This is a genomic window from uncultured Stenotrophomonas sp. (assembly GCF_963519125.1).
GTDB lineage: Bacteria > Pseudomonadota > Gammaproteobacteria > Xanthomonadales > Xanthomonadaceae > Stenotrophomonas.
Genome location: NZ_CAUQLJ010000023.1, coordinates 1 through 50,752 on the forward strand (window position 1 = coordinate 1; position 50,752 = coordinate 50,752).

The window sequence follows — 50,752 nt, forward strand, 5'->3', positions numbered from 1 at the left end:
CCTGGCTACGAACCAGGCGGTCGGGAGTTCGAATCTCTCCGGGCGCACCATTACATCGCGACACGTCAATGCAAATGCGCCCGTAGCTCAGTTGGATAGAGTACCTGGCTACGAACCAGGCGGTCGGGAGTTCGAATCTCTCCGGGCGCACCATTGCAGCGATGAGAAAAAAGGCAGCCATGGGCTGCCTTTTTTGTTTCAACCCGCACGCCCCGCCGTTGCATGGGCCATTGCCAGGCGGTCCGCCTCTGCCGGCAACTCGGGTGCGGGACAGCGTCCACCGGCGTGATCATCGTGCGCCAGCCAGTCGTCCACGACTCCGCCCAGCAGATCCAGCCGCAGCGGCAGGGTGATGTGGTCTTCGCCGCGCAATTCGATGTACTGCACGCGATCGCTGGCCGCGGCGATCAGACGGCCCTGCCCGACCGGCACATGCGCATCGTCCTGGCCGTGCAGCAGCAGCACGCACGCGCGCGAGTCCGCCACCGCGCGGGTCACGTCCACGCGGTCCAGATCCAGGTCCAGGCGCTGGCTGGCCGCCGCGATCACCTTGTCGATGTCCTGCCCGCCGTACATCCAGCGACCGTAGGCGGCCATGGCCTGCGCTTTCCACGCGGTGGGCTGCAGCGACATCAGGTGCGGGATCATGCTGCGGATCGCAGCGCCGGCATTGGCGAACGACTCCATCGCGACCACGCCGGTGACCCGGTCGCCGAGCTTGTCGGCCGTGAACAGCGCGGTGGCCGCGCCGTAGGAGACGCCGAACAGGTACAGCGGCCCCACCACTTCACCCCGCGCCTGCAGCGCGTCGATCACGTCGATCACATCGTCGGACTCGAACGTGCCGTAGCCGGACGGGCCGGCGCCGGAATGCCCGTGGTTGCGCAGGTCGATGGTGACCACCCGGTAGCCGGACTGGGCCAGCTGCAGCGACCACGGCAGCATCGAATCGCCGTTCATCATCCACCCGTGCAGCAGCACCACCGTGCCCCGCGGCGCCTGCGCCTGGAAGGGTTTGGGCAGGGCCAGCTGCAGGCCGGTATCCAGCGGCTCACCGTTGTCGTGATGCTGCGCCAGGTAGTGGTAGCGCAGGCCATACGCACCCGGATCAAATGCGCGCCAGAACAGCGGCACCCCGGCACGGCCGGTCACGAAACCATGACGGTTGGGCACCGCGTCGACCGCCTCGGCGATGCGCGCGGTGTCCAGCAGCGTCGAGACGCCGCCCGGCGCGACCAGCCGATCGCTGAGCGAGGTGGAGGTAGATGGGGTTGAAAGCGACGAGCAGGCCGCCAGCCAGAGGCCGGCGCCCGCCAGCAACAGCAGCAGGAGGCGTTTCATGGGAATCAGGTGCGACGTGGAGCCCGGCAGGTTACCGAGGCCGCCGCGGCCCCTCTACCGCAACCAGATGACCAAACCGTGACACACCGGCAATCGTTCAGGATGCCAGCCAGCCCTGCATCTGCCCCCACCACGCCTCCATATGCCCGGGCTGCTGCAGGCGTTCACGCCACCAGCGCAGCGCGGCGCCCTCCTCGCCGGTGCGCCAGGCCAACCAGAACGTCTCGTCCGGCTTGGGCTCCTCCACCTGCCGGACCACCAGCCGCCCCTGCGCCACCGCCGCCTGCACGTAGGGCTCGGGCAGGAAACCGAAGCCCAGGCCGGCGCACTGCAGGCGGTACTTGCTGAGCATGTCCGGCACGGTCACGGTGTCCTGGCCCATCAGCAGGCCCACGGTACGCGGCAACAGCCGCCGGGCCGAATCGGCCACGGCAATGGCGCAGTGCGTGGCCAGCTGCTCCCGGCCCAGCGGTTCGGTCCCCGTGGCCAAGGGGTGCCCCGGCGCCACCGCAAACACGAAGCGGACCACGCCCAGCGGCTCCACCACGTAGCCGCCGCCACTCGGACCCTCGCCCGCCGCGCCCACCAGCAGGTCGGCACGCCGGTCCAGCAGCGCCTCCCAGGTGCCCGACAGCGCCTCGCTGATGATCCGCACGCGGGTCTGCTCGGCCACCGCACTGAAATCGGCGATGTCGCCGGCCAGCAGCGCCGGCTGGAACATCGAGTCGATGCCCAGGGTCAGCTCGGCCTCCCAGCCCGAGGCGACCCGGCGTACCCGCATCTCCAGCTCACGGGCGGCGCGCAGCAGGTGCCGCCCTTCCTCGAGCAGGGCCACCCCGGCCTCGGTCAGTTCCGCGCGCGGGCCGATCCGGTCGAACAGCTGTACCCCGAGGTCCTGCTCCAGCTTGGAGACGGTGTAGGAGATGGTCGAGGGCACCTTGTGCAGCTCCTTGCCGGCCGAGGCGAACGAACCGCGGCGGTCGATGGCGTCCAGGATCTGCAGCGCGTCGAGGCTGAGTTTGAGCATTCGAAATTTTCGATGATGGCTGCCAAAACTATCCGTTTTTCAAACCCCTGACGCAAGCGGATACTGGGCCCCAACAGGAAAGGGGCAGCACATACCGCCCCGGACCGCCATCGAAACCATCGAACACCCGAGGAGAACCACCATGCTGCAGATCCGCAAGAGCGCTACCCGTGGCCAGGCCAACCATGGCTGGCTGAACTCCCAGCACACCTTCTCCTTCGCCAACTACTACGACCCGCGCTACACCAGCTTCGGCCCGCTGCGGGTGATCAACGAGGACAAGGTCATCGGCGGCCAGGGCTTCGGCACCCACAGCCACAGCAACATGGAGATCGTCTCCTACGTGCTGGGCGGCGCGCTGGAGCACAAGGACTCGATGGGCACCGGCTCGGTGCTGCGCTACGGCGACGTGCAGCGCATGAGCGCCGGCAGCGGGGTCAGCCACAGCGAGTTCAACCATTCGGCCGACGAGACGGTGCACTTCCTGCAGATCTGGCTGTTCCCGGATACCGAGAACATCACCCCGAGCTACCAGGAAACCCACTTCGCGCCGGAGGCCAAGCGCGGCCAGCTGCGCCTGATCGCTTCGAAGGACGGCCGCGACGGCTCGCTGCTGATCCACCAGGACGCCAACATCTACGCGACCATCCTGGACGGCGACGAGCGCGCGCACCTGGCCCTCGGTTCGAAGCGTGGCGCCTACGTGCAGGTCGCCCGTGGCCAGCTGCAGGTCAACGGCATCACCCTGGACACCGGCGACGCGCTGCAGATCACCGACGAGTCGCAGGTGGTGCTGGAGAATGCCAATGATGCCGAGGTCCTGGTCTTCGACCTGCCGCTGTAAACGCTGGACGCGGTAAAAGAAAAAGGCCTTCGTACTCGCGTACGAAGGCCTTTTCTACTACTGGCGGAGCGGGAGGGATTCGAACCCTCGATACAGTTTTTGGCCGTATACTCCCTTAGCAGGGGAGCCCCTTCAGCCACTCGGGCACCGCTCCAGATTTCGTCCTGCCGCTGCGTGTTTCTTCTCAGCGGGGGCGCGAAGAATAACGTTTTTCACACCCCAACGTAAAGCCTTAATCGGAAGAATTTTCACTTCCCGATGCATTCGGCTCGTCGCCGCGCTGGATGCGCTGGTAAATCTCTTCGCGGTGCACGGCCACGTCCTTCGGAGCGGTGATACCGATACGCACCTGGTTGCCCTTGACGCCGAGCACGGTCACGCTGACCGAGTCACCGATCATCAGGGTTTCGCCAACACGGCGAGTCAGGATCAACATTTTTGCAAGTCTCCAGGGAACCGGTGGATTTTCCCCACCGGCTCGGCGCCCCCTTGGGGAACGCCACACGACAAAGGGAAAGGATTAGCCATAGTACCGTCAGGCCTCCCGAGCCATCAAGGAGCAGGAGGCTTCAGGCGTTCAGATACGCGGGGTGACCCAGTCCACGACGGCCGCCAGTGCGGAAGCAAGGGCGGGCCCGTCCTCACCACCACCCTGGGCGAGGTCCGGGCGGCCGCCGCCCTTGCCTCCGATCTGACCGGCGATATGGGACAACAGTTCCCCGGCTTTAACCTTGCCGGTTGCGCTGCCGTTCACGCCTGCCACCAGGGCAGCCTTGCCGTCCTGGGTACCGGCCAGCACGATCACCGCATCGCCCAGCTGCTGCTTGAGGCGGTCGATCGCTTCACGCAGTGCCTTGGCGTCGAATCCTTCCAGACGCGCGGCAAGAATCTTGACGCCATTGACCTCAACTGCGCTGGAGCCGAGATCCGAGGTCGCGCCGGCGGCCTGCTTGGCCTTGAGCGATTCCAGTTCGCGATCCAGTTTCTTCTGGCGTTCGGCAAGCTGGCGGATCTTGTCGACCACCTCGCCCACGTTGCCGCCGAGCAGCGCGGCGGCTTCGGCCAGCTGCGCTTCTTCGTGCGCCACGTAGTCCAATGCGCCCTGCCCGGTCACTGCTTCAATGCGGCGCACGCCCGAAGACACACCGCCTTCGGAGGTGATCTTGAACAGGCCGATGTCGCCGGTGCGCGAGACATGGGTACCGCCACACAGTTCGGTGGAGTAGTCGCCCATCTTCAGCACGCGCACGTTCTCGCCGTACTTCTCGCCGAACAGGGCCATCGCGCCAAAATCGAGCGCTTCCTGCATGGCCATGTTGTGCACTTCCACGCCGTTGTTGGTGCGCACCTGCTCGTTGACCTTGCGCTCGATCAGCGCAAGCTCTTCGGCACTGATCGGCTGGAAGTGCGAGAAGTCGAAGCGCAGGCGATCCGGTGCAACCAGCGAGCCCTTCTGCTGAACATGGGTGCCGAGCACTTCGCGCAGGGCGGCGTGCAGCAGGTGGGTGGCCGAGTGGTTCAGGATGGTGGCACCGCGGCGCTGGCCATCGACCTGGCCGCTGAGGACGTCGCCGACCTTCAGGCTGCCCTGGCTGAGTCTGCCGACATGGCCATGGAACTGACCGGCGAACTTCTGCGTGTCGGTGACCTGCAGCTGCGCGCCGTTGCCGTGGAGCTGGCCGGTGTCGCCGACCTGGCCGCCGGATTCGGCGTAGAACGGGGTCTTGTCGGTTAGCACGATCAGCTCGTCGCCGGCCTGCGCACTGTCGACCGGGCGACCGTCCCTGAGCAGGGCGACCACGGTCAGGCCGTCGGCCTGCAAGCGGTCATAGCCAAGGAACACGGTAGGCGTCAGGGTCGCGACCAGCTCGGCCGACAGCGTCACGCCGCCACCGAACTTGCCACCCTTGCGGCCGTCGTCGCGCTGCTTCTCCATCGCGGCATTGAAACCGTCGATGTCGACAGTCAGGTCGCGCTCGCGCGCGATGTCCTGGGTCAGATCGAGCGGGAAGCCATAGGTGTCGTACAGACGGAAGGCATCCACGCCCGGGATGACGCCATTGGTCACCTGCGCAGCCACGTCGTCGAAGATCTTCATGCCCGAGTCGAGCGTCTGCGCGAAGCGCTCTTCTTCGGCCTGCAGCGCACGCACCACGGTGTCGGCCTGCGCCGGCAGTTCCGCGTAGGCTTCGCCCATCTGCTCGACCAGGGTCGGCACCAGCTTGCTGAAGAACGGCTGGCGCACGCCCAGCATCCAGCCGTGGCGCAGGGCGCGGCGGATGATACGGCGCAGCACGTAGCCACGGCCTTCATTGGAGGGCAGCACACCATCGACGATCAGGAACGAACAGGCACGGATGTGATCGGCGATCACACGCAGCGACTTGTTTTCCAGGTCGGCGGTGCCGGTCAGCTCGGAGGCCTTGCGGATCAGAGCCTGGAACAGGTCGATCTCGTAGTTGGTGTGCACGTGCTGCAGGATCGCCGCCAGGCGCTCCAGGCCCATGCCGGTGTCCACGCACGGCGCCGGCAGCGGCACCAGGGTGCCATCCGGCTGGCGGTCGAACTGCATGAACACCAGGTTCCAGATTTCGATGAAGCGGTCGCCGTCCTCATCCGGGGAGCCCGGGGGGCCACCGGCGATATGGTCGCCGTGGTCGTAGAAGATCTCGGTGCACGGCCCGCACGGGCCGGTGTCGGCCATCTGCCAGAAGTTGTCCGAAGCGAACGGCGCGCCCTTGTTGTCACCGATGCGCACGATGCGCGCTTCCGGAATGCCGACCATGTCGCGCCACAGTTCGTAGGCTTCGTCGTCGGTCTGGTAGACGGTGACCAGCAGGCGCTCGGCCGGCAGCTTCCAGACCTGGGTCAGCAGTTCCCAGGCCCAGGCGATCGCGTCCTTCTTGAAGTAGTCGCCGAACGACCAGTTACCCAGCATTTCGAAGAAGGTGTGGTGGCGTGCGGTGTAGCCGACCTGATCGAGGTCGTTGTGCTTGCCGCCCGCGCGCAGGCAGCGCTGGACGTCGGCCGCGCGCACGTAGCTGCGCTTTTCCGCGCCAAGGAACACGTCCTTGAACTGCACCATGCCGGAGTTGGTGAACAGCAGGGTCGGATCATTGCCCGGCACCAGCGGCGCCGACGGCACGATGGTGTGGCCTTTGCCCTTGAAGAATTCAAGGAAGTCGCTGCGGATCTGGGAAGTCGTGAATTTGGCGGATGCGTTCATTGGGGGCTGGCAGTCTGCGGGCCGGCGGGCCCGGACCACCGGCCGCATTGGCCAGGGTCGCGAGGGACCGCCGAAAACCTAAAGGGTATCAGGCCCGGCGCCGCCAGTCTCAGTCATCCGGGTCGTAGCGGGTCGCGCGGCGGATGCTGTCGCCGTCGAAGCCGCGTCGGGCCAGCAGATCGGCGGCCTTGCGCCGCTGCGTCAGGTCCTGCGGGCCGGCCTCGCCAAAGCGTCGACGGACCAGATCACGGGCATTTTCCTGCCAGTCGCCTTCGTAGCTGTCCATCGCCGCGGCAATCGCGGCACTGTCCAGGCCGTGGGTCCCCAGCTCGGCGCGGACATGGATCGGCCCATAGCCGGTGTTGGCACGCATCCGCACCAGATTCTCGGCAAAACGGGTGTCGTCCTGCCAGCCGGCCTCGGTGAGCTTGGCGACAGCCGCCTGCGCCGCATCGTCTTCGATGCCGCGTGCGGTCAGCTTGCGGGTGAGTTCCTTGCGCGAGTGTTCGCGGCGGACCAGCAGGCCCAGCGCCCGTTGCACGGGGGTCTGCTCACGCGGCCGGCGTTTGCGACCGGTGGGAATGTCGTCGGCGTCGGACATGCGTACTCCAAGGGTGGCGCCATCCGTGGCGCCCAGCCCATCCCTGGGCGATTCGAACCTGCGGGACAGGGCGACGTCACTGACGGCGCCGCCCTGCCCCACAGCAAGCTTTACTCGTCGTCGCCTTCGTCGTCGCCTTCCTCACGGCTGGCTTCGGTCGGCTGGAACTTCTCGCGCAGCTCGGCTTCGAGCTTCGCAGCAACTGTCGGGTTGTCGCGCAGGTAACCGCGGGCGTTGTCCTTGCCCTGGCCGATGCGCTCCTCACCGTAGCTGTACCAGGCACCGGCCTTCTCGACCAGCTTGGCATCCACGCCCATGTCGATCAGTTCGCCTTCGCGGCTGATGCCCTCGCCATATAGGATCTCGGTGATGACCTGCTTGAACGGAGGCGCCAGCTTGTTCTTGACGACCTTGATCTTGGTCTGGTTGCCGATGATCTCGTCGCCCTTCTTGATCGCGCCGATACGGCGGATGTCCAGGCGCACCGAGGCATAGAACTTCAGCGCGTTGCCGCCGGTGGTGGTTTCCGGGCTCTGGCCCGGCATCATCACACCGATCTTCATGCGCAGCTGGTTGATGAACACCACCAGGGTGTTGGAGCGCTTGATGTTGCCGGTCAGCTTGCGCAGCGCCTGGCTCATCAGGCGAGCCTGCAGGCCCGGCAGCTGGTCGCCCATTTCGCCTTCGATTTCGGCCTTGGGGGTCAGTGCGGCGACCGAGTCGACCACCACGATGTCCACCGAGCCCGAACGGACCAGCATGTCGGCGATTTCCAGCGCCTGCTCGCCGGTGTCCGGCTGGGACAGCAGCAGGTCGTCCACGTTCACACCCAGCTTGGCGGCGTAGATCGGGTCCAGGGCGTGCTCGGCGTCGATGAAGGCGGCGGTGCCGCCCTTCTTCTGGCATTCGGCGATCGCCTGCAGGGTCAGGGTGGTCTTGCCCGAGGACTCCGGACCGTAGATCTCCACGACACGCCCCTTCGGCAGGCCGCCGATGCCGAGCGCGATGTCCAGCATCAGCGAACCGGTCGGGATGATCTCGACGGCTTCGATGACACGGTCGCCCATGCGCATGACCGAGCCTTTGCCGAACTGCTTTTCGATCTGGCTCAGGGCGGCGGTAAGGGCGCGCTTCTTGTTCTCGTCCATCGGATTGGTCCTTGCAGAGGTCATGTCGTTGGAGGTGTTGTCTTTGGAGGTCTTCTTGGCCACGGGGTCACTTTAAAGTTGGCGTATCGCACAGGCTGAGATTCTGCCCGGCATTCGGAAAAAAATTATCGGACATCCGTACCAACCTCAGCAGAACCAGAGAATCGCCACAAAAGACCGTGCATTTCGCGCGTTGAAGGGATCAGCGGTTCGGGCGCAGCAGCCCGCAGTAGAGCCCTTCAATGGCGAAGTCCTGGTCGGGCAGGACTTCGATGGGCTGGTAGTCCGGATTGCGCGGCAGCAGCCGGATCCGGTCCTTGCCCATCTTGAGCAGCTTGACGGTGATCTCGTCATCGATGCGGGCCACCACGATCTGGCCCGAGCGTGCGTCGCGGGTGCGATGGACGCCGATCAGGTCGCCGTCGAAGATGCCTTCGTCGATCATCGAGTCGCCTTGGACCTTGAGCAGGTAATCCGGCGCGGGCGAGAAGAACACCCGGTCCAGCACCACGAAATCGTCCGAGCCGATGTCCGCGCCGATCGGCAGGCCGGCCGCGACCCGACCCAGCACCGGCAGGCGCAGCACGTGGTCGGGCAGCGCCGGCACTGCCAGCGCGCCTGGCAGGCCGTCCTGCAGCGGTGGCGCCTGGACCAGCCGGATACCGCGCGCCTGGCCGGGAATGCGACGGATCGCCCCGGCCTGCTCGAGCGCTTCCAGGTGGTACTGCGCGGCCCGGACGCCCTTGAAGCCAAACGCACGGGCGATTTCCGTCTGCGACGGCGGTGCGCCGTCGGTCTCGATACGCTCGGCGATCAACTGCAGGATCGCCTGCTGGGTGTCGGTAAGGTCCATGGTTAGTAGTAATACTACTAACGCGTCGTTTCTACAAGTGCCGACACAAAAAAGCGATGGCATGCGTCCGTATCCATGCCTCACCGACGCCCGTAGCAATTCGTAGCGCCGGGCTTGCCCGGCGACCGCGCGAAGCGCGGCACAAGCGTCCGAAGACGATCCATCGCTCGTTCGCCGCCAACCATCCGGGGTTTAGACGTTCCGAAGCCACCCGTCAGAGGTTCATGACCCCCATCACGTCCCCCGCCCACTCCGCCAGATCGAAAACAATATCCACACCCCGCAGAACCCCGCCCCCACGAACCCCGCCACGCCCAGCGCCAGCAGCCACCTGCTCGACAGCCCACCCACGCTGTGCATCACGATCGACGAGCCGATGATCAGCGCGGCGGTCACGATGCCCACCACCAGTCGATTGGCGGCGCGGTTGACCTGCTCGCCAAACCCCTGCAGCGCGGTGGTCTCCACCTTCAGCTGCAACCGCCCGCGGCGCGCCATCTGTACCAGCTGGCGCACATCGCGCGGCAGGTCGCCGGCCAGGTCGAGCAGGCCGGCCACGCTGCGCTTGCCGCGCTTGAGCAGGGATGAGGGCGCGAAGCGCTGCCACATCACCCGCTCCAGGAATGGGCGCGCCGCGGTGGCCATGTCGAACTGCGGGTCGAGCTGGCGGCCCATGCCTTCCAGGGTCAGGAAGGTCTTGATCATCAGGGCGAGGTCGGCCGGCAGGGTCAGCGCGTATTGGCGCAGGATCTGGGTGATGTTGCCCAGCATCAGGCCCATGTGCAGGTCTTTCAGCGGCACCCCGCGGTACTGGTCGACGAAGGCGCTGATGTCCTGCTGCAGGCGCGATTCATCCACGTCGCCGCCGCCGGACCAGTCCAGCAGCACGTCGGTGACCGCCTCCGGCTCCTGCCCGACCAGGCCGTGCAGCAGCTGCGCGACCTGGAAGCGGCGCTGCTCGGAGATCGCGCCGACCATGCCGAAGTCGATCACGCCGATGCGGCCGTCGCGCAGGTAGATGATGTTGCCCGGGTGCGGGTCGGCATGGAAACAGCCGTCCTCCAGCACCATCTTCAGCACGATGCGGGCGCCGGTACGCGCCAGCCGCACGCGGTCGAGCCCGGCCGCATCGACCCCGACCAGGTCGCGGCCCGGAATGCCGTCGACGAAGTCCTGCACGTTGAGGCTCTCGCAGGTCCACTGCCAGTGCACCTTGGGAATCAGGATGTCGTTGCGGCCGGCGAAGTTGCGCGCGATGCGCTCGGCATTGCGGCACTCGGCGGCAAAGTCGAGTTCGCGCCGCAACGACACCTGGAACTGCTGTACCACCTCTGCGGGTCGGTAGCGCTGCAGGTCCGGCAGCCGCGCTTCGACGATATCGGCCAGCCGCGCCAGCAGGCGCAGGTCGGCTTCGATCACCTCGCGGATGCCGGGACGGCGGATCTTCAGCACCACGGCGCTGCCATCCTGCAGGGTGGCGCGGTGGGCCTGGGCGAGCGAGGCGGCCGCCATCGGGATTTCGTCGAGCCAGGCGAACACCTCGTGGGCGGGTGCGCCAAGATCGGATTCCAGCTGCTCGCGCACCTGCGCGTAGGGCAGCGCAGGCACCGCATTCTGCAGCTCGGAGAATTCGGCGATCCAGTCCGGCGGGAACAGGTCGACGCGGGTGGCCAGCACCTGGCCGAGTTTGACGAAGGTGGGGCCGAGGTCCTCCATCGCCCGGCGCACCCGCACCGGCGCGGTCATGCGCAGGATCTGCTGGGTGTCGTTCCAGTGCAGCAGCCGGCCTGCCCGTTCGAGCACGTCAGCCAGGCCGATCCGGCGCACCAGGTCGCCGAAGCCGTAGCGGATCAGGACCGAGGCGATTTCCTGCAGGCGCCCGAGGTCACGGACGGTTCCCAGCGTTTCCCACATCGGTGCACCCTCGTTCGACAACCCGGGTGAAGGATGTCACACCGCCGGGAAAATTCCCGTCAGCGCCTGCAGCACGGTCTGGCGGCGGATCGCGTCGCGGTCGCCGTCGAACTGGAACAGCTGCGCGCGGGCGTAGCCACCGCGCTGCTTCCAGCCGATCCAGACGCTACCGACCGGTTTGTCGGCGCTGCCACCGCCGGGGCCGGCGATTCCGGTCACGGCAACGGCCATGCCGGCGCCGGAATTGACCAGCGCGCCGGAGACCATTTCCAGCACGGTTTCGCGGCTGACCGCGCCGTATTGTTCGAGGGTCTGCGCGCGTACGCCGAGCAGGCGCTGCTTGGCTTCGTAGCTGTACACCACCATGCCGCAGTCGAAGAACGCCGACGAGCCGGCAATGTCGGTCATCGCCTTGGCGATCCAGCCGCCGCTGCAACTCTCGGCGGTCACCAGCTGCAGGGAGGCCTGCTGCAGGCGTTGTCCGACCTCGCGCGCGAGGTCGGACAGCTGCGCGTCGCTGGGAATGCTGCTCACCATTCCGGTACTTTCTCCGGCAGCAATGCCCGGATCGGCGCACCATCATCCCCGGCGGCCAGCTTCTCCGCTTCGGCGATCGGAATCTCGACCTGCAGCAGCCAGCCTTCCTCGTCGCTGGTTTCGCCGCGCACCACTTCCAGCTGGTGCAGTCGCGAGCGCAGGCGCCCGGCCGACGGCGGCAGGCGCAGGTCGCCGCTGACGTGCTGCAGCCCCAGGCGCTTGCCCAGCACCGACAGCAGCAGGTCCAGGCCAAGGCCATCGCGGGCCGAAATCCAGACGCGCTCGCGGCGCGCGGTATCCGGAATGCCGTCCTGGCCGTCGTGACGCACTTCGCTGCCTTCGATCCGGTCGATCTTGTTGAACACCAGCATCTGCGGCAGTTCGCCGGCGCCGACTTCGTTCAACACTTCATCGACCTGGGCGATGCGTTCCTCGCGATGCGGATCGGCGGCATCGACCAGGTGCAGCAGGAAGTCGGCCTCGCGCGCTTCACTGAGGGTCGCGCGGAACGCGGCCACCAGTTCGTGCGGCAGGTCGCGGACAAAGCCGACGGTGTCGGCCAGCACCACGTTGCCGCCCGGGACCGCGATGCGGCGAACGGTCGGGTCCAGTGTGGCGAACAGCTTGTCGGCCGCGTACGCCTCGGCACCGGTCAGCGCGTTGAACAGGGTCGACTTGCCGGCATTGGTGTACCCCACCAGCGCCACGCGCGGCAGTTCGCTGCGCACGCGGGCGCGGCGCATCTGGGTGCGCTGCACTTCGACCTTTTCCAGCCGCTTCTGCAGCTGTTCGACCCGCTTCTGCAGCAGGCGGCGGTCGGTTTCCAGCTGGGTTTCACCCGGCCCGCGCAGCCCGATGGAGCCGCCGCGCTGGCGCTCCAGGTGGGTCCAGCCGCGGATCAGCCGCGTGGACATGTGGCGCAGCTGCGCCAGCTCCACCTGCAGCTTGCCTTCGTGGCTGTGCGCACGCTGGGCGAAGATGTCCAGGATCAGGCCGGTACGGTCGATCACCCGGCGCTCCAGGAACTTCTCCAGGTTGCGCTCCTGGGAGGGCGACAAGGCATGGTTGACCAGCACCAGATCGGCGCCGGTGGCCTCGGCGGCCGCCTTGATCTCTTCCAGCTTGCCGGTGCCGATCAGGATCGATGCGTTGGGGCGGTCGATCCGCGCGGTCAGGGTGGCCGCGATGCTGGCCCCGGCCGAGCGGGCCAGGTCGGTGAATTCCTCCAGCACGTCTTCTTCCAGCCGGCCGGAGTGCGGCTGGATCAGGAGCGCGTGTTCGCCTCGCTTGGAACGGTCAAACACGCGCGTCTCCGCAGTGACTTACTTCATTCAACGTCGTCTTCTTCCTGGGCGCCGTCGGCGCCACCTTCATTGGACTGCACATAGCCGCCACCGGGACCGACCCGGACATTGCGTGCCGGCACCACGGTCGAAATGGCGTGCTTGTACACCATCTGGCTGACCGTATTGCGCAGCAGGACAACGAACTGGTCGAACGATTCGATCGTTCCCTGCAACTTGATGCCATTCACCAGATACACCGACACCGGCACACGTTCGCGCCGAAGTGCATTCAGAAACGGATCCTGCAGCGATTGCCCCTTGGACATTGCACACTCCTCATTATTGTTTTTATGGTCTTCCGGCAGCTGCCACGGCCCCCGCCACCGGAATCTCCGATGGTACACGGGCCCGGGACCTGACGCTGTGGCTCAGCGGCCCACAAAGGCCGAAACGGCATCCGCCAGGGAAGCCTGATCCATATGGGGGTCGAACCAGCGCGCATCAAGCTCGCCGCGCAGCCAGGTCAGCTGGCGCTTGGCCAGTTGCCGGGTGGCGTAAATGCCCCGGTCACGGAACTCGGCGGCAGTCCCCTGCCCGTCCAGGAACTCCCAGGCCTGGCGGTAGCCGACCGCGCGCACCGCCGGCAGATCCAGCGGCGCGGCCACCGCCACCATCTCCGGCAGCGCTCGCAGGGCGCGTACCTCGTCCAGGAAGCCCTGTTCGAGCATGCGATCGAAGCGGGTTTCGATGCGCTGGTGCAGCACGCTGCGCTCGCGCGGGGCCAGCACCAGCTTCAGGCAGCGCACCGGCAGCCGGTCCACGCCGGGTTGTTTCTGCCAGTCGGTGATGGCGCGGCCGGTCAGGCGGTACACCTCCAGCGCCCGCTGGATGCGCTGCGGGTCGGTGGCATGGATGCGCGCGCCGGCGGCCGGGTCGACCGACGCCAGCTGCGCATGCAGCGCAGGCCAACCCAGCACGGCCGCCTCGGCGGAGATCGCGGCGCGCATCGCCGGGTCGGCCGGCGGCATCGGCGACAGCCCCTGCAGCAGCGCGCGGAAGTACAAGCCGGTGCCGCCGGCCAGGATCGGCATGCGCCCCCGCGCGACGATGTCGGCCACCGCGCGCGCAGCGTCGGCGGCGAACTCGGCTGCTGAATAGGCCTGCCAGGGGTCGCGCAGGTCCAGCAGGTGGTGCGGCGCCTGCGCGCGTTCGGCGGCGTCGGGCTTGGCCGAGCCGATATCCAGTCCGCGGTAAACCAGCGCCGAATCGACGCTGACGATCTCGCCGCCCAGCTGGCGGGCCAAGGCGATGGCGGTGGCGGTCTTGCCCGACGCGGTCGGGCCCATCACCGCGATCGCCAACGGGCGCTGGTCGGCGCCCATCAGTCCTCGTCCGGCCAGCGCGGCATGGACGGGGCCGCGTCAACGCGCGGCATCGGGACCGCGTCGACCGCCGCCCATACCTTGAGCGCGTCGACGGTGGCGGCCACGTCGTGCACGCGCAGGATGCGCGCGCCGCGCTGGGCCGCGATCAGATGGGCGGCCACCGAACCGGCCACGCGGTCGCGCGGGGTGTCGCGACCGGTAAGCTCGCCGATGCTGCGCTTGCGCGACAGTCCGGCCAGCATTGGAAGGCCCAGCTCCAGGAAGCGCTCCGAACGCGCCAGCAGGATCATGTTGTGATCGGTGGTCTTGCCGAAGCCGAAGCCCAGGTCGATGACCAGGTTCTTCCTGGCGATACCGGCCATTTCGGCCGAGAAGATGCGGTCGGCCAGGAAACGGTGCACCTCGGCGACCACGTCGTCGTAGTGCGGGGTGTCCTGCATGCTGCCGGGCTCGCCCTGCATGTGCATCAGCACGACCGGCACGCCGAGTTCGGCCGCGGCTGCGGGCGCACCGTCCTGGCGAAGCGCATGGATGTCGTTGATCATTCCGGCGCCGGCAGCCACCGCCGCGCGCATGACCTCGGGCTTGAAGGTATCGATGCTGATCGGCACCGCAACCTGCCGCGCGAGCTGCTCGATCACCGGAACGACCCGGCGCAGCTCCTCTTCCAGCGCTACCGGCGCACTGCCCGGGCGGGTCGACTCACCGCCAATGTCGAGCAGGTCGGCACCCTCCGCGACCAGCTGCAGGCCATGCGCCACCGCCGCTTCCACCGTGTCGTGGGCGCCGCCATCGGAGAACGAATCCGGGGTCACGTTGACGATGCCCATCACGCACGGGCGGTCCAGCCGCAGTACGCGGCCACCGCAGTCAAGCTGGGGGGAAATGTCGAACATCGGCCATCCAGGAAGTACGCCAGCGTTTAGTTTACGCTGGCGCACAACTGGCTGCGCCGCTTAGAAATCGCCCAGCTTGGCGCCGTCGGTGGGGTTGGCCAGCCATTCGGCGAGGTCGCCACCGATGGCGTCGACCACGCGCTGAAGCACGTCGCAGGAGCCCTTGAACATGCCGCCTGCACCACCGCGCGATACGCGACGGGCGGTCACGTCAGCGACCTTCTGCCCATCATCCAGCAGCACGCCGCGCACCGTGGCCGACTTGAAGTGCCCGATGAACGCATTGCCGGCGCTCTGCGCTTCCACCAGCTCCAGTTTCAACACACGACCCTGGGTCGGTGGGGCTTCGTCAAAGGCGATGGTATTTCCGAACTTCGGCGCGTTGCTGCCCAGCGACGTCACCAGCTGCGCGCCCATGCGGCACTCGGCCTTGATGTTGTCGGCGATGTAGGACGTTTCCGAGAACGGCACCGTGTCCTGCACATGGACGGTACCCGCGAACGCGGGCGAGGCACAGCAGAGCAGCACGGCCACTGCCGCGCGCTTGGAATGAAGCATGGTATTCCCCCTGGAATGATGTCTGCGGCCGCGCGATGCAACCGCGTTCGCGCATCCTGCCGATTGCCAGGCCGGCGCGCAAGGCCTCAGCGGCGGCGGCGCTTCCGGTCCACATACAGGGTCTTGCCCACGCTCAGGCCGATGCCGAGAACGATGCCAACGACACCACCAAGGAAGTAGTTGCCGCTGATCAGTCCCACTGCAGCGCCGACCACCGTGGCGATGACGATTTCGGTGGTATGCGAGACCGGGGGCGGCGGGGTGGACATGTCGAACTCCGGAACAAAGCGCAGGCAGGGGTCCCATTGTCGCCCGGAACGACACCCCGGAAACGACGAAGGCCGGGTTGCCCCGGCCTTCGCGCGTCATCGGTTCATCGTCAGATCTGCTCGGCAGGCCCGGCGATCGGCGGCAACGGACGGGCGTCGCCACCCTTGTCGTTGTTGCTGCCACCGTCCTTGTTGGACTTGCCCCAGCCGGCCGGCGGCGGCGGATCGCGGCCTTCCATGATGGCGTCGATCTGCGGCGCGTCGATGGTCTCGTACTGCAGCAGCAGCTGGGACATCGCGTGCAGCTTGTCCAGGTTGGCCGTCATCAGCTCGGTGGTGCGTGCGTAAGCCTCGTCGAGGATGTTGCGCACTTCCTCGTCGATCCGGCGCGCGGTGTCGTTGGACACGCTCTTGTGCTGGGTGACCGAACGACCCAGGAACACCTCGTCGTCCTCTTCGCCATAGGCGATCGGGCCGAGCTGGTCGGAAAGGCCCCACTTGGTGACCATGTTGCGGGCCATCTTGGTGGCGCGTTCAATGTCATTGGAGGCGCCGGTGGTGACCTTGTCGGCACCGAAGATCAGCTCCTCGGCCACGCGGCCGCCGTACAGCGAGCACAGCTGCGACTTGATCGCCACGCGGTTCATCGAGTACTTGTCGCCTTCCGGCAGGTACATGGTCACGCCCAGCGCGCGGCCGCGCGGGATGATGGTGACCTTGTAGACCGGATCGTGCTCGGGCACCAGGCGGCCGACGATGGCGTGGCCGGCCTCGTGGTAGGCGGTGAGCGTCTTTTCTTCCTCGCTCATGGCCATGGAACGACGCTCGGCACCCATCAGGATCTTGTCGCGGGCACGATCGAAGTGCTCCATGCGCACTTCCTTCTCATTGCTTCGCGCGGCAAACAGGGCTGCCTCGTTGCACAGGTTGGCAAGGTCCGCGCCGGAGAAGCCCGGGGTACCACGGGCAATCACCATCGGCTCGACGTCGTCGGCCAGCGGCAGCTTGCGCATGTGCACCTTGAGGATCTGCTCGCGGCCCTTGACGTCGGCCAGCCCGACCACGACCTGGCGGTCGAAGCGGCCCGGCCGCAGCAACGCCGGATCCAGCACGTCCGGACGGTTGGTGGCGGCGATGACGATCACGCCCTCGCCTCCCTCGAAGCCGTCCATTTCGACCAGCAGCTGGTTCAGGGTCTGCTCGCGCTCGTCATGACCGCCGCCCAGGCCGGCGCCACGGTGGCGGCCGACAGCGTCGATTTCGTCGATGAAGATGATGCACGGGGCCTGCTTCTTGGCCTGCTCGAACATGTCGCGGACGCGGCTGGCGCCGACGCCGACGAACATTTCCACGAAGTCCGAACCGGAAATCGAGAAGAACGGCACCTTGGCCTCGCCCGCGATGGCGCGGGCCAGCAGGGTCTTGCCGGTACCCGGCGGGCCGACCATCAGCACGCCGCGCGGGATCTTGCCGCCCAGCTTGGTGAACTTGGTCGGGTCGCGCAGGAAGTCGACCAGCTCGCCGACTTCTTCCTTGGCCTCGTCGCACCCGGCGACGTCCGCGAAGGTGACCTTGATCTGGTCTTCGCCCTGCAGCTTGGCCCGCGACTTGCCGAAGGACATCGCGCCCTTGGCCCCGCCGCCACCGCCCTGCATCTGGCGCATGATGAACAGCCAGAAGCCGATGATCAGGATCACCGGGAGGAAATTCATCAGGATCGCGCCCAGCGAGATGCCGCTGGAAGGCTCCTCCTGGACGATTTCCACGTTCTTGCCGCGCAGCACGTTGATCAGGTCGCGATCCATGGGCGCGTTGATGGTGGCCGACTGGCCGCCCCGGGTGGTGTAGGTCAACTGGTTGGTGCCGCTGCGCAGGTCGCCGCTGAAGGTGACCTTCTGCACGTTGCCGCTGTCCACCTGGTCCAGGAACTGCGAATAGGTCGAGCCCTGGGCGCCAGCGCCGGAGGTCTTCGGCGAGAAGCTCTGGAACACCACCATGAGCACCACGGCGACGACCACCCACAGCAGGAGGTTCTTGGTCAAGTCGTTCATCCTCATTGGCTCCGGTGTTCCTCTAATGCCTGACGCTATTGGTATGGTTGAGCTTACTTGATCTGGGCGCGTTTGCCCTGCCCCAGGGCATACACCTCGGGCGAGCGCTTACGGGACGCTTCAGGCTTGCGGATCACGACCTTGTCGAACCGGCGGCGCATCTCGCGCACATAGTCGTCAAAGCCCACGCCCTGGAACAGCTTGATCAGGAACGCGCCACCCGGCTTGAGATGGTTGTCGGAAAACTCCATCGCCAGCTCCGCCAGGTGCATCATCCGCGGCTGGTCGACCGCGTCCACTCCACTCTTATTGGGGGCCATATCCGAGAGCACAAGGTCTACCGGCGTATCCCCGAGCATGGCTTCAAACTGCGATAGGACGGCCTGCTCCCTGAAGTCGCCGTGAAGGAACTCGACCCCGGCCAGCGGCGGCATCTCCAGGATGTCCAGGGCCAGCACCCGGCCTGTGTCGCCGATCTGGCGCCGGACCTGCTGCGACCAGCCCCCGGGAGCAGCGCCGAGGTCGACCACCACCATGTGTGGCTTCAGCAGCCGGTCGCGTTCGAGCAGCTCCTCCAGCTTGTAGGCCGCGCGCGAGCGCATGCCCTCGGCCTGGGCCTTCTTCACGAAGGGGTCGGCGAAGTGTTCTTTCAACCAGCGTTGACTGCTTTTGCTGCGGGAAGCCATTGGAAATAGGGCCGGACGGGGTGGTCATGATACCCTGATCGCCCCAGTTAACCGCTTGTTCCTGAATGTCTACCCAGCTCACCTCCTCCCAGACCCGCTTCCTCCGCGGCCAGGCCCATGATCTGAAAGCCGTGCTGCAGATCGGCGGCAAGGGGATCACGCCGGCGTTCCTCGCCGAGCTGAACGAGGTGCTGGAGCGCCATGAACTGGTCAAGGTCAAGGTCGGTGCGGAAGACCGCGACACCCGCGACGCGATGATCGCCGAGCTGGTCCAGGCCACCGAAAGCGCGCTGGTGCAGCGCATCGGCCATGTCGCCGTGCTGTACCGCCCCAGCAAGGAACAGCGCCAGATCGTGCTGCCGCGCGGCTGAGCCCTGCATGCAGCTGCACCACGAAATTCCGGACTTTGCTTTCGCCTTCCGCTCCGTAGGCGGAAGCTCGGCGGTTCTCGAAGACCGCGAGCAGGTGCGCCTGCGTGAGCTGGACCAGAGCTTCATCGTGACCCCGACCCTGCTGGAGACCTGGCAGGCTCCCGCCACGGTGGCCGGGTTGACGCTGGAGCATCTGGCGCCGGTGCTGGACCTGAAGCCGGAACTGGTGATCCTCGGGGTCGGCAGTACCCAGCAGTTCCCGCCGGCGAAGGTCATGGCGGAGTGTCTGTCGCGGGGCATCGGCCTGGAGGCGATGACCAATACGGCCGCCGCGCGGACCTTCAACCTGCTGGCCAGCGAGGGCCGCAATGTGGCTGCTGCGATGTTGCTGGCAGGCTGAAAATAGTTGATTTCGTTCAGAAAAGGCTGCCATCGGCAGCCTTTTCTGTGTCTCGTCGCGCGATTATCTCGGCGGCAGGTACAGCAGCGGATCCACCGGCTTGCCGTTGTAGCGGATCTCGAAGTGCAGCATGTCGCGGGTGGTGCCGGTGCGACCCATTTCAGCGATCTGTTCGCCGGCCTTGACGCTCTGCCCTTCGTTGACCAGGCGCTTGCGGTTGTGGCCGTAGGCCGACAGCCACTGGTCGTTGTGCTTGATGATGATCAGCTCGCCGAACCCGACCAGGCCGGCACCGGAGTACACCACCACGCCTGCCGCGGTCGCGCGCACCGGCTGGCCGCTGCTGCCGGCGATGTCCACGCCCTGCTTGGTGACGTCGGCGCCGACGAAGCGGCCCACCAGGGCACCATCGGCCGGCCAGCGCCAGCTGATGTTGCTCTTGATCGCGGTGGTCGGCGACGGCGTGGGTGTCGGGGTCGGCGCAGTACCGCCAGGACGCGGCGCGGTGACCACGGTGGTCGGTGCGCGGCCGGCGCTGCCGCCCGGGTACAGGCGCAGGGTCTGGCCCGGGTAGATCGTGTATGGCTCGGACAACCCGTTCCAGGCGGCCAGGTCGCGCGGGGTGATGTTGTGGATGCGTGCCAGCGCGTACAGCGTGTCGCCCCGGCGCACGACTGCGGTCTGGCCCGGCTTGGCTACCGAGGTCTGCGGCGTGCTGTGCGCGGTACGCCCGCCCGACGGCTTGACCACGGTGGCGGTGCCGCAGGCGCTCAGCGTGGACACCACCAGCAGCAGCGCGGCGAGGCGCGCGCCCCCGTTCAAACGATCAGCACTCATGCGAACTTCGACCTCCATACAAGCCAGGCCACCAGAGCGACCACCAGTACGGTGGCGATCCAGCCCAGCGGTTCAATCCAACGCCGCAGCGCCGCTTCGGCACGTGCGCCACCGATGCGGATCACCGCAGCCAGCACGTACACGCGCTTGCCGCGACCGATCAGCATGCTCAGGAAATACTGCGGCAGTGGCACGCCGACGATACCCGATGCCCAGGTGAAGACCTTCATCGGGATCGGCATGAAACCGCCCAGCACCAGGAAGGTGAACACCGCCCACGGCGACTCGGCCATCTTGGCCTGCACGATGGCGATGCCGCCTTCGATGCTGGTCAGCATGCCCATCGCCGCGAACAACGGTTTGATCGCTTCGAACGCGTAGTGGCCCAGTGCGTAGCCAACCAGCGCACCCACCATCGAGCCGGCGAGGCTGAGCGTGGCGAACCACCAGCCGCGCTTGGGCTGGGCCACGCACATCGGGGCCAGCATCACCTCGGGCATCACCGGGAAGATGATCGCCTCGATGAAGCTCAGCACCGTCAGGTAGGTCGGGGCGCGCTCGTGCGCGGCCCACTTCATTGCCCGCTCGTACAGCGGACCGAAAATCTTCATGACGCAACGCTCCTTGGAATCAGTCCAGCATGCCAGACAGCAGCGGCACGAACGTGACCGGCGCCAGTACCTGTTGTTCGACGCTGCCGTCTTCGCGACGGGTCAGCTGGATCAGCGACTGCGCCCCGGGCCCGCCTACCGGCGCGACCAGGCGCCCGCCCACGGCCAGCTGCTCGATCAGTGCGTCGACCAATGCAGGTGCGGCGGCGGTGACCACGATGGCATCGAACGGGCCATGTTCGGCCCAGCCGACGCGGCCGTCGTCATGCTTGCTGCGGATGTTCATGCCCAGCGCGCGGAAGCGCTTGCGCGCCTGGCGCAGCAGGTCGCCGATGCGCTCGACGGTGTACACCTCCAGGCCCAGCGCGCCGAGTACGGCTGCCTGGTAACCCGAACCGGTGCCCACTTCCAGCACGCGCTTGGGAGCCGACTGCAGTACGGCTTCGGTCATCCGCGCCACCACCCACGGCTGCGAGATGGTCTGGCCGTGGCCGATCGGCAGGGCGGTGTCTTCGTAGGCGCGCGAGGCCAGCGCCTCGTCGATGAACAGGTGGCGCGGCACCACCCGGATCGCGTTGAGGGTGGCTTCGTCGGCGATGCCGCTTTCGCGCAGGCGTTCGACCAGGCGGTCGCGCACGCGCTGCGAGGTCATGCCGATCCCGACCGCTTCGGGTTGCAGGCGCAGGCGCTGGCTCATGCCGGACGGTCCAGCGCGGCGGTCAGGCCGCCGACCCAGCTGGCGACCTTTTCCAGCGCCTGGTAGCGGGTCAGGTCCACCTGGATCGGAGTGATCGAGATGTAGCCGTTGCGCACCGCGTGGAAGTCGGTGCCCGGGCCGGAATCCTGTTCGCGCCCTGCCGGGCCGATCCAGAACACCTCATTGCCGCGCGGATCGCGCTGGGCAATGCAGCCTTCGGCACGGTGGCGGTTGCCCAGGCGGGTGACTTCGAAGCCACGCACCTCCGCCCACGGCAGGTCGGGCACGTTGACGTTGAGGATGGTGTCGGCCGGCAGCGGGTCCGCCTTGAGACGCGTCACGATTTCCACGGCGGCGCGCGCGGCGGTCTCGAAATTGCGCGGGTCGTGGTTGTGCGAGACCAGCGACATCGCCACTGCCGGCAGGCCGAGGAAACGCCCTTCCATCGCCGCCGAGACGGTGCCGGAATAGATGACGTCATCGCCCAGGTTGGCCGCGTTGTTGATACCCGACACCACGATGTCCGGGTCGTACTCGAGCATGCCGGTCAGGGCCAGGTGCACGCAGTCGGTCGGGGTACCGGCCACCGAGCAGGTGTAGTGGTCGATCCGCTTGACCCGCACCGGCAGGTCCAGGGTCAGCGAATTGCTGGCACCGGAACGGTCGCGGTCGGGGGCGACCACCATCACGTCGTGGCCCGCCTCGCGCAGGACCGTGGCGAGCATCCGGATGCCCGGCGCGTCGACGCCATCGTCGTTGCTGACCAGGATCCGCATCGGGGTTTTAACCGCTTGATTGTTCAAGACTTCATTTCCATCACTTTCCAGCGTTGGCAGGGCCGGCCTTCACCCGTTCCGGGATCACCGACCGCGCAAGTGCGTCAGCTATTGTGCCGCAAGCGGGCAGATCGGCCTACCCCGCCGGGAGGTAGGCAGGGCCGATTCAGGGCATTAGGCTGTACGCATGTCACATCCTGAAGACGAAGATCCGGCGGCGCTGTTCCGCGCGGCCATCGGCGAGGTCACGCCGCTGCGCAAACCGGTCGCCGCGCCGCCGGCCACGCCCCGGCCGAAGCCGCGCGCGCGGATGGCCGAACAGGACGAAGACGCGGCACGCGGAGAGTTCGCCCGGCTGCTGCGCGACAGCAGCCCGCTGGAGGCCGGCGACACCGCCAGCTACCGGCGCGACAACCTGCCGGCGCGGATGTTCCAGCGGCTCAAGCGTGGCCAGTATTCAGTGCAGGACGAGCTGGACCTGCACGGCGCCACCGTGGCCCAGGCCGAGACCCTGCTGCGCCAATTCCTGCTGGAGGCGCACGCGCACGAGCATGGCTGCGTGCGCATCATCCACGGCAAGGGGTTGCAGTCCGACGGCGGTGCGCCGGTGCTGAAGAACCTGGTGGACCGGTTGCTGCGCCAGCGTAATGACGTGCTGGCGTTCCATTCCGCGCCGGCCGGGCAAGGCGGCACCGGCGCGGTGTTGGTGTTGTTGGCGAACCGGTGAATCGCGATGCGGTAGAGCCACGCCCTGCGTGGCTGCGCGGTCATTCCGAAGCCGACACCCCGGCAACATCATTCACCGGCCCGAGCTCATGCAACACCGCCGTCGCATAGCACCCCGGCGGCAAGGCAAAGGTCAGCTCCAGCACATCCGCTTCCAGCCACCGCTGCTGCAGGTTCGCCGGCCGCAGCCGCAGCGCGCGCCGTTCCTGCTTCAATCGTGCGCCTTCCAACCCCGCACGCAGCTGCAGCGACTGTTCATCGCTGATCGCCCCCAGCTCCAGCGCGGCGGCGGCGCCGCTGCTGCGCAGCTCGCCTTCGCCCCACAACGGGCCGCTGGGGTGGATGTCGAACCGGCCCAGGCGGTCGGCGAGCAGGTCGGTCCACGGCTCGGGCCCGAACACGCTGCGGCTGCCGTCCAGCATCCACACCTCGCCGTCCAGCGGGGTGTCCCAGTTGCCCTGCGCAACGCGCTCGGCCAACACCTGGTTGAACAGCGCCGAACGCGCGGCCGACAACAGCAATGAACGCTGGTCCGGACGCATCCGGCGCCCACCGAACATCGCCAGCGCGGCCGGCACGTTGCCGCCGTCGCGACCGAAGCGCTGCTCGCCGAACCAGTTCGGCAGGCCGCGCGCGGCGATCAGCGACAGGCGCTCGTCGATCGCCTTCGCATCGCCCTGCACGTTGCGCAGCACCAGCCGGAACCGGTTGCCGGCCAGCGCGCCGCGCTGCAGCTTGCGGTTGTGCCAGGTGGAATCGAGTACCTCCACCTCATCCGAGGCCAGCGCCGCGATGTCCGGCGCGACGCGCTTGGGCAGGTGCACGCTGAAGCGTTGGGTGGTGACCGCATGGCGGTCCTTCATCCCGGCAAAGCTGACCCCCATCTCCGGCAAGCCTGCCCACTTCGCCAGCAGTTTGGCCACGTGCACGGTGTTGGCGCCGCGCTTGCGAATGGTCAACAACAGGTGCTCGCCCTCCCCGCTCGGCTCGAACGCGGGCAGTTCGTCGACCTGGAAATCCTCGGGCGTGGTGCGGATGTCGGCGCGCAGCAACGGCGCGCCGAACGCCAGCGGCAGCGGAATCACAGCGCCACCAGCAGCACGACGGCCTGGGCGGCGATGCCTTCGCCGCGCCCGGTGAAGCCAAGCTTCTCCGAGGTAGTGGCCTTGACGCTCACGGCATCGAGCGCGATTCCAAGTATTCCGGCAATGCGCTCGCGCATCGCCAGCGCATGCGGCCCGACCTTGGGGCGCTCGCAGATCACGGTGATGTCGGTGTTGCCGACCTGCCAGCCGCGGTCGCGCAGCAGGCTGTTGCAATGCTCCAGGAAGCGGCTGCTGTCGGCGTCCTTCCAGCGCATGTCCGACGGCGGGAAGTGCTGGCCGATGTCGCCCAGCGACAGCGCGCCGAGCATGGCATCGCACAGCGCATGCAGGATCACGTCGCCGTCGCTGTGGGCGAGCACGCCGCAGCTGTGGTCGACGCGGATACCGCCGAGCATGATGTGGTCGCCCTCGCCGAAGGCGTGGACGTCATAACCCTGGCCGATACGGACGGGCGGAAACGGGGTGTTCATGGCAAAAAACCTGCGGTAATGGGCGACGCGCGGCGGACTCAGGCCCCGCGGCGCCACAGCTCGAATTCGAATCGGGACAGATCGGCCGGGGTGGTGACCTTGAAGTTGTCTTCGTTGCCCTCGACCAGCAACGGACGCAGCCCCTGACGCTCCATCGCCATGGCCTCGTCGGTCACTTCCACGCCGGCCGCAGATGCGTCCTGCAGTGCCCGTGCCAGCTGGTGACGACGGAACAGCTGCGGGGTCAGCGCGCGCCACAGGCGCGCGCGGGGCTCGGTAGCGTCGATGCCGCCGTCGTCGCCGGCGCGCTTGAGGGTGTCGCGCACCGGCGCGGCGAGGATCGCTCCGACCGGATCGTTGCGCCCCACTTCGAGCAGGCGGCCCAGGTCGGCGGCAGCCAGATTGGGCCGCGCGGCGTCGTGGACCAGCACGAAATCGTCGGCACGCACGCTGTCGGGCAGCGCGTGCAGCCCGGCCAGCACCGATTCGGCGCGGGTCGCACCACCGGTGCAGGTCAGGATCGGCTTGTCGGCCAGCGACTGCCAGCCCGGCCAGTCGGCGTCATTTTCGGCGATCACCACCATCACCCCGGCCACGACCGGGTGCGAGAGCAGCGCTTCCAGGGTGTGTGCAAGCAGCACCCGGTCGCCGGCGACCAGGTACTGCTTGGGCACCGGCCCACCGAAACGGGTGCCACGGCCAGCGGCCGGGACGACGGCCCAGACACTGCCCATCAGGGCACTTCCTGATGGGGCGCGTTCGGGTCGGCCACCTGGGTGAGTGCGCGCGGTGCGGCCACCGGCGCGTTTTCGACCACGCGGTAGAACGTTTCGCCGGGCTTGATCATGCCCAGCTCGCTGCGCGCGCGTTCCTCGATGGCGGCCTCGCCTTCCTTGAGGTCCTTGACCTCGGCAGCGAGCGCGTCATTGCGCTGCTGCAGGCCTTCGTTGTCGCGCTTCTGGGCTTCGACCTGGGCTTCGAGCGTCATCACTTCTCCCGAATTGCCCGGGCCGAACCAGAAGCGGTACTGCAGCCATGCCAGCAGTACCGCGAGCACCAGCAGCAGCCAGCGCCAGTTGCGCATGCGGGTCAGCGCTTCAGCGAAACGAACGCGTCACGCCCGGCGTAACGCGCGCCGGCACCGAGGGCTTCCTCGATGCGCAGCAGCTGGTTGTACTTGGCCACGCGATCGCTGCGGCACAGCGAGCCGGTCTTGATCTGGGTGGCGGTGGTGGCCACTGCGATGTCGGCGATGGTGGTGTCTTCGGTTTCGCCCGAACGGTGCGAGACCACCGCGGCATAACCGGCGCGGTCAGCCATGGCAATCGCTTCCAGGGTTTCGCTCAGGGTGCCGATCTGGTTGACCTTGATCAGGATCGCGTTGGCGGTGCCCGAGTCGATGCCTTCCTGGAAGATCTTCGGGTTGGTCACGAACAGGTCGTCACCGACCAGCTGCACCTTCTTGCCGATGCGGTCGGTCAGCAGCTTCCAGCCGGCCCAGTCGTTCTCGGCCAGGCCGTCCTCAATCGTGATGATCGGGTACTGCGCGGCCCAGTCGGCGAGGAAGTCGACGAACTGCTCGGAGGTCAGGCGCTTGTTCTCGCCGACCAGGTTGTACTTGCCATTCTCGAAGAATTCGCTGGAGGCCACGTCCAAGCCCAGCAGCACGTCTTCACCGGCGGTGTAGCCGGCCTTGCCGATTGCTTCAAGGATGGTGTCCAGCGCTTCGACGTTGCTGCGGAAGTCCGGTGCGAAGCCGCCTTCGTCGCCAACCGCCGTGCTCAGGCCGTGGCCCTTCAGCACCGACTTCAGCGAATGGAAGATCTCGGTACCGGCGCGCAGCGCTTCGGAGAACGAGGTGAAGCCGACCGGCAGCACCATGAACTCCTGGAAGTCGACATTGTTGTCGGCATGCGCGCCGCCGTTGATGATGTTCATCATCGGCACCGGCAGGGTCACGTCGCGGCCCTGGGCCAGGTACTGCCACAGCGCCTGCTTGTTCGACGCAGCCACGGCGTGGGCGTTGGCCATCGAAACACCGAGCAGCGCGTTGGCGCCAAGGCGGCCCTTGTTCTCGGTGCCGTCCAGGTCGATCAGGCGGCGGTCCAGGCCTTCCTGGTCGGCTGCGTCGAAGCCCTTCAGCGCCGAGGCAATGGTGGTGTTGACGTTGTTGACCGCGTTGCGCACGCCCTTGCCCAGGTAGCGGGTCTTGTCGCCATCGCGCAGCTCGACCGCTTCCTTGGTGCCGGTGGATGCACCCGACGGTACGGCGGCGCGGCCGAACGAGCCGTCCTCCAGGGTGACTTCGGCTTCCAGCGTGGGGTTGCCACGGCTGTCGAGGATTTCACGGGCGTGGATGCTGCGGATCGCGGTCATGGCGGGCCAATTTCCAGTCGGTAAGGGGAACACGCCGCCCTCTGGCGGCGCGTGAAACATGCTTCGGGATTATGCAGCAGTTCGGCTTGCTTTTCGCTGGCGTGCCGCGCTGATGAAGCCGATGAACAGCGGGTGGCCGTCGCGCGGGGTGGACAGGAATTCCGGGTGCGCCTGGCAGGCGAGGAACCACGGATGCTGGTCGCGCGGCAGCTCGACCACTTCGACCAGGGTGTCGTCCATCGACTTGCCGGCGATCACCAGGCCGGCATCTTCCAGCTGGGTGCGGTAGCGGTTGTTGAACTCGTAGCGGTGGCGATGGCGCTCGGAAACCACGTCCTTGCCGTACAGCTCGCGGGCCAGCGTGCCCGGCTTCAGGCGCTGCTCCTGCAGGCCCAGGCGCATGGTGCCACCCAGGTCGCTCTTGTCGTCGCGCTTTTCGACATCGCCGGTGGCGGTGCGCCATTCGGTGATCAGGCCGATCACCGGGTTCGGCGACTGGCGGTCGTTCTCGGTGCTGTTGGCGCCTTCCAGGCCGACCACGTTGCGGGCGTAGTCCACCACCGCCGCCTGCATGCCGTAGCAGATGCCGAAGTACGGCACGTGCTGCTCGCGGGCGAACTTCGAGGTCAGCACCTTGCCTTCGAAACCACGGTCACCGAAGCCACCCGGCACCAGGATGCCGTCGACATCGGCCAGTGCACCCATGTCGGTGCCTTCCAGGTCCTGTGCTTCCAGCCACTTCAGGTTGACCTTGGTGCGCTGGCGCAGGCCGCCATGCTTGAGCGCTTCGCCGACCGACTTGTAGGCGTCCTGGTGATCGACGTACTTGCCGACCACGGCGATGGTCACTTCGTCCAGCGGATGCAGGGTCGCGTCGACCGCGTCCTCCCACATCGACAGGTCGACCGGGCCCGCCTTGTCGGCCAGCTTCAGCTGGTTGACCACGATTTCGTCCAGGCCCTGCGCGTGCAGGCCCGACGGAATGCGGTACAGCACGTCCACGTCCGGCACGCTGATCACCGCGCGCTCGGAAACGTTGGTGAACTGGGCGATCTTGCGGCGCTCCGAATCCGGTACAGCCTGCTCGGAGCGGCACAGCAGCACGTCCGGCTGGATGCCGATCGAGCGCAGTTCCTTCACCGAGTGCTGGGTCGGCTTGGTCTTCAGCTCACCGGCGGCGCCGATGTACGGCACCAGGGTGAGGTGCATGAACAGCGCCTTCTCCGGGCCACGCTCGGTGCGCACCTGGCGGATCGCCTCCAGGAACGGCAGCGACTCGATGTCGCCGACGGTACCGCCGATCTCGACCAGCGCCACGTCGTAGCCTTCGGTGGCTTCGTCGATGCAACGGCGGATTTCATCGGTGATGTGCGGAATGACCTGCACGGTCGCGCCCAGGTAGTCGCCGCGGCGCTCCTTGCGGATCACGTTCTCGTAGATGCGGCCGGTGGTGACCGAGTTCTTGCGGCTCAGGCGCGTGCGCACGAAACGCTCGTAGTGGCCCAGGTCGAGGTCGGTTTCGGCGCCGTCGTCGGTCACGTAGACCTCGCCGTGCTGGAACGGGCTCATGGTGCCGGGGTCGACGTTGATGTACGGGTCGAGCTTCATCATCGTGACCTTCAGGCCACGGGCTTCGAGGATGGACGCCAGCGAGGCGGCGGCAATGCCTTTGCCAAGCGAGGAAACCACGCCGCCGGTTACGAAGATCAAGGGAGTCATGGCTGGAGGTGTCCTGTCAGGAAGGGGGAAACGACGCCGGCGCGGGGGGCGACGGACGACGTGAAAGGGAAATCGGAGGAGATCGGGGCGGCGGCGGATGGTTCACGCGCCGGGGCATCCTGCGAGGTCGGGAGGGCCGTGCCGGTCGCCGAGGGGACCGTCACCTGTTGCCTGCCCTGCGGGCGGTCGCGCACGACCGGACCCGTCCATTCGCTGATGGATGACACGTACTGCTCCCGGAAAGCCATAGTTTACAGATTGAAGCGCCCAAGCCCAAGGGGCAGGAACGAAGACGCCCCGGCAAGCCGGGGCGTCGGGGGGGCCGTGAAGCGGGTTCAGCGCTTCTTCTTGGCCTCTTCTTCCTCTTCCTGCTGCGGCGCCTGCTGGCCCTTGGCCTTCATCTCGGCGGTGGCAGCGGCGCGGCGCTTGGCCTTGGCGTCGGCTTCGGACTGGGCCTTGGCCTCGGCCTGGTCGCCCTGCTGCGCGGTGGACTGGCCCTGTCCGGCGTTCTGGGCCATGGCCAGCGGCACGGCCACGACGGCGGCGGCAATGGCGACGATGGTCAGGAACTTCTTCATGGGGAGGTCTCCTCGCTATGGCTGGGGTGGTACGTGGCCATTCTATCGCGGGCAGTTCGGCCGGGCCCTGAACGTGTGGCGTGCAAAAAAGCTGCCCAGACCGCAAACTTCGCCGTCGCTTTGCGCTTTCTGAAGACCGATGAACACCCGTTATAACGCCGCCGATATTGAAGTCCTGTCTGGCCTGGACCCGGTCAAGCGCCGCCCTGGCATGTACACCGACACCGCCCGCCCGAACCATCTGGCGCAGGAAGTGATCGACAACGCCGTGGACGAGGCCCTGGCTGGGCACGCCCGGACGGTCGAGGTCACCCTGTACAGGGACGGCAGCTGCGAGGTCAGCGATGACGGCCGCGGCATGCCGGTGGACATCCACCCGGAAGAGAAGATTCCCGGTGTGGAGCTCATCCTGACCCGGCTGCATGCGGGCGGCAAATTCAGCAACAAGAACTACACCTTCTCCGGCGGCCTGCACGGCGTGGGCGTGAGCGTGGTCAATGCGCTGTCGACGCTGGTGGAAGTGCACATCAAGCGCGAGGGCAGCGAGCACCGCATCACCTTCCGCAATGGCGACCGCGCCACGCCGCTGGAAGTGGTGGGCAGCGTCGGCAAGAAGAACACCGGTACCCGGGTGCGCTTCTGGGCCGACCCGAAGTACTTCGACACGCCCAAGTACAACCTGCGGGCGCTGCGCCACCTGCTGCGCGCCAAGGCGGTGCTGTGCCCGGGCCTGACCGTGAAGCTGCGCGACGAGGCCACCGACGAGCAGGACACCTGGTATTTCGAGGACGGCCTGAGCGATTACCTGAAGGCGGAGCTGGGCGAGCGCGAGATGCTGCCGGCGCACCTGTTCGTGGGCTCGCTGAAGAAGGACACCGAGGTGGTGGACTGGGCGGTGGCCTGGCTGCCGGAAGGCGAGCTGGTGCAGGAAAGCTACGTCAACCTGATTCCCACTGCCCAGCACGGCACCCACGTCAACGGCCTGCGTACCGGCCTGACCGAGGCGCTGCGCGAGTTCTGCGACTTCCGCAACCTGCTGCCGCGTGGCGTCAAGCTGGCCCCGGAAGACGTGTGGGACCGCGTGTCGTTCGTGCTGTCGCTGAAGATGACCGACCCGCAGTTCAGCGGTCAGACCAAGGAACGCCTGTCCTCGCGCCAGGCTGCAGGCTTCATCGAAGGCGCCGCCCACGATGCCTTCAGCCTGCTGCTGAACCAGAACGTGGAACTGGGCGAGAAGATCGCCCAGATCGCCATCGAACGCGCCAGTGCGCGCCTGAAGACCGAAAAGCTGGTCGTCCGCAAGAAGGTCACCCAGGGCCCGGCCCTGCCCGGCAAGCTGGCCGACTGCATCAGCCAGGACCTGTCGCGCACCGAGCTGTTCCTGGTGGAGGGTGACTCGGCAGGCGGCAGCGCCAAGCAGGCTCGCGACAAGGACTTCCAGGCGATCCTGCCGCTGCGCGGCAAGATCCTCAACACCTGGGAAGTGTCCTCCAACAGCGTGCTGGCGTCGGAAGAAGTGCACAACCTGGCCGTGGCCATCGGCTGCGACCCGGGCAAGGACGACATTGCCGGCCTGCGCTATGGCAAGGTCATCATCCTGGCCGACGCGGACTCCGACGGCCTGCACATCGCTACCCTGCTCACCGCGCTGTTCCTCAAGCACTTCCCGGCGCTGGTCGATGCCGGCCACGTGTTCGTGGCGATGCCGCCGCTGTTCCGCGTGGACGTGGGCAAGCAGGTGTTCTACGCGCTGGACGAGGAAGAAAAGCGTTCACTGCTGGACAAGATCGAGCGTGAGAAGATCAAGGGCCAGGTCAATGTGACCCGCTTCAAGGGCCTGGGCGAAATGAATCCGATGCAGCTGCGCGAGTCGACGATCCACCCGGATACGCGCCGCCTGGTGCAGCTGACCATCGACGACGGCGAGCAGACCAGCGCGCTGATGGACATGTTGCTGGCCAAGAAGCGCGCCGGTGATCGCAAGCAGTGGTTGGAGAACAAGGGCGACCTGGCTTCTTTGGAAGTCTGAGGAATGCGAAAAACCCGCTTCGGCGGGTTTTTTGTTGGGTGCGTGATTGCCTGCCATCGGCCGCATTCTGGGTTGCACGCGATCCGTAGGGCCGGGCTCTGCCCGGCTGCTGTTGGATTCAGGCGGACAGCCAACGCCTGCGAAGTTCGCCTGGTCAGGGCCGTCGGGGGCAGGTCCGCGGGGGACGCCGTGAATCCGTCCATGGAGGCTAAGTCGCGGCATCCATGCCGCTCATTCCCCCGCAAACCTACCCCCGACGGCCCTCCGATAGTGCGTCGGTGGCCACGGGAAACGCGGGTGCCGGCCGTTGGTCGGCTGTGCGGTACGGATCATTTCCATGCGTCACCGGACGCTGGAGATTTCACGGCGGTCGTTTGGGAACCGACCCTACCGGCGGCAACGTACGTCGCGCCCGCGCGTATAGACACGCCATGCGTGTCCACCGCAGACCAGCAGCCCACGCATTCGTGTCGACCAACGGTCGGCACACCGCTTTTCCCATGGCCTGCAACCCACTATCGAAGGGTCGTCGGGGGTGGGTTGGTGGGGGAATGAGCGGCATGGATGCCGCGACTTAGCCCCCATGGATGGGTTTACGGCGTCCCCCACCAACCCACCCCCGACGGCCCAAGCCAGGGAAGGCCCGCAGACCTCGGCTGTTCGCCTGAATCCAACAGCGAGCCGGGCAGAGCCCGGCTCTACGGGATCTCATGCAATCCGTTTAGCCGGCCGGCGGCCTGCACCACGACGTCGAACACAAAAAAACCCGGCCGGAGCCGGGTTTTCTGCAGTTCAAACGAGACCCATCACACCCAGCCGAACAGTTCGAACAGCTTGAGGATCAGGTAGGCGCAGCCGCCGGCGGCCGGAATGGTGAGAATCCAGGCCCAGACGATGCGCTCGATCACGCCCAGGCGCAGCGAGCGCGGGTTCTTGGCGTAGCCCACGCCCATGATCGCGGTGGAGATGCTGTGCGTGGTCGAGACCGGCATGCCGAAGTGGGCGGCCAGGGTCAGGATGGTGGCCGAGCTGGTCTCCGCGGCGAAGCCGTGGATCGGGTGCAGCTTGACCATCTTGTGGCCCAGGGTCTTGATGATCTTCCAGCCGCCCGAGGCGGTACCGGCCGCCATCACCACCGCACAGGTAAGCACGATCCACATCGCGATGCCGTCGCCAGCCTGCGCGTTGGGGTGCATGAAGGCCAGCCAGGACGGCAGGTCGTTCAGCGCACCGGTCGCCTCCGCGCCGATCAGGGTCATCGCGATGATGCCCATGGTCTTCTGCGCGTCATTGTGGCCGTGCGCGAAACCCATGTAGGCCGCCGACACGATCTGTGCCTTGCCGAAGAACGCATTGACGATGCGCGGACGCGCCATCCGGCCCAGCCAGCCGCCGGCCTTGGCCATGCCCGCGATGATCGCCCACAGCAGCAGCATCACCACGATACCGAGCAGGAAGCCCGCGATCGGCGAGGTGATCATCGGCAGGAACACCTTCCACAGCAGGCCCTTGTTCTGCGCCCACGTGCCGATCCGCTCCGACCAGATCAACGCATCCCAGTTGTTGTTGGCCGCCGCCAGGCCGGCACCACACAGACCGCCGATCAGCGCATGCGACGACGACGACGGAAGGCCCTTCCACCACGTGATCAGGTTCCAGATGATCCCGCCGAGCAGCGCGCACAGGATCACCTGCGGGGTCACGTCGATGACGTTGGTGTTGAGCAGGCCCGAGGCGATGGTCAACGCCACCGCGGTGCCGGTCAGCGCACCGATCAGGTTCATGAAGGCGGCAAGCATCACAGCCCAGCCGGGCGAGAGCACCTTGGTCGCCACCACGGTGGCGATGGAGTTGGCGGTGTCGTGGAAGCCGTTGATGAACTCGAAAACGAGCGCGGCCAGGATCACCACCAGAACGAGGGTCAGCATGCTGTGGCGTCCGTCAGCTGTTCTTCAGCACGATCTGGTACGCCACCACGCCCGCCTCGCGGCAGCGGTCGATGGCCTTTTCCAGGATCTCGAAGAATTCCTTGAGCAGGAACATCTGCAGGTTGTCCAGGCGACCGGAATAGATGTCGCGGTACAGCTCCAGCATCAGCCGGTCCGCCTCGTTCTCCAGCGCACGCAGCTTCTCGTTGAGCGCGGTCATCCGGTCCAGGTTCATGTGGCGCAGGTCGCTGACCATTTCCACCACCACGCTCGCCGCCTGTTCCAGCATCGCCGCGCGCGGCGCGAAATCGATGTGCTCCAGGTGCTTGGTCGCCAGCGAATAGCGGTCGGCGAACTTCTCTACCTGCTTGGGGATCTTGTACAGCGCCGAACCCAGCGCTTCGATGTCCTCGCGCTCGATCGGGGTCATGAAGCTGTCCACCAGCGCCTGGCTGATCTTGTCCGACGCCGCGCGCTCGCGCAGGCGGGCCAGCTTGAACGCGTCCAGCGCCGGCTGGCGGTCCGCTTCGCGCAGCATCGAATGCAGCGCCTTGGCGCTGTCGTGGGCGGCCTGGGCAGCCTCGTCCAGCAGGGTGTAGAACTGTTTGCCGGAGCCGAAAATGGTCTGCAGAGAGAACATTGAGAAACCTATTCGCCGTCGAGGAAGGACGGCACCGGGCGGAATTATGACGGTTTGATGTCCAAACTGGGTACTCCCGTCGTCTTCACGCCGTCTCCGGCCTGCCTGAACGACCCTGTTTGCACCCCTCCCCCCGGCTTTTGTTAAGATGCCCCGGCACCTTCGGGTGCACTCTATGGACGACGACCCTTACCCCCCGCCGCGCCCGCCAGGCCTGTCCTGGCCCGGTAGCCGCCGCCGCTTGAACACGCCCTCCCTGCCACCAACCGGGGACGACGCCCGTGTTTGAACTGATCCTGCTTGTTTTCGCCCTGATCCTGCTCAACGGGTTCTTCGCCATGTCCGAGATGTCGGTCATGACCTCGCGCAAGAGCCGCCTCAAGCAGATGGCCGGCTCCTCCAAGCGCGCCGCCAAGGCCCTGGAGCTGTCCGAGAAGCCCGAAAGCTTCCTCTCCACCGTCCAGATCGGCATCACCGTGATCGGCGTGCTGACCGGCCTGCTCGGCGGTGACGCCATCGGCGAGGCCATCGCCGGCTGGATCAAGGGCCTGATGCCCGGTTTCGGCCATGCCGAACTGGTCGGCAAGGGCCTGGCGGTCACCCTGATCACCTTCGTCACGCTGATCTTCGGCGAACTGGTCCCCAAGCGATTGGCCCTGACCCGTTCGGAAGACATCGCCGGGCTGGTCGCCCTGCCGATGAGCTGGCTGGCCAAACTGGCCTTCCCGTTCGTCTGGCTGCTGTCGAAGACTACCCGTCTGGTGCTGCGCCTGATCGGACTGGGTAACGACGAAGCGGCCACCGTGACCGAAGAAGAGATCCGCATGCTGGTGGCTGAAAGCCACGAGGCAGGCGTGATCGACGCGCATGAGCGCGACATGATGAACCGGGTGATGCGCCTCGGTGACCGCACCGCCGACAGCCTGATGACCCCGCGCAACCGGATCGCCTGGCTGGACACCCAGGCCGACGCCGAGAAGAACCTGACGGCCATGCGCGAGCACGAATTTTCACGCTACCCGGTGTACCGCGGCAGCGACCAGGACATCGTCGGCGTGCTCGAGGTGAAGAGCCTGGTCACCCGCCTCGCTCGCCGCGAAGAATCGCTGTTCCAGCAGCTGCGCGAGCCGCTGTACGTCTCCGAATCCACCCACGCGATGAAGCTGCTGGAGATCTTCCGCGAAGAGCAGCAGTCGATGGCGCTGGTGGTGGACGAATACGGCGAGATCCAGGGCCTGGTCACCATCAGCGACCTGATGGGCGCGGTGGTCGGCCGCATGCAGTCGGTGGAGAACGTCGACGAAGATGCGCTGGTGGTGACCCGCGAAGACGGCTCGCTGCTGGTCGACGGTTCGCTGTCGATCGAAGACCTGCGCGAACTGATGGGCAATGCCGAACTGCCCGATGCCGAGGACGGCGACTATTACACGCTGGCCGGCATGTGCATCCACTACTTCGGCCGCATTCCGCATGCAGGCGAGTACTTCGACTGGGCCGGCTGGCGTATCGAGATCGTCGACCTGGACGGCGCGCGCGTGGACAAGCTGCTGATGCGCGCACTGGCCGAAGAGGAGAGCGATGAACTCACCGGCTGATCCGCCGTCGGGGCCGGACCAGAGCCGGGCCGAGTACCAGAACGAGGGCATCCGCACGCTGCTGGCGATGTTCGACCACGGCGACCCGGACGAGCGCCTGCGGCTGGGACAGATCCTGCAGGGTCTACAGCAGAGTGCGTTCGGGGTGTTCCTGTTCGTGGCGATCCTGCCTTCGTTCATCCCGATTCCGGGCATTGGTGGCGCGGTCAGCGGACCGCTGGTGCTGCTGATCGGGGCGCAGATGCTGTGCGGGATGCGACGCCCCTGGCTGCCGCGCTTCATCGCCAACCGCGGGCCGCGCCGCGGCACCATGCACAAGTTCCTGGCCCGGATCGACGGGCCTTTGCGGCGGCTGGACCGCATGCTGAAGCCGCGGCGTTCGTGGTTCCTGGTGCCGTTGCCGGCGCATGCATTCACCGGCCTGCTGCTGATCCTGACCGGCGTGCTGCTGTCGTTGCCGATCCCGTTCACCAACTACCTGTTCGGGTTCCAGCTGCTGCTGTTCTCGCTGGCATTGCTGGAACGGGATGGGACGCTGATGCTGATCAACTGGATCGGCGCGATCGCGGCAGTGCTGTTCTTCAGCTTCAGCTCGGGGCAGCTTGTGCAGTACCTGACCGAGTTGTTCCAGAAGTGGTTCTGACCCGGTAGCGCCGGCCGTTGGCTGGCGCTACCAGGACACACGCTTTACCGCAGGTCCACCACGCCGTTGTCCGACAGCGCGCCCGGCTCATCGGTCACCGCCGACAACACGAAACTCAGCGCCTTGCCCAGCAGCGTGCCCGGGCCGTCCCAGTATTCGGCCGACTCGGCGCTGACGTGGATCAGGCGCAGGTTCGGATCGTCTTTCCCGCCGGGGAAGAACAGCTTCATCGGCGGCGACCACAGTTCCTCGACCTTGGCGCGGTCGTCGACCACGCGCGCGATCCCCGCGACCGATACATAGGTGTTCTTCGACTGCGAAGCGTACGCCACGTTGACGCGCGGATTGAGTGCGATCTCGGCGACCTTGGGGCTGTCGGCGGCGGTCGCGAACCACAGGTCGCCATCGAATTCGACTTCCTGGGTGCCCAGCGGGCGGCTGTAGAGGCGGCCGTCGACGCCGGTGGTGGTGAACATCGCGATGTCCACGCCGCGGATCAGTTCGGCCAGTTGTTTGATGTGCTGCTGGCGATCATGGTCGGCCATGGTGAAGCTCCTGCAATAGGGAGCTTCATCTCAACGGAAACGCCGGAATGGCGACGTGAACCGATCGGTCACGCCGCCTTCGCGGATCACCTCGTGGCCGACTGCCACGCTTGCATTGCAAGACCAAACGAACGCTTGCGCGCGCCGTGGTCGTAGATGTTCGCGGTGAGCAGCAGTTCGTCCGGCTTGTGGCGCGCAGCGAACGCGGCCATGCCTTCGCTGACCTGGCGCAGGTCGCCAACCACCGCGCAGGCCAGCGCGTTCTGCACGCCCAGCTTCTCGTGCGGCTGCCAGAACGCCTCGATGTCGTCGATCGGCGGCGGGATCAGGCCAGGCTTGCCGCGCCGCAGGTTGACGAAGCTCTGCTGCTGCGTGGTGAACAGACGCTTGGCTTCCGCCTCCGATTCGGCGGCGACCACGTTCAGGCCCAGCACCGCGTAGGGCGCGGTCAGGTACTGCGAAGGACGGAACTCGCGACGGTACACCGCCAGGGCCTCATCCATTGCGTCCGGGGCGAAGTGCGAAGCGAAGGCGAAGGGCAGGCCCATCGCCGCGGCCAGGCGCGCGCTGAACAGGCTCGAGCCCAGCAGCCACACCGGCACCGGAATGCCGGCGCCCGGCACCGCGCGCACCGCCTGCCCGGGCTGGGCCGGTTCGAAGTAGTGCAGCAGCTCGCGCACGTCCTGCGGGAACTGGTCGGCGCTGTCGAAGTAACGACGCAGCGCGCGTGCGGTCGGCTGGTCGGTACCCGGTGCGCGGCCCAGGCCAAGGTCGATCCGGTCCGGGTACAGCGAGGCCAGCGTGCCGAACTGCTCGGCCACCTGCAGCGGGGAATGGTTGGGCAGCATGATGCCGCCGGCACCGACCCGGATCCGCTGGGTGCCACCGGCCACGTGCCCGATCAGCACCGCGGTGGCAGCGCTGGCGATGCCCGGCATGTTGTGGTGTTCCGCCAGCCAGTAGCGGTGGTAGCCCCAGCCTTCGGCGTGCTGGGCCAGGTCCAGCATGTTGGCGAAGGCGCCGGTGGTGTCGCCGCCTTCGCAGACCGGGGCCAGATCGAGAATCGACAATTGCATGGTCGCGTTCCATTCAAGGTTATGCACTTGAGATGGGGCGCTCACCGGCCGATTCCATGGGCGTTGGCGGGATGCTGATTCCCGCGCCAGTCATTCCGGGGCGAGATCGACCATGGGGTTCAGGGCCGGGTCCAGCGCCACGCGTTCGTCGAAGACGAAGCAGCGGCCGTCATAGCCTTCGCCGCCGACCGCCTCGAAATAGCCAAGGATGCCGCCTTCGAGCTGCAGCACGTTGTCCATGCCGTCGTTGCGCATCCAGAGGGCGGCCTTTTCACAGCGGATGCCACCGGTGCAGAAACTCACCACGGTGCTGTCGCGCAGCGCCTCGCGATGTGGGGCCAGGGCCTCGGGCAGGTTGGTGAACTTGGTGATCGGCAGCACCAGTGCGTCCTGGAAGGTGCCGAACTCGATCTCCTGGGTGTTGCGGGTGTCGAGCATGACCACCGGCTTGCCGGCGTCATCGTGGCCCTGGCGCAGCCAGCGCTGCACCGTCGCCGGGTCCACCGAAGGCGCGCGCGGGTAGGCCAGCGGCTGGCCGTCGTCGATGCGGAAGCTGATGATCTCCGGCTTGACCTTGGCCTTGAGCCGGGCGAACGGCTGCATCTGGCTGTAACTGGTCTTCACGCGCATCCCGGCGAAGCGCGGATCCGCGTGCAATGCGGCGTAGAAACCGTCGATGCCCGGTTCGCTGCCAGCCAGGAACAGGTTGATGCCCTCGCCCGCCACCAGCACCGTGCCCCTTAGCTCGGCGGCCTCGGCACGCTCCAGCAGCGTGGCGCACAGCGCGTCCGGGTCGGCAATGGGGGTGAAGTGGTAGGCGGCGGTATTGGCGATCATCCGGCCATTTTAACCGGCGCCCACCTGCACCGCCCAACCGGGCGTTCAGCCGCGCAGCAGCACGAACGGCAGCAGCACCAGTGCCGCGGCCACCAGCATGCCGGCCAGCACTGCGACCACGAACAGCGGGCGGCGCCGCAGCAGCGTGGCGAAGGTTTCGGCGCTGCCGTCGGCCAGCGCGGCCTGGCGCTCGGCCCGCACCCGCACGCTGCGCGCCTGCTGGTACTCGGCCATGAGCGCTTTGGCGCGCGGCTGGTCGGCGTCGTCACGGACCCAGATGCCGCCAAACGAGATCCCCCAGGGGCTGGGTTCGGTCCGGTAATGGGCGATGCCCGCCTGGTCCAGCAGGGCGGTCACGTCCTGGATTTCATCGTCTGCGACGTTGCGCAGGTTGAGCAGGAGTTTCGACATCCGCCCATGATACCGCCCGGCGATGCGCTACCCTTGCGTCCCCCTTTTCAACCGGTGCCGCCCATGCGTCGTCTGCCGAAATTCCTGCTGGTTCCCGCGCTGCTGTCCTTGCTGGCCGCATGCACCCCGCCCGGCCCGCCGCCGGGAGGCAGCATCGCCGCCTTCGAGAAGATCGACACCCAGCCGGGCACCGGCGCCGAGGCCATCCCTGGCAGCACCATCGTGGTCCATTACACCGGGTGGGTGTACGACGAGAAAGCGGCCGACAAGCACGGCGAGAAGTTCGACAGCTCGGTCGATCGCGGCGAGCCGTTCAGCTTCGGGCTGGGCAAGGGCCAGGTCATCAAGGGCTGGGATGAAGGATTCGCCGGCATGAAGGTCGGCGGCAAGCGCACCCTGATGATTCCAGCAGAATACGGCTACGGCGCGTCCGGCGCCGGTCCGATCCCGCCGAACGCCTCGCTGGTGTTCGACGTGGAGCTGCTCGACGTCAAGCCGCGCTGACCGGCATGGACGAGGCCGTACCCGCCATGCGACGCGTGGCCATCATCGGTGGCGGCCCGGCCGGGTTGATGGCGGCCGAAACCGTGCGCGCCGCCGGCCATGCCGTGGACGTGTACGAGGCCAAGGGCTCGCCCGGGCGCAAGTTCCTGATCGCCGGCAAGGGCGGACTGAACCTGACCCACTCCGACCCGCTGGACGTCTTCGTGGCGCGTTACCGCGAACGCAGTGCCGAGGTCGGCGCCTGGCTGGCCGATTTCGACGGCGTGGCGCTGCGTGAGTGGGCGTTGGGCTTTGGCATTGAAACCTACGTCGGCAGCTCCGGTCGGGTGTTCCCGATGGACCGCAAGGCGGCACCGCTGCTGCGCGGCTGGGTGCGGCGCCTGAAGGAGTCCGGGGTCCGCTTCCATGTGCAGCACCGCTGGATCGGCTGGGGCGACGACGGCGTGCTGCTGTTTGATGCGCCCGAGGGCATGACGCGGGTGCAGGCCGATGCCGTGGTGCTCGCGATGGGCGGCGGCAGCTGGCCCGAACTCGGTTCGGATGCGGCGTGGGTGGCCCCGCTGGCCGCGCGCGGCGTGGAGATTGCGCCAATCAAGCCGGCCAACTGCGGGTTCGACATCGACTGGACGCCCTACTTCCGCGAACGCCAGGCCGGTGCGCCGCTCAAGCCGGTGGTGGCCTACTGGACCGCGCTGGATGGCCAGCCGCGTTCGCAGCAGGGCGAGTGCGTGATCAGCGCCGACGGGATCGAAGGCAGCCTGGTGTACGCCATGGCGGCCGACCTGCGCGACACGCTGGCGCGCGATGGCGAGGTCGTGGTGCAGCTGGACCTGCTGCCCGGGCAGAGCGAAGCGCAGGTGCTGGACAAGCTGCGCAAGCCGCGCCAGGGCCGCAGTTTCGGCGAGCACCTGCGGCGCCAGCTGGGGCTGGGCGGGGTGAAATCGGCGCTGCTGTTTGAAGTGCTGGGCAAGCACGCCGGCGATCTCCCTGCCGACGCCGTGGCCACCGCGCTGAAGCGCTTGCCGCTGTCGCTGCTGCGGCCGCGCCCGATCGCCGAGGTGATCAGCACCGCCGGTGGGGTGCGGCTGGAGGCGATGGATGCGCAGTTGATGCTGCGCGCGTTGCCCGGCACGTTCTGTGCGGGCGAGATGCTGGACTGGGAGGCGCCGACCGGCGGGTACCTGTTGACGGCGTGCTTTGCCAGTGGGTTGCGGGCTGGGCGCGGAGTGGTGGAGTTTTTGGCGTAGAGCCGGGCTCTGCCCGGCCTCCGGCATGCCGGGCAGAGCCCGGCACTACCGCGATTTGCTGTTGCGCAGGGCCCTGATGCGCGCAGGCGGCTCGAACGAATCGCTGCGGGCGTCGGACCAGAAGTCGTGGAACACGGCGTGGTCAGGCACGCGACGCAGCAGTTCGCCGGGGGTGAGATAGCGGTACAGCGACGCGAGCGAGCGGATCTCCACCGGCGAGACGCGGCGCACGATGTGCTCCGGACCCAGCTCGGCCGGGTGCTGCAGGCCGGCCGCACAGAGCAGGTCGCGCAGCGCGCGCAGGGTGTTCTCGTGGTAGTTGTGCACGCGGGTGGCCTTGTCGGCCGCATCCAGGTGCCGCCAGCGGTTCGGGTTCTGGGTGGCGATACCGGTCGGGCAGCGGTCGCTGTGGCAGCTCAGCGACTGGATGCAGCCGAGCGCGAACATGAAACCACGGCCGGCATTGCACCAGTCCGCGCCCAGCGCGATGGTGCGGGCGATCTCGAACGCACTGCTGACCTTGCCGGCCGCGCCGACCCGGATGCGGTCGCGCAGGTCCAGCCCGACCAGCGTGTTGTGCACCAGCAGCAGCGCCTCGTGCATCGGCACGCCAACGTGGTCGATGAACTCGGCCGGCGCCGCGCCGGTCCCCCCTTCGGCCCCGTCGACAACGATGAAGTCCGGCAGCAGCCCGGTTTCCTGCATCGCCTTGGCAATGCCGAACCATTCCCACGGATGCCCGATCGCCAGCTTGAAGCCGACCGGTTTGCCGCCGGACAGCTCGCGCAGCCGCGCCACGAACTGCAGCAGCTCCACCGGCGTGTTGAACGCCGAATGCTTCGACGGCGACACGCAGTCCACCCCCATCGGCACGCCGCGCGTGACCGAAATCTCGGCACTCACCTTGGCCGCCGGCAGCACCCCGCCATGGCCGGGCTTGGCACCCTGCGACAGCTTGATCTCGATCATGCGCACCTGATCGGTGTTGGCATTGGCCACGAAGCGCTCTTCGCTGAAACCACCGTGTTCGTCGCGACAGCCGAAGTAGCCCGAGCCGATCTCCCAGACCAGGTCACCGCCCATTTCGCGGTGGTACGGCGAGATCGAGCCTTCGCCGGTGTCGTGGTAGAACCCGCCGCGCCGCGCGCCTTCGTTGAGTGCGCGGATCGCATTGGCCGACAGCGAGCCGAAGCTCATCGCAGAGATGTTGAACACGCTGGCCGAGTACGGCTTGGCGCAGTTCGGCCCGATCAGCACGCGGAAGTCGTGATCGGCCACTTCGGTGGGCGCCAGCGAGTGATTGATCCACTCGTAGTCCACCGCATAGGTGCTGCGCAGCGTGCCGAAGGGTACGACGTCCATTTCGTTCTTGGAGCGCTGGTAGATCAGAGCGCGCTGCTGGCGCGAGAACGGTACGTCTTCCAGGTCGCTCTGCACGAAGTACTGGCGGATCTCCGGCCCGATCGATTCCAGCCCGTAGCGGAAGTGCGCCAGCACCGGATAGTTGCGCCGCAGCGTGCTGCGCTTCTGGAACAGGTCCCAGGTGCCTATCGCGGCCATGGCCGCCGTGATCCCCACGCCCCAGTACCAGGCCGGCCAGAGCGTGGCCAGCCAGACGCAGAGCGGGAACAACAGGATGGCGAGCACGTAGACCAGATACCGGTGCATGGCGTTCCTCAATCAACACATGCGGCGGAGTCTACAACCGTTCCGGTCTACAGCCGGTCGTCGACGAGGTCGCGCGGCCAGACCGACTTCACGTCGTACACCACCCCGCCCGGGCGCAGCAGCGACTGGATCGCGGCGCGGTCCATGCTGCGGAAGCGGTCGTGCGCCACGGCCAGCACCACCGCGTCGTAGCCCTGCGGGTCTGGCGTGTCCACCCAGTGCAGTCCACTGCCCTGCAGCGTGGCCGGCCCCACCCACGGGTCCTGCACCTGCACCTGTGCGCCGGCGTCCTGTAGTGCCTGGGCGAGCTCCAGCGCGCGGCTGTTGCGCAGGTCCGGGCAGTTCTCCTTGAAGGTCACACCCAGCACCAGCACGCGCGCCTGCGCCAACCCGTGGCCCCGCCCCTGCAGCAGCTCCAGCACGCGCTGCGCCACGTGCGCGCCGACCCGGTTGTTGACCTGGCGCGCAGTGTGGATGAGGTCGGGGTGGTAGCCCACGCTCTCGGACTTGTGCAGCAGGTAATACGGATCCACGCCGATGCAGTGCCCACCGACCAGGCCCGGCCGGAACGGCAGGAAGTTCCACTTGCTGCCGGCGGCATCGAGCACGTCCTGGGTGTCGATACCAAGCCGGTCGAAGATCAGCGCCAGTTCGTTGACCAGCGCGATGTTGACGTCGCGCTGGATGTTCTCGATCACCTTGGCCGCTTCGGCCACGCGGATCGACGGCGCCGGCCAGGTACCGGCGTGGATGATGCGTGCGTACAGCGCGTCGACCACCGCGGCCACTTCGGCGGTGGAGCCGGAGGTGATCTTGCGGATGTCGGCGAGACGTCGCTCGCGGTCGCCGGGGTTGATCCGTTCCGGGCTGTAGCCGCAGTGGAAGTCCTGGTTGAAGCGCAGGCCGGAGCCGGCTTCCAACAGTGGCACGCACACTTCTTCGGTGGTGCCCGGATACACGGTGGATTCGTAGATCACCAGGTCGCCGGGCTTGAGCACGCCGGCAATCAGGGTGCTGGCGGAGCGCAGCGGGCCGAGGTCAGGCTGCTCGTGCGCATCGATCGGGGTCGGCACCGTAACGATGTAGACGTTGCAGCCGGCCAGGTCGGCCGGATCGGCGCTGTAGCGTGCCTGCACGGCGGCCGCCAGCTCCTGCGGTTCCAGTTCCAGGGTATGGTCACGCCCCTGCTGCAGCTCGGCGACCCGTGCCGCGTCGATGTCATAGCCCAGGGTCGGCTGCAGTGCGCCGAATGCCACCGTCAGCGGCAGCCCCACGTACCCCAGCCCGATGACGCAGATGCGCGCCTGCGCGGCGGCGCTGGCGGCGTGCGGGAACCGCAGGTTTGATTCGATCATTCGTGGCCAGGACGCAGGATGCAGGATGCAGGTGCGACAAGCCTAACGTGTCGCGGGCAGGCCTACAAAGAACAAAGCCGCCGCCCGCGGAGAGTACGGACGACGGCCAACAAAGTGGTCCAGCTGCGGTTACTACCCTTTCAGACAACCCCGGGGGCATACCCCGGACCGGTCACAGCTGGTAGACACATCGTAGGCGTTGCACTGTGATCTTTCTGTTACGGCCGGCACGCAATCACGAACCGAGGGTCACCGCGGCAGGCTCCAGCTCGCCGGAAACGCCGGTCCACAGCTCGAGCAGGCGCGCGAAACCCACACGGCGCTGGCCATCGACCGGCGGCGCCGCGCTGAATCCCGGCCACTCGGCGTCCACGATCGCGCTCATCACGTCCGGGTCGATCCGGGAAGAGGCCATGGTCCAGCGCGGAAAATGCCGGGTGGCCACTTCGCCACGCGCCAGCTCGCGGATGCGCAGGTGGCTGCGGGCGTTGAGCACGCGCTGCTCCACCGAGGCCACGCCATCGTCCGGTCCCTCTACGTATTGCAGGAAACGCTGGCCGTCGAACATCAGGACGCCCGTGACACCGGTAACCTTGTTGAAGCTCGACGCGGCGGCGAGTATGCGGTCGATGTCCGACCCGTCGATTCCTTCGACCGCTTCGCTGACGTAGGCGAACGCGTGCAATGCCATATGCACCCCCCGGTGTAGTCGAGACGACTATGCCATGAAGCGAGCGCGGTAGAAAAGACGCGCGGGCCGATCTTCAGGGCGACTGCACGGTGTAGCCAGCCTGGCGCAGCCGGTCGAGGTAACCCCCCGGCTCGACCAGCGAATGCACCGGCACCGTACCGAATGTCACCGGGTGGCGCGCCAGTGCATCGCGTGCCGCGGCCAGCCATTTTTCGGTCGCGCGCGCGTCCAGCTGGCTCATGCCGCGCCGCTGTCCCAGCTCACTGCTGGCGATGGCACCCACGCACGCGTCGTACTGGCTCTTCAGTGCCAGCTGCTGCAGTGCCTCGGTGTCGCCCACGGCCCATGCGTTGGCGTGTTCAACCAGCAGCGGCAACTGGTGTTCGACCACGTCCAGCGTTCGCTGCAGGCAGGTCACGTCCTGCAATGTGCTGACACGCACTTCCTTCAATGCCTTGCGTGGATCGTCGATCTTGACCTCGACCTTGGTCACGACCGGCGTCAAGCCGCGCCGCTTGTAGGCCTTTGACAGCTGCTTCCCCACACCCGAGCGCGGGGTCAGTCCCACCTCTTCGAGCGCGGCGGCATACAGCCGGGTGGCGGCGACCAGCGGGCGATCTTTCTCGACGCCATCGCCGCGCCCGAGGTAACGCTGCTTCAGCGGTTCCCAGCGCGCGTACAGATCGGCGGGAAGGATTTCCTGCAGGCGCCGTCCCTGCGGATCGTGAGCGGCCTTCATGGCCGACGGCAGCAGGGTCAGTCGGCCGAAGAAGCCGACGTCGGCATCCAGCGACCAGCCCGGCGAACCCAGTACCGCGTCGGCACTGGCGATCACCGCCTCGACCTCGTCGGCGCGCCACTCCAGCCTGGCCGGCAACGGCGACACCGTGCCCAGGATCCACAACGTATGGCCCTGTGCGTTACGCACCTGCCACATGCCCGGGCCGGGCTGCACGCCGGACACCACCACCGGAGCCAGGTCGACCACCTCCGGTGGCGAAGGCTGCGCCCTGCCCTCGGTCAGGCCGGCAAAGAGCAGCCCTGCCAGCAGGACGCCTGCCACTATCGCCCGGGCCATGCTCAGCCTCCGTCCGGCGTCTGCCGGTACGGCTCTTCAAAGGGACGGAAGTCGTGTTCGGCCAGCGCTGCCGCCACCCAGGCCTGTACGCCCGGCAGCGACTGCACCTGCTGCATGTAGATCGCCACGCGGGGCGATACCGGCACCGCGTAGGTGTGCAGGCGCATCACCACCGGCGCGAAGAAGGCGTCGGCGATGCTGAAACGATCAAACAGCAGCGGGCCGTCGTGGCGCGCCAACAGGCGTTCCCACAGCGCCTGCAGGCGCTGCAGGTCGGCAACCACGTCCGGCTGGTTGCGCAGCACGCGCGCACCGATCTCCGGCAGCCGTGCTTCGATGTTCATCGGGAAATGCGAGCGCAGCGCGCCGAACCCGCTGTGCATCGCGGCGGTGGCGCTGCGCGCGAGGGCGCGTTCGCCGCGGTCCTGCGGCCACAGTGCGTGTTCGGGGAAACCTTCGGCCAGGTACTCCGCAATGGCCAGCGAATCCCACACCACCCGCTCGCCATCGACCAGCACCGGCACCGTGCCCGAGGGCGACAACGCCTCGGCGCTGCGCTTGAACTGCGAGTCCGGGTCGAAGCTGTCGAAGCGCAGCACCACCTCGTTGAACGGAATGCCGGCCTGGGTCATCAGCACCCACGGCCGCATCGACCACGAGGAGTAGTTCTTGTTGCCGATATGGAGCTCTAGCATGGCCAAGGGATCCGGGCAGGAGGGTTGCGCCATGCTAGCGCAGCGCCGGCCCGGGTTTCCGCTACACTTCACCCCGCCAAGCGCGCCCGGATGGCGAAACTGGTAGACGCATCGGACTTAAAATCCGCCGGGGGCAACCCCATGCCGGTTCGATTCCGGCTCCGGGCACCAACCACTTTTCTGCCTGCGCCGGAAGGTGCAACGTCAGATCGCCCGCGAGTAGCGCACCGGCTGTTCGGGTTGGGCCAGGTAACGGTCGAAGCACATGGCCAGCAGGCGCAGCAGCGGGCGGCCGCGTTCGGTGGCGCGCACCGTGCCGTCGCGGTATTCGGCGAGGCCATCTGCCTGCAGCGCCGACAGGGACGCCAGCGCGTCGGCGAAATAGTGGTCGAAATCGACGCCATGTCGCGCGCCCAGCGCGCGGCCGTCCACTTCGCCCTGGCACATCAGCTGGTTGATCAGTTCGGCGCGCAGTCCGTCGTCGGCGTCCAGGGTCAGGCCGCGCCAGACGGGCAGGCGACCGCTGTCCACGGCGCTCTCCCACCCGGGCAGGTCGCGCGGGTTCTGGCTGTAGCTGCTGCCGATGCGGCTGATCGCGCTGGCGCCCAGGCCAACCAGGTCGGTCTGGGCGTGGGTGGTGTAGCCCATGAAATTGCGATGGAGCTGGCCGGCCCGCTGCGCGCGGGAGAGGTTCTCTTCCGGCAGCGCGAAATGGTCCATGCCGATGTACTGGTACCCGGCCAGCGACAGCCGGCGAACCGCGAGGCCCAACAGGGCGAGCTTCTGCTCCGGGCTGGGCAGCGCCGCGTCGGGAATCTGCCGCTGCGCCTTGAACAGGTTCGGCAGGTGCGCGTATCCATAGATTGCCAGCCGATCCGGACGTTCGCGCAGCACGGTTTCCAGGGTGTTGGCGAAACCTTCCAGCGTCTGGTGCGGCAGCCCGTAGATCAGATCGACATTGACCGAGGACAGGCCGTGTTCGCGGCAGGCGCGCAGCACATCGAGGGTCGCCTCGATACCCTGTTCGCGATTGATCGCCCGCTGTACCACGGGGTCGAAATCCTGGATGCCCAGGCTGGCGCGATTGAACCCCAGCGCACCAAGTGCGGCAATGTCGTCACGGCTGACGAAACGCGGATCCAGTTCGATCGAGAAGTCGCGGTCGGACGCGCTACTGAAGGAGAACCGGCGGCGCAGGCCGTCGATCAGTTCGCGCATCTGCGCACGCGCCAGGAAGTTCGGCGTGCCGCCGCCCAGGTGCAGCTGGATCACTTCGCGCGAGGCGTCGAACAACGGCGCGATGAGGTCCGCTTCGCTGAGCACGCGTGCCACGTACGCGATGCCCCTGCCATGGTCGCGGGTAATGACCCGGTTGCAGCCGCAGTAGAAACACGGACTGCTGCAGTAGGGTACGTGCACGTATAGCGACAGCGGCAGCGCCTGCGCATTGCTTTCGGCGATGGCCGCACGCAGGCCGTGCTCACCGAAGCCGTCGTGGAAGTGCGGCGCGGTCGGGTACGAGGTGTAGCGCGGCCCGGGCCGGTCGTGGCGGCGCAGCAGCTCGGGATCGAAGTGCCAGGCAAGCCCGGCGGCGGCAGGCGAAAGGGTGTCCATGCCGCCAGCGTGCGCGCTGACGAGGCTTCACGCATTGAGCCAGATCAATCCGGGCGCAGAGGGCGCACGACCGGCAGCTCCGGCCAGCGCTGCATCTGGATGCGCCGCCAGAAGGTGTCGGCGATCCGCACCGCCACGTCGTCGGCGAGGCGTTGCATCGGCGGGTTGCCGGATTCAGCGGTGGTCTGGCTGAACAGCAGCAGCCAGCGATCAAACAGCTCGCGTTCCAGTTCCGGCATGGCCATGTGCTTTGACATCGGGTTGCCACTGAAGCGACGGGTACCGCGCAGCATGGCCGACCAGAAATCGACCAGCTGGGCCAAGTGCGCATCCCAGTCGTGGACACGGGCGTCGAACACCGGGCCCAGCTGCGGGTCCTGGCGCACCCGGGCGTAGAAGTCGTGCACCAGCCGCGTGACCTCCTGTTCGCTGCACAGTTCGAGCGAAGCCACGGGCAGGTCGGGAACGGCGGGGGACGACATGGATTCCTCGGCAGCGTACGGCACACGGTGAGGTGGACATGATGCTACGCCGGTTTGATCAGGATCAATGTGGCGTGCTGTCGCAGGGCCTAACGTGCACTCCATGACGCCGCAGAACGACTCGACCGGTACCCGCCGCCGCACGCTGATCCAGCACTGGGGCGCCGTGCTGTGGCCCAGCTTCATCGCCGCCGGCCTGGCCAGCGTGGTCTTTTTCGCGTTCGTGGACCCGCTGCGGCTGCGGGACATCAGTTTCCCCGGCCATGCGGTGAGCCGCGAGCTGGGCTACACCCTCGGCTTCTTCATGTTCTGGGCGGTGACGGCGATGGCCAGTGCGGTCACCGGCTACCTGCTGCGGCCACTGCCCCGCGACGACGACGAGCTGCCGCTGGGGTGAGCACGCCCTGCGCCCCGGTTGCGCGACCTGCCCTGCGCTGGCGGGCGTTGCTGTCCGTGCTGCTGCTGGGCGGCTTTTACGCCCTGCCCTGGCTGCGCTGGGACGGGCGCCAGGCACTGCTGCTGGACCTGCCGGCGCGCCGCTTCGACCTGTTCGGGTGGACCCTGTGGCCGCAGGATGTGGGCGTGCTGTTCGGGTTGATCGCGGTGATGGCGTGTTCGCTGGTGCTGTTGACCACCGTGGCCGGTCGGGTCTGGTGCGGACATGCCTGTCCGCAGACACTGTGGAGCGGCCTTTTCCGCTGGATCGAACGCGTGTGCACGCAACGGCTGCCTTCACCTGCCCCCGCTGCCGTTGTCACTCAGCTCGCGTGGGCGCTGATCGCGCTGTGGACCGGCATCACCTTCGTCGGGCTGTTCACGCCCATCCATCAGCTGGTGGCGGGGTTCTGGCCTGCCAGCTGGAGCGGGTGGGAGCGGTTCTGGGTGCTGTTCTACGCCACCGCAACCTGGGGCAATGCCGGCTTCCTGCGCGAACAGGTCTGCACCGACCTCTGCCCGTATGCGCGCGTGGCGCCGCTGTTGTGCGATGCCGACACGCCGCAGGCCTGTTACGACGCGCGCCGCGCCGAACCGCGCGGCCCACGTGGGCCAGGTGCGGGCAGCGTGGAGCAACGCGGCCGCGGATTGCTTGATCCGACCAGTGCCAGCGACTACGCATTCCGCGCGGCGCACCCGGCGCTGGCGGGCCCACCGCCTCGGTTTACCGAAGACCGGCTGGGCGACTGCCTGGATTGCGCGGCCTGCGTGCAGGTGTGCCCGATTCAGTTGGACGTGCGCAGCGCTCCGCAGCCGGAGTGCATCGCCTGCGGCGCCTGCGTGGACGCCTGCGATGCGCAGATGCGCGCGTGGCGGTTCCCGACCGGGCTGGTCCGGATGGCCAGTGCCAATGCACTGCAGGGCAAGCCCCGGCGCTGGGTGCGTCCGCGCGTGCTGGCCGCGCTGGCGTGCCTGTTGGTCCTGCTGGGACTGGGTGTTCAACACCTGTAACGGCCGGTTCCCTGGCGCCGGTTCCCCAACCGGATTCAGCGCACCCGCGTGCTCGGCGGGGGCACCATCTGCGCGCGCCGGACGATCCCGAGCTGTTCAATGACCATCGCGAGTTCGTTGGTGACCTGGGTACGGCTGCGCCCGTGCGGCACCAGGCGCTCGAGCACCTGCTGATACGTGGTCCAGAACTCCGGCCCACATCCATGCTTGCTGTAACTGGCTTCCAGCTCGGTGCGCACACCGTTGGCCAGTTCACTTGCGCCGTATTGCATACGACCTCCCTTGGACCTGCTCTGCGATCGAGACGAGCAATTCCCCCCTGCCAGGCCTGCGCCTGCCGCTCCGCTGCTGGGTGGCAACGGAACTTCACCCACGTTTCACTCCACCCTTTCACGCTCTTCGCGCGAAGTCAACCAGTGGCGCAACCGGCCTCGCTGGTGAACTGAATCGTTCAGCAAGTTGAAACCGACATGCAGACAGCATGCCGGTGCAGCGGTGACAGGGTGATGTCAGGCGCCCATCCGCCAGATGCCGTAGGCGGCAATGGCGAGGCCGGCGCCCAGGACCATCCAGGCCACCCCGTTGAAGCGCTTGAACACCTTCGCCAGGCCGAAGGAAAGCGCGATGGCCGCCACCCCGAACCCCAGAACCACTGCGCCGCTGACGTTGCTGGGTGAATCCCAGAAAGAACCGGGCACGCCGGTAGCCGCGAACCACATGGCCAGATCCATCGAACACCTCGGAAAGATACGTGCCTTCACAGTAGGCAGGACGCTGTACCGGGCGGGTGAAGAAAACCGACGGCGGCACAAACGAAAAACCCCGCCGAAGCGGGGTTTTTCAACAACTGGAGGCCTGGGTCGGAATCGAACCGGCGTACACGGATTTGCAATCCGTTGCATGACCACTCTGCCACCAGGCCGGGAATCTGGAGCGGGAAACGAGACTCGAACTCGCGACCTCAACCTTGGCAAGGTTG

At 67.1% G+C, this 50,752-nt stretch carries 54 protein-coding genes and 4 tRNA genes; 13 read left to right on the forward strand and 45 right to left on the reverse strand.

Features of this window, described 5'->3' with window-relative positions:
* Nucleotides 1–76: 76 nt before the first annotated feature.
* Nucleotides 77–153, forward strand: a tRNA-Arg gene (locus RYM47_RS16415).
* Nucleotides 154–198: 45 nt separating this feature from the next.
* On the opposite strand, the gene RYM47_RS16420 is transcribed toward RYM47_RS16415, so the two are convergent.
* Together RYM47_RS16420 and RYM47_RS16425 are read right to left on the reverse strand one after the other, a co-directional pair.
* Nucleotides 199–1,341 carry an alpha/beta fold hydrolase gene (locus tag RYM47_RS16420; RefSeq protein WP_315389257.1) on the reverse strand — a complete coding sequence of 381 codons (1,143 nt, stop codon included), beginning with the start codon at nt 1,339–1,341 and terminating at the stop codon, nt 199–201.
* A 97-nt stretch (nt 1,342–1,438) separates the two neighbouring features.
* Nucleotides 1,439–2,368 carry a LysR family transcriptional regulator gene (locus RYM47_RS16425; protein WP_315389259.1) on the reverse strand — a complete coding sequence of 310 codons (930 nt, stop codon included), beginning with the start codon at nt 2,366–2,368 and terminating at the stop codon, nt 1,439–1,441.
* Nucleotides 2,369–2,510: 142 nt separating this feature from the next.
* Here RYM47_RS16425 and RYM47_RS16430 point away from each other — a divergent pair, with 142 nt between their 5' ends.
* Nucleotides 2,511–3,212, forward strand: a complete 702-nt coding sequence (locus tag RYM47_RS16430) for a pirin family protein (protein WP_315389260.1) — start codon at nt 2,511–2,513, stop codon at nt 3,210–3,212.
* A gap of 61 nt (nt 3,213–3,273) precedes the next feature.
* Here RYM47_RS16430 and RYM47_RS16435 read toward each other — a convergent pair.
* The 16 genes from RYM47_RS16435 to rlmE form a co-directional block, all read right to left on the reverse strand.
* Nucleotides 3,274–3,366 (reverse strand) — tRNA-Ser (locus RYM47_RS16435).
* A gap of 78 nt (nt 3,367–3,444) precedes the next feature.
* Nucleotides 3,445–3,648 (reverse strand): carbon storage regulator CsrA, encoded by a 204-nt coding sequence (gene csrA / locus RYM47_RS16440; protein WP_019183311.1) that lies wholly within the window; start codon nt 3,646–3,648, stop codon nt 3,445–3,447.
* 141 nt (nt 3,649–3,789) lie between these two features.
* On the reverse strand, nt 3,790–6,438 hold the full coding sequence (gene alaS / locus RYM47_RS16445; RefSeq protein ID WP_315389262.1) for an alanine--tRNA ligase: 2,649 nt from the start codon (nt 6,436–6,438) through the stop codon (nt 3,790–3,792).
* A gap of 109 nt (nt 6,439–6,547) precedes the next feature.
* Complete coding sequence (recX, locus tag RYM47_RS16450; protein ID WP_010484253.1) at nt 6,548–7,039, reverse strand: recombination regulator RecX; 492 nt, start codon at nt 7,037–7,039, stop codon at nt 6,548–6,550.
* 110 nt (nt 7,040–7,149) lie between these two features.
* Complete coding sequence (gene recA, locus RYM47_RS16455; protein ID WP_315389342.1) at nt 7,150–8,187, reverse strand: recombinase RecA; 1,038 nt, start codon at nt 8,185–8,187, stop codon at nt 7,150–7,152.
* Nucleotides 8,188–8,389: 202 nt separating this feature from the next.
* Nucleotides 8,390–9,040 carry a transcriptional repressor LexA gene (gene lexA / locus RYM47_RS16460; RefSeq protein ID WP_102945773.1) on the reverse strand — a complete coding sequence of 217 codons (651 nt, stop codon included), beginning with the start codon at nt 9,038–9,040 and terminating at the stop codon, nt 8,390–8,392.
* 234 nt (nt 9,041–9,274) lie between these two features.
* On the reverse strand, nt 9,275–10,954 hold the full coding sequence (gene ubiB / locus RYM47_RS16465; RefSeq protein WP_315389266.1) for a 2-polyprenylphenol 6-hydroxylase: 1,680 nt from the start codon (nt 10,952–10,954) through the stop codon (nt 9,275–9,277).
* A 36-nt stretch (nt 10,955–10,990) separates the two neighbouring features.
* Nucleotides 10,991–11,491 (reverse strand): CinA family protein, encoded by a 501-nt coding sequence (locus tag RYM47_RS16470; RefSeq protein WP_315389269.1) that lies wholly within the window; start codon nt 11,489–11,491, stop codon nt 10,991–10,993.
* Nucleotides 11,485–12,795 (reverse strand): ribosome rescue GTPase HflX, encoded by a 1,311-nt coding sequence (gene hflX, locus RYM47_RS16475; protein WP_315389271.1) that lies wholly within the window; start codon nt 12,793–12,795, stop codon nt 11,485–11,487. The genes RYM47_RS16470 and hflX overlap by 7 nt, the downstream gene beginning before the upstream one ends.
* Before the next feature lie 23 nt (nt 12,796–12,818).
* Nucleotides 12,819–13,103 (reverse strand): RNA chaperone Hfq, encoded by a 285-nt coding sequence (gene hfq, locus RYM47_RS16480; protein ID WP_068850887.1) that lies wholly within the window; start codon nt 13,101–13,103, stop codon nt 12,819–12,821.
* Between the two features lie 102 nt (nt 13,104–13,205).
* Complete coding sequence (miaA, locus tag RYM47_RS16485; protein ID WP_315389272.1) at nt 13,206–14,159, reverse strand: tRNA (adenosine(37)-N6)-dimethylallyltransferase MiaA; 954 nt, start codon at nt 14,157–14,159, stop codon at nt 13,206–13,208.
* Nucleotides 14,159–15,058: a dihydropteroate synthase gene (gene folP / locus RYM47_RS16490; protein ID WP_315389274.1), complete on the reverse strand. Its 900-nt coding sequence runs from the start codon at nt 15,056–15,058 to the stop codon at nt 14,159–14,161. Before folP ends, miaA begins: the two co-directional genes overlap by 1 nt.
* Before the next feature lie 60 nt (nt 15,059–15,118).
* Nucleotides 15,119–15,616: a hypothetical protein gene (locus RYM47_RS16495; RefSeq protein WP_315389276.1), complete on the reverse strand. Its 498-nt coding sequence runs from the start codon at nt 15,614–15,616 to the stop codon at nt 15,119–15,121.
* Between the two features lie 86 nt (nt 15,617–15,702).
* Nucleotides 15,703–15,885 carry a hypothetical protein gene (locus tag RYM47_RS16500; protein WP_315389278.1) on the reverse strand — a complete coding sequence of 61 codons (183 nt, stop codon included), beginning with the start codon at nt 15,883–15,885 and terminating at the stop codon, nt 15,703–15,705.
* Between the two features lie 110 nt (nt 15,886–15,995).
* Entirely contained in the window at nt 15,996–17,936 is a 1,941-nt protein-coding gene (gene ftsH / locus RYM47_RS16505) for an ATP-dependent zinc metalloprotease FtsH (RefSeq protein ID WP_315389280.1), read from the reverse strand.
* A gap of 53 nt (nt 17,937–17,989) precedes the next feature.
* A complete protein-coding gene (rlmE, locus tag RYM47_RS16510) occupies nt 17,990–18,622 on the reverse strand; it encodes a 23S rRNA (uridine(2552)-2'-O)-methyltransferase RlmE (protein WP_315389282.1) in 633 nt (210 codons plus the stop codon).
* 65 nt (nt 18,623–18,687) lie between these two features.
* Here rlmE and yhbY point away from each other — a divergent pair, with 65 nt between their 5' ends.
* Together yhbY and RYM47_RS16520 are read left to right on the forward strand one after the other, a co-directional pair.
* On the forward strand, nt 18,688–18,993 hold the full coding sequence (yhbY, locus tag RYM47_RS16515) for a ribosome assembly RNA-binding protein YhbY (protein ID WP_315389284.1): 306 nt from the start codon (nt 18,688–18,690) through the stop codon (nt 18,991–18,993).
* Between the two features lie 7 nt (nt 18,994–19,000).
* A complete protein-coding gene (locus RYM47_RS16520) occupies nt 19,001–19,393 on the forward strand; it encodes an MTH938/NDUFAF3 family protein (RefSeq protein WP_315389286.1) in 393 nt (130 codons plus the stop codon).
* Between the two features lie 63 nt (nt 19,394–19,456).
* Here RYM47_RS16520 and RYM47_RS16525 read toward each other — a convergent pair whose 3' ends face one another.
* From RYM47_RS16525 to surE, 4 genes are read right to left on the reverse strand one after another with little or no spacing between them, the layout of a single operon-like run.
* Nucleotides 19,457–20,230, reverse strand: a complete 774-nt coding sequence (locus tag RYM47_RS16525; protein ID WP_315389287.1) for a peptidoglycan DD-metalloendopeptidase family protein — start codon at nt 20,228–20,230, stop codon at nt 19,457–19,459.
* The gene (locus tag RYM47_RS16530) at nt 20,227–20,841 is read right to left on the reverse strand and encodes a YqaA family protein (RefSeq protein WP_315389289.1); all 615 of its coding nucleotides are present in this window, start codon (nt 20,839–20,841) and stop codon (nt 20,227–20,229) included. Before RYM47_RS16530 ends, RYM47_RS16525 begins: the two co-directional genes overlap by 4 nt.
* Nucleotides 20,842–20,860: 19 nt before the next feature.
* On the reverse strand, nt 20,861–21,538 hold the full coding sequence (locus RYM47_RS16535; protein ID WP_315389291.1) for a protein-L-isoaspartate(D-aspartate) O-methyltransferase: 678 nt from the start codon (nt 21,536–21,538) through the stop codon (nt 20,861–20,863).
* Complete coding sequence (gene surE, locus RYM47_RS16540) at nt 21,535–22,314, reverse strand: 5'/3'-nucleotidase SurE (protein WP_070207270.1); 780 nt, start codon at nt 22,312–22,314, stop codon at nt 21,535–21,537. The genes RYM47_RS16535 and surE overlap by 4 nt, the downstream gene beginning before the upstream one ends.
* A gap of 187 nt (nt 22,315–22,501) precedes the next feature.
* Here surE and RYM47_RS16545 point away from each other — a divergent pair, with 187 nt between their 5' ends.
* The gene (locus RYM47_RS16545) at nt 22,502–23,041 is read left to right on the forward strand and encodes a Smr/MutS family protein (protein ID WP_102945786.1); all 540 of its coding nucleotides are present in this window, start codon (nt 22,502–22,504) and stop codon (nt 23,039–23,041) included.
* 40 nt (nt 23,042–23,081) lie between these two features.
* Here the strand turns inward: RYM47_RS16545 and truD are convergent, their stop codons facing one another.
* From truD to RYM47_RS16580, 7 genes are all read right to left on the reverse strand, one after another.
* The gene (truD, locus tag RYM47_RS16550; RefSeq protein WP_315389293.1) at nt 23,082–24,125 is read right to left on the reverse strand and encodes a tRNA pseudouridine(13) synthase TruD; all 1,044 of its coding nucleotides are present in this window, start codon (nt 24,123–24,125) and stop codon (nt 23,082–23,084) included.
* The gene (ispF, locus tag RYM47_RS16555) at nt 24,122–24,616 is read right to left on the reverse strand and encodes a 2-C-methyl-D-erythritol 2,4-cyclodiphosphate synthase (protein ID WP_315389295.1); all 495 of its coding nucleotides are present in this window, start codon (nt 24,614–24,616) and stop codon (nt 24,122–24,124) included. Before ispF ends, truD begins: the two co-directional genes overlap by 4 nt.
* A 38-nt stretch (nt 24,617–24,654) precedes the next feature.
* Entirely contained in the window at nt 24,655–25,353 is a 699-nt protein-coding gene (gene ispD / locus RYM47_RS16560; RefSeq protein ID WP_315389345.1) for a 2-C-methyl-D-erythritol 4-phosphate cytidylyltransferase, read from the reverse strand.
* Nucleotides 25,350–25,700, reverse strand: a complete 351-nt coding sequence (ftsB, locus tag RYM47_RS16565) for a cell division protein FtsB (protein WP_315389297.1) — start codon at nt 25,698–25,700, stop codon at nt 25,350–25,352. Before ftsB ends, ispD begins: the two co-directional genes overlap by 4 nt.
* A 5-nt stretch (nt 25,701–25,705) precedes the next feature.
* Nucleotides 25,706–26,992, reverse strand: coding sequence for a phosphopyruvate hydratase (gene eno / locus RYM47_RS16570; protein WP_315389299.1), 1,287 nt, complete (start codon nt 26,990–26,992; stop codon nt 25,706–25,708).
* Nucleotides 26,993–27,061: 69 nt separating this feature from the next.
* Nucleotides 27,062–28,711 (reverse strand): CTP synthase, encoded by a 1,650-nt coding sequence (locus RYM47_RS16575; RefSeq protein ID WP_315389301.1) that lies wholly within the window; start codon nt 28,709–28,711, stop codon nt 27,062–27,064.
* A 335-nt stretch (nt 28,712–29,046) separates the two neighbouring features.
* On the reverse strand, nt 29,047–29,289 hold the full coding sequence (locus tag RYM47_RS16580; RefSeq protein WP_102945792.1) for a hypothetical protein: 243 nt from the start codon (nt 29,287–29,289) through the stop codon (nt 29,047–29,049).
* A 139-nt stretch (nt 29,290–29,428) separates the two neighbouring features.
* On the opposite strand from RYM47_RS16580, the gene parE reads away from it, so the two are divergent.
* The gene (parE, locus tag RYM47_RS16585) at nt 29,429–31,318 is read left to right on the forward strand and encodes a DNA topoisomerase IV subunit B (RefSeq protein WP_315389302.1); all 1,890 of its coding nucleotides are present in this window, start codon (nt 29,429–29,431) and stop codon (nt 31,316–31,318) included.
* 806 nt (nt 31,319–32,124) lie between these two features.
* Here the strand turns inward: parE and RYM47_RS16590 are convergent.
* Together RYM47_RS16590 and RYM47_RS16595 are read right to left on the reverse strand one after the other, a co-directional pair.
* Nucleotides 32,125–33,246, reverse strand: coding sequence for an inorganic phosphate transporter (locus RYM47_RS16590; RefSeq protein WP_315389304.1), 1,122 nt, complete (start codon nt 33,244–33,246; stop codon nt 32,125–32,127).
* Between the two features lie 13 nt (nt 33,247–33,259).
* Nucleotides 33,260–33,886 (reverse strand): DUF47 family protein, encoded by a 627-nt coding sequence (locus RYM47_RS16595; RefSeq protein WP_070207259.1) that lies wholly within the window; start codon nt 33,884–33,886, stop codon nt 33,260–33,262.
* Nucleotides 33,887–34,167: 281 nt separating this feature from the next.
* On the opposite strand from RYM47_RS16595, the gene RYM47_RS16600 reads away from it, so the two are divergent.
* Together RYM47_RS16600 and RYM47_RS16605 are read left to right on the forward strand one after the other, a co-directional pair.
* On the forward strand, nt 34,168–35,481 hold the full coding sequence (locus RYM47_RS16600; protein WP_315389306.1) for a hemolysin family protein: 1,314 nt from the start codon (nt 34,168–34,170) through the stop codon (nt 35,479–35,481).
* Nucleotides 35,465–36,124: an exopolysaccharide biosynthesis protein gene (locus RYM47_RS16605; RefSeq protein WP_315389308.1), complete on the forward strand. Its 660-nt coding sequence runs from the start codon at nt 35,465–35,467 to the stop codon at nt 36,122–36,124. The genes RYM47_RS16600 and RYM47_RS16605 overlap by 17 nt, the downstream gene beginning before the upstream one ends.
* Before the next feature lie 44 nt (nt 36,125–36,168).
* Here RYM47_RS16605 and RYM47_RS16610 read toward each other — a convergent pair whose 3' ends face one another.
* The 4 genes from RYM47_RS16610 to RYM47_RS16625 form a co-directional block, all read right to left on the reverse strand.
* Nucleotides 36,169–36,669: a pyridoxamine 5'-phosphate oxidase family protein gene (locus RYM47_RS16610; protein ID WP_315389310.1), complete on the reverse strand. Its 501-nt coding sequence runs from the start codon at nt 36,667–36,669 to the stop codon at nt 36,169–36,171.
* 86 nt (nt 36,670–36,755) lie between these two features.
* Nucleotides 36,756–37,745 carry an LLM class flavin-dependent oxidoreductase gene (locus RYM47_RS16615; protein WP_315389312.1) on the reverse strand — a complete coding sequence of 330 codons (990 nt, stop codon included), beginning with the start codon at nt 37,743–37,745 and terminating at the stop codon, nt 36,756–36,758.
* 90 nt (nt 37,746–37,835) lie between these two features.
* Complete coding sequence (locus RYM47_RS16620; protein WP_315389314.1) at nt 37,836–38,582, reverse strand: sulfurtransferase; 747 nt, start codon at nt 38,580–38,582, stop codon at nt 37,836–37,838.
* Nucleotides 38,583–38,627: 45 nt separating this feature from the next.
* Nucleotides 38,628–38,993 carry a DUF6164 family protein gene (locus RYM47_RS16625; protein WP_315389316.1) on the reverse strand — a complete coding sequence of 122 codons (366 nt, stop codon included), beginning with the start codon at nt 38,991–38,993 and terminating at the stop codon, nt 38,628–38,630.
* A gap of 63 nt (nt 38,994–39,056) precedes the next feature.
* Here RYM47_RS16625 and RYM47_RS16630 point away from each other — a divergent pair, with 63 nt between their 5' ends.
* Nucleotides 39,057–39,497 carry an FKBP-type peptidyl-prolyl cis-trans isomerase gene (locus RYM47_RS16630; RefSeq protein ID WP_315389318.1) on the forward strand — a complete coding sequence of 147 codons (441 nt, stop codon included), beginning with the start codon at nt 39,057–39,059 and terminating at the stop codon, nt 39,495–39,497.
* Nucleotides 39,498–39,502: 5 nt separating this feature from the next.
* Nucleotides 39,503–40,744, forward strand: coding sequence for a TIGR03862 family flavoprotein (locus RYM47_RS16635; RefSeq protein WP_315389320.1), 1,242 nt, complete (start codon nt 39,503–39,505; stop codon nt 40,742–40,744).
* A 45-nt stretch (nt 40,745–40,789) separates the two neighbouring features.
* On the opposite strand, the gene RYM47_RS16640 is transcribed toward RYM47_RS16635, so the two are convergent.
* From RYM47_RS16640 to RYM47_RS16660, 5 genes are all read right to left on the reverse strand, one after another.
* A complete protein-coding gene (locus RYM47_RS16640) occupies nt 40,790–42,412 on the reverse strand; it encodes an FMN-binding glutamate synthase family protein (RefSeq protein WP_315389321.1) in 1,623 nt (540 codons plus the stop codon).
* A gap of 47 nt (nt 42,413–42,459) precedes the next feature.
* The gene (locus tag RYM47_RS16645) at nt 42,460–43,767 is read right to left on the reverse strand and encodes a nucleotide sugar dehydrogenase (RefSeq protein ID WP_315389323.1); all 1,308 of its coding nucleotides are present in this window, start codon (nt 43,765–43,767) and stop codon (nt 42,460–42,462) included.
* 235 nt (nt 43,768–44,002) lie between these two features.
* Nucleotides 44,003–44,458 (reverse strand): BLUF domain-containing protein, encoded by a 456-nt coding sequence (locus RYM47_RS16650; RefSeq protein ID WP_315389324.1) that lies wholly within the window; start codon nt 44,456–44,458, stop codon nt 44,003–44,005.
* A gap of 73 nt (nt 44,459–44,531) precedes the next feature.
* Complete coding sequence (locus tag RYM47_RS16655) at nt 44,532–45,536, reverse strand: TraB/GumN family protein (protein ID WP_315389326.1); 1,005 nt, start codon at nt 45,534–45,536, stop codon at nt 44,532–44,534.
* Nucleotides 45,537–45,538: 2 nt separating this feature from the next.
* Entirely contained in the window at nt 45,539–46,231 is a 693-nt protein-coding gene (locus RYM47_RS16660) for a glutathione S-transferase family protein (protein ID WP_315389328.1), read from the reverse strand.
* 84 nt (nt 46,232–46,315) lie between these two features.
* Here RYM47_RS16660 and RYM47_RS16665 point away from each other — a divergent pair.
* Nucleotides 46,316–46,402: transfer RNA gene (locus tag RYM47_RS16665), tRNA-Leu, on the forward strand.
* Nucleotides 46,403–46,435: 33 nt separating this feature from the next.
* Here the strand turns inward: RYM47_RS16665 and hemN are convergent.
* A complete protein-coding gene (hemN, locus tag RYM47_RS16670) occupies nt 46,436–47,845 on the reverse strand; it encodes an oxygen-independent coproporphyrinogen III oxidase (RefSeq protein WP_315389330.1) in 1,410 nt (469 codons plus the stop codon).
* Nucleotides 47,846–47,889: 44 nt separating this feature from the next.
* Nucleotides 47,890–48,327 (reverse strand): group III truncated hemoglobin, encoded by a 438-nt coding sequence (locus RYM47_RS16675; protein ID WP_315389332.1) that lies wholly within the window; start codon nt 48,325–48,327, stop codon nt 47,890–47,892.
* Between the two features lie 103 nt (nt 48,328–48,430).
* On the opposite strand from RYM47_RS16675, the gene RYM47_RS16680 reads away from it, so the two are divergent.
* The gene (locus tag RYM47_RS16680) at nt 48,431–48,724 is read left to right on the forward strand and encodes a hypothetical protein (RefSeq protein WP_315389334.1); all 294 of its coding nucleotides are present in this window, start codon (nt 48,431–48,433) and stop codon (nt 48,722–48,724) included.
* Nucleotides 48,721–49,773 (forward strand): 4Fe-4S dicluster domain-containing protein, encoded by a 1,053-nt coding sequence (locus tag RYM47_RS16685; protein WP_315389336.1) that lies wholly within the window; start codon nt 48,721–48,723, stop codon nt 49,771–49,773. The genes RYM47_RS16680 and RYM47_RS16685 overlap by 4 nt, the downstream gene beginning before the upstream one ends.
* A gap of 35 nt (nt 49,774–49,808) precedes the next feature.
* On the opposite strand, the gene RYM47_RS16690 is transcribed toward RYM47_RS16685, so the two are convergent.
* From RYM47_RS16690 to RYM47_RS16700, 3 genes are all read right to left on the reverse strand, one after another.
* On the reverse strand, nt 49,809–50,045 hold the full coding sequence (locus tag RYM47_RS16690) for a hypothetical protein (protein ID WP_315389338.1): 237 nt from the start codon (nt 50,043–50,045) through the stop codon (nt 49,809–49,811).
* 237 nt (nt 50,046–50,282) lie between these two features.
* On the reverse strand, nt 50,283–50,492 hold the full coding sequence (locus tag RYM47_RS16695; protein WP_315389340.1) for a hypothetical protein: 210 nt from the start codon (nt 50,490–50,492) through the stop codon (nt 50,283–50,285).
* A 129-nt stretch (nt 50,493–50,621) separates the two neighbouring features.
* Nucleotides 50,622–50,695, reverse strand: a tRNA-Cys gene (locus tag RYM47_RS16700).
* Nucleotides 50,696–50,752 lie beyond the last annotated feature (57 nt).

Bases quoted from the DNA above. Each gene is read 5' to 3' on its own strand.
- RYM47_RS16420 (WP_315389257.1), bottom strand. From the start codon at position 1,341: ATGAAACGCCTCCTGCTGCTGTTGCTGGCGGGCGCCGGCCTCTGGCTG.
- RYM47_RS16425 (WP_315389259.1), bottom strand. From the start codon at position 2,368: ATGCTCAAACTCAGCCTCGACGCGCTGCAGATCCTGGACGCCATCGAC.
- RYM47_RS16430 (WP_315389260.1), top strand. From the start codon at position 2,511: ATGCTGCAGATCCGCAAGAGCGCTACCCGTGGCCAGGCCAACCATGGC.
- csrA (WP_019183311.1), bottom strand. From the start codon at position 3,648: ATGTTGATCCTGACTCGCCGTGTTGGCGAAACCCTGATGATCGGTGAC.
- alaS (WP_315389262.1), bottom strand. From the start codon at position 6,438: ATGAACGCATCCGCCAAATTCACGACTTCCCAGATCCGCAGCGACTTC.
- recX (WP_010484253.1), bottom strand. From the start codon at position 7,039: ATGTCCGACGCCGACGACATTCCCACCGGTCGCAAACGCCGGCCGCGT.
- recA (WP_315389342.1), bottom strand. From the start codon at position 8,187: ATGGACGAGAACAAGAAGCGCGCCCTTACCGCCGCCCTGAGCCAGATC.
- lexA (WP_102945773.1), bottom strand. From the start codon at position 9,040: ATGGACCTTACCGACACCCAGCAGGCGATCCTGCAGTTGATCGCCGAG.
- ubiB (WP_315389266.1), bottom strand. From the start codon at position 10,954: ATGTGGGAAACGCTGGGAACCGTCCGTGACCTCGGGCGCCTGCAGGAA.
- RYM47_RS16470 (WP_315389269.1), bottom strand. From the start codon at position 11,491: ATGGTGAGCAGCATTCCCAGCGACGCGCAGCTGTCCGACCTCGCGCGC.
- hfq (WP_068850887.1), bottom strand. From the start codon at position 13,103: ATGTCCAAGGGGCAATCGCTGCAGGATCCGTTTCTGAATGCACTTCGG.
- miaA (WP_315389272.1), bottom strand. From the start codon at position 14,159: ATGGGCGCCGACCAGCGCCCGTTGGCGATCGCGGTGATGGGCCCGACC.
- folP (WP_315389274.1), bottom strand. From the start codon at position 15,058: ATGTTCGACATTTCCCCCCAGCTTGACTGCGGTGGCCGCGTACTGCGG.
- RYM47_RS16495 (WP_315389276.1), bottom strand. From the start codon at position 15,616: ATGCTTCATTCCAAGCGCGCGGCAGTGGCCGTGCTGCTCTGCTGTGCC.
- RYM47_RS16500 (WP_315389278.1), bottom strand. From the start codon at position 15,885: ATGTCCACCCCGCCGCCCCCGGTCTCGCATACCACCGAAATCGTCATC.
- ftsH (WP_315389280.1), bottom strand. From the start codon at position 17,936: ATGAACGACTTGACCAAGAACCTCCTGCTGTGGGTGGTCGTCGCCGTG.
- rlmE (WP_315389282.1), bottom strand. From the start codon at position 18,622: ATGGCTTCCCGCAGCAAAAGCAGTCAACGCTGGTTGAAAGAACACTTC.
- yhbY (WP_315389284.1), top strand. From the start codon at position 18,688: ATGTCTACCCAGCTCACCTCCTCCCAGACCCGCTTCCTCCGCGGCCAG.
- RYM47_RS16520 (WP_315389286.1), top strand. From the start codon at position 19,001: ATGCAGCTGCACCACGAAATTCCGGACTTTGCTTTCGCCTTCCGCTCC.
- RYM47_RS16525 (WP_315389287.1), bottom strand. From the start codon at position 20,230: ATGAGTGCTGATCGTTTGAACGGGGGCGCGCGCCTCGCCGCGCTGCTG.
- RYM47_RS16530 (WP_315389289.1), bottom strand. From the start codon at position 20,841: ATGAAGATTTTCGGTCCGCTGTACGAGCGGGCAATGAAGTGGGCCGCG.
- RYM47_RS16535 (WP_315389291.1), bottom strand. From the start codon at position 21,538: ATGAGCCAGCGCCTGCGCCTGCAACCCGAAGCGGTCGGGATCGGCATG.
- surE (WP_070207270.1), bottom strand. From the start codon at position 22,314: ATGCGGATCCTGGTCAGCAACGACGATGGCGTCGACGCGCCGGGCATC.
- RYM47_RS16545 (WP_102945786.1), top strand. From the start codon at position 22,502: ATGTCACATCCTGAAGACGAAGATCCGGCGGCGCTGTTCCGCGCGGCC.
- ispF (WP_315389295.1), bottom strand. From the start codon at position 24,616: ATGAACACCCCGTTTCCGCCCGTCCGTATCGGCCAGGGTTATGACGTC.
- ftsB (WP_315389297.1), bottom strand. From the start codon at position 25,700: ATGCGCAACTGGCGCTGGCTGCTGCTGGTGCTCGCGGTACTGCTGGCA.
- eno (WP_315389299.1), bottom strand. From the start codon at position 26,992: ATGACCGCGATCCGCAGCATCCACGCCCGTGAAATCCTCGACAGCCGT.
- RYM47_RS16575 (WP_315389301.1), bottom strand. From the start codon at position 28,711: ATGACTCCCTTGATCTTCGTAACCGGCGGCGTGGTTTCCTCGCTTGGC.
- RYM47_RS16580 (WP_102945792.1), bottom strand. From the start codon at position 29,289: ATGAAGAAGTTCCTGACCATCGTCGCCATTGCCGCCGCCGTCGTGGCC.
- parE (WP_315389302.1), top strand. From the start codon at position 29,429: ATGAACACCCGTTATAACGCCGCCGATATTGAAGTCCTGTCTGGCCTG.
- RYM47_RS16590 (WP_315389304.1), bottom strand. From the start codon at position 33,246: ATGCTGACCCTCGTTCTGGTGGTGATCCTGGCCGCGCTCGTTTTCGAG.
- RYM47_RS16595 (WP_070207259.1), bottom strand. From the start codon at position 33,886: ATGTTCTCTCTGCAGACCATTTTCGGCTCCGGCAAACAGTTCTACACC.
- RYM47_RS16605 (WP_315389308.1), top strand. From the start codon at position 35,465: ATGAACTCACCGGCTGATCCGCCGTCGGGGCCGGACCAGAGCCGGGCC.
- RYM47_RS16610 (WP_315389310.1), bottom strand. From the start codon at position 36,669: ATGGCCGACCATGATCGCCAGCAGCACATCAAACAACTGGCCGAACTG.
- RYM47_RS16615 (WP_315389312.1), bottom strand. From the start codon at position 37,745: ATGCAATTGTCGATTCTCGATCTGGCCCCGGTCTGCGAAGGCGGCGAC.
- RYM47_RS16620 (WP_315389314.1), bottom strand. From the start codon at position 38,582: ATGATCGCCAATACCGCCGCCTACCACTTCACCCCCATTGCCGACCCG.
- RYM47_RS16625 (WP_315389316.1), bottom strand. From the start codon at position 38,993: ATGTCGAAACTCCTGCTCAACCTGCGCAACGTCGCAGACGATGAAATC.
- RYM47_RS16630 (WP_315389318.1), top strand. From the start codon at position 39,057: ATGCGTCGTCTGCCGAAATTCCTGCTGGTTCCCGCGCTGCTGTCCTTG.
- RYM47_RS16635 (WP_315389320.1), top strand. From the start codon at position 39,503: ATGGACGAGGCCGTACCCGCCATGCGACGCGTGGCCATCATCGGTGGC.
- RYM47_RS16640 (WP_315389321.1), bottom strand. From the start codon at position 42,412: ATGCACCGGTATCTGGTCTACGTGCTCGCCATCCTGTTGTTCCCGCTC.
- RYM47_RS16645 (WP_315389323.1), bottom strand. From the start codon at position 43,767: ATGATCGAATCAAACCTGCGGTTCCCGCACGCCGCCAGCGCCGCCGCG.
- RYM47_RS16650 (WP_315389324.1), bottom strand. From the start codon at position 44,458: ATGGCATTGCACGCGTTCGCCTACGTCAGCGAAGCGGTCGAAGGAATC.
- RYM47_RS16655 (WP_315389326.1), bottom strand. From the start codon at position 45,536: ATGGCCCGGGCGATAGTGGCAGGCGTCCTGCTGGCAGGGCTGCTCTTT.
- RYM47_RS16660 (WP_315389328.1), bottom strand. From the start codon at position 46,231: ATGCTAGAGCTCCATATCGGCAACAAGAACTACTCCTCGTGGTCGATG.
- hemN (WP_315389330.1), bottom strand. From the start codon at position 47,845: ATGGACACCCTTTCGCCTGCCGCCGCCGGGCTTGCCTGGCACTTCGAT.
- RYM47_RS16675 (WP_315389332.1), bottom strand. From the start codon at position 48,327: ATGTCGTCCCCCGCCGTTCCCGACCTGCCCGTGGCTTCGCTCGAACTG.
- RYM47_RS16680 (WP_315389334.1), top strand. From the start codon at position 48,431: ATGACGCCGCAGAACGACTCGACCGGTACCCGCCGCCGCACGCTGATC.
- RYM47_RS16690 (WP_315389338.1), bottom strand. From the start codon at position 50,045: ATGCAATACGGCGCAAGTGAACTGGCCAACGGTGTGCGCACCGAGCTG.
- RYM47_RS16695 (WP_315389340.1), bottom strand. From the start codon at position 50,492: ATGTGGTTCGCGGCTACCGGCGTGCCCGGTTCTTTCTGGGATTCACCC.